Raw genomic sequence first — 57,671 nt, forward strand, 5'->3', positions numbered from 1 at the left:
GTCCTGCCCGCGCAGGTGGCCGAGCCCCGTCTCGTGCACGACGTCGGCGTGCAGGGCGTCCACCCGCAGCGCGGGATTGAGATCGGCGAGGGTGTCGGCGGCGGCGGTCACCTTCGGTTGGCCCTCGTGCCGCGGCCGGAACAGCACCGAGCGACTCAGGTTGGACCGCTCGACCGTGTCCCGGTCGATGATGGTCACCTGCCGGAAGTCCAGCAGCGCCAGGTTCTTGAGGATCTCGTTCCCGAGCGCCCCGACGCCGACCACGGCGACGCGGGCGAGGTGCACCGTCGACCGGTCCCACCACCCGTCCAGCCAGGCGAGCCGGGCGTTGCGGTCGCGGGGGTCGGGGATCCGGCGGCGCGGCTGGGCCAGCGTCATGCCCGCGCACCGGCCAGCGCGAACGGGGCGATCAGCAGCGGGCTGCCCTGCGGAACCCCCGCGCTGGCCAGCGTGTCCGTGCCGGTGAGCTCCCGGCCCAGCGACTTGGCGTGAATCCGGTAGACCACCGCGGAACCGTCGCTGCCCGTCGTCGGCAGACCCAGCTCGGTCACGAACTCGGGGATGAGCTCGCCGATGGGCACGTCGTCGGGCATTTCCACATCGGTGCGCGCGCCGGACGGCTGGATGAGCGTCATCGGGACGTCGGCCATGTCGGTTCCCTTCGGTCCGGTGTTGCGTCGCACGGTCAGCGACGTGCGCCGACCGCCGTGACATCCGGAACTGACGGACCGGGTCCGGTGCTCGCCGGACGTCGGGTCAGCCGGTCCAGCGCAGGCCGTACCCGCGCCCCTGGCGCAGGTCGCGAAACAGCATGCGGACCTCGACGGCCCGGTGCGGCGCCAGCCGCGGCTGGCGGGGCGGATAGTCGTCGACGACCCGTGGCGGCACCCCGTCCAGCACGAAGACCTCGACGCCGGCCGCGACCTGCCGCCGGGAGAACCGCACCCGGATCTGGAACTCGGCCAGCCGGGACAGCGGCACGCACATGTAGTGCGGTGCCATCGGAGCGCCGTCCACGAGGCGCAGGACGATGTCGAGGTCGTGGCGCTCGCCGGCCTGCAGCGGGCGGGGCAGGGCGACCTGCAGCCGGTAGTAGCTGGGGCTCGGCTGGTCCCAGCTGAGCAGGGTGCCGCCGTAGAGAACCTCGGCGCCGAGCTCCCGGCCGCGCCCGCGGTGGTCGTCGCCGGGCGGGACGCTGAGCTCCAGCGTCACCGTCTCGACGCCGTCGGCCGTGGCGACGATGGTGCGCCGTTCGGTCACCTCGGGCAGATCGCGGTCGAGCAGCACCAGGGCGGACAGCCGCTCGGTGTACCAGGAGGCGTCGGCGGCGAAGGGCGGGATTTCTTCTCGGTTGTCGAAGGGCGTGCCGGTGTCGAAGGGCGCGCGGGCGGGCGGGATCGCGTCGGGGGCGGAGGTGAAGGTGGCGGGTGCGCGGACCGCCGCCTCGGCGATCAACACCAGTGCCTCGTCGGCCCGCCGGCGCACGGTGCGCCGGTCGCAGCGCCACTCATGTCCGAGTCGGTCCAGCCGCTCGCCGAGAAAGCGGTCCTGCGCCTCGCGATGCACCCCGAAGAAGACCTTCGCGGCCTCGGCGAGGTCGACCGGCAGAAGGGGGAGGCGCTGGCGCAGCCAGCGGATCACCATGGCCCGATCGACCCCCGAGCCGTTCGGGCCGGCCCCGTTGTTCGGGTTGGCCGCGGACCGGGATGACCCGTTCGGGCTGGGGTTCGTGCTGAGGCTGGGAGGCTGCGTGGAGCCGAGGCCCTCGTCGCGGCGGATCACCAGCGTGAGCATCGGGCCGATCCGGCCGTCCAGGTTGACCGCGTTCAGCCCCCGGCCCCGACCCAGCCGGCGCAGTTCCGCCAGCAGCGCGTCCTGGGTGAGCTCCCCCTGCCCGTCCGGGCCAGGTCTCTGCCCGTCCGGGCCAGGTCTCTGCCCGTCCGGGCCAGGTCTCTGCCCGTCCGGGCCAGGTCTCTGCCCGTCCGGGCCAGGGCCCGGTCCGCTCGGGCCGGCCCGCGACCCGTCCTTGCCGGACGTTCCGCGCCCTGCGGAGCCGTCAGTCGGCACGCTGCCTCCTCCACCGTCCTGCCGCGGCTGTCGTCGCGATCCGGACATCGCGACGACGCCTGTAGCACGCGCAACAGGCCGGGTGTCCATGATCCGGTCGCATCCGAAAGGCCGGCGCGGGCGCGAAGAATGAAGATGATGTCGTCGTCTGCCGGTGGCGGCGGTCCGGGCTGACCGCCAGCCGACCATCTCCGGACGGTCGACCACGTCGCCGTTCGGTGCACGCGCCCCGCCCGCGTCGCGCGTCGGCTGCGTCAGCGGTGGCCGACGAGGTTCTGATTCCCCACGATGTTTCCCCCGATTGTCAGTTCTCGTGTTCCTGCCCTGGCACAGGCCGGCCGGGCCGTGTTCGTTTCCTGTCCGAATCGGGCGGAGCCGAAACCCGGCCTGGATGCTCGAAGCCCTGCCCGTAGTATGCCGCCGGCCGTGGCCCATGTCCGCAGGTCCGGCGCGACATTCCAGCGCGACGTTTCTGGTGCGCAACCGCGGTGCGCCAGGGGATGTCGTCGGCCCGGGGGCGCCGCCCGAGCGACGTCCGAGTGACCGCGGGCCCCGGGGGAAACAGGACAGAAAGTGAAGGATTCGTGGACAGCATGCCGTGCGCCGTCGCGGCCCGACGCCCGGTGGCCTACCGTCCGTCCGTCAACGGTGTGTCCAGCGTCGGAGCAGCGCACTGCTCGCGGCGGAGGCTCTGGCAGCGGAAGGCCAAGGCGCATGACCCGGCGGCGAGGACATCGAGCGGAAAATAATTCTGTCCAGCGCGGATCGGAAAAAAGAATTTCGCGATGAGTGGCTCGGGGGTGGATCCGCCGGAACCGTCGGATCCATTGCTGCGCGTACTGGCCAGGTACTGGGACGACGTGCTGGCGCTCGCCGACCCCGAACAGCGCGCGAAGCTGCAGGGCCTCGTCGACGGCACGCTGGAGCCCGACCCGATCGACGCCCGTGCCGCGCTGGCCGAGGAGCTGCTGGACCTGCTCCCGCCGGGCCATGAGGTGGTCGACGTCCTGCTCGCCGGCTCCATGCTGGCCGGGAGCTCCGAGAGGTCCGTCCGTGACCTGTGGGAATCCGGCCTCCGACTGCTGCGGGCCAGTGACCCCGCCGCTGGCGACAAAGCCGGCGGTCCGGCCGGCGACGCGGCCGGTGGCGGTCCGGCCGGCGACGCGGCCAGTGGTGGTCCGGCCGGCGACACAACCGGGGGAACTGGTGACACCGCCGGTTCTCCCGGTGGAGCGTCCGTCGGCGGCGGCCCGCGGCCGGTGGACGCTCCGGCGCCGGCGGACGAACGGCCGGCGGACGAACGGCCGCTGGACGAGCGACCGGCAGAGGAGCGGCCGCTGGACGAGTTCGACCGGCTGGTGCGGTCCAGATTGCTGGCGATGCCGTCGCTGGCCCCGGAGGAGCTGCGGGGCTGGGGCGGCGACCCGGACGACACCCACCTGATCCGACTACGCGACCCGCGCAGAGGAGACCAGTTGCCCGCCTTCCAGTTCACTCCGGCCGGCCGGCCCTGGCCGATCGTGCGGCAGGTGAACGCGCGCCTCGGCGCCGCGGCCGACCCGTGGGGGGTGACCTGCTGGTGGGTCGACCCGCACGCCCGGCTCGACACCTCGCCGGCCGCGCTGCTGGGCCAGGGGCAGGACGCCCTGCTGCTGCGTGCCGCCGCGGCCCTGGCGGAGGACTGATGCCCACCGGCGTGCCGCCCAAGGGCGACCGGGCCGCCCCGCGGTTCCACGAGGTTCCCCCGGGGACGCTGCTGTGGCGGGTCACCGCTCCCGCGAAACCGGCCACCCCGGAGGCCGAGCAGCCGCTGTTCCGCGCGCCCGCCCGCGAGGTGGAGTCCCATGGTGGGCGGTGGGGCGGCCGCTTCGACGCGACCCCGGACTGCCCCTATCCGTTCTGCTACGCCGCCTTCGACGATCTGACCGCGCTGTGCGAGGTGCTGCTGCGCGACATCCCGTTCGGGGCGGAGGAACGCTACCTTCCCCACGCCGTGGCGGCCGGGCGGCGGCTGGTGCTGCTGGAGACGCTGCGTCCACTGTGGCTGGTCAGCCTGCTGGCCGCCGCCGACCTCGCCGCGGCCCGGCAGGACACCTGGCTGGTCCACACCGACGACGTCAACTATCCGATCACCCGGCTGTGGGCGCACTGGCTGCGCGACGGTGACGGACCGGCCGGCCAGGGGCCGCCCGCGGGGTTGGTGTGGCCGTCGAAACGACAGCCGACGGGCCGGGCGGTGCTGCTGTTCGGCGACCGGTGTGGCGACGCGGTGCGCTATTCGCCGCTGGGATCACTCCGGCTCGACCAGCCGCCCGGCCTGGACTGGCTGAACCGTCGCCTGGCACTCGTGCGGACCCGGATCGGACCACCCTGGCCCGGCCCGTCCGTCTGAGCTTCAACGGGCACGCCTTGCCGCCGACCGGGAAGCCGGCCGGCGCAGGTCCTGTCGACAGAAGGGATGGCCGGTGGCACTCGGACCCGAGGAGTTCTTCGCGTCGGACCCGGACCAGTTGCGGTCGATGATGGCGGCCATGGAGGGGCTGCGGCGGACCCTGCCGACGCTCACGGCGCATCTCCCGCCGCATGACCCGACCCGTCGGCGGTTCGCGGTGCTGACGGCGTCCGCCACCCTGTCCGACGCGATGGTGCAGGGCCGGTGGTCGGAGGAGGAGGACGAGCTCCTCGCCGAGTTGGAGCGGTTGGCGCCCGAGGGCCTGCGGACGGACTCCGGTGAGGACGACACCGTCACGCTGCGCTTTCTGATCGCGATGACACGGGCGTATCGCTGCCAGGTCCTCACCGCCCGCCCCGGGCAGCAGCCCACGGTCGCGGAGATCGAACGGGCCGTCGAGGAGCTGGAGGCTGCGTTCGCCGAGATTTCCGCCGGTCCGTTGCCGGCCACGGCCGCCAGTCTCGTCGCCGTCGTGCCGGTGGGGCACTGGCTCGTCGCGATGCTGCTGCTGGAGCTTGTTCGCCGGGGGCCTGTCGGCGCCGGCAGCCGGGAGCCGCAGGACCGGGCGGCGGCCGAGCATCTGCTGGACCGGGCGCGCCAGCACTGGTCGACGGGTTCGGTGGCGGGGCTGCCGTTGAGTCAGGACAACAAGGACATGATCGACCTGCTGTCGCGGCGGTTGTCGAGCGCCACCGTCGATTCCATTCCCGTCGATCCGGTCCGAGCGGCGCAGCGCGGTTCCACCCCCGTCCCGGACCCATCATCGGCCGCGCCCCCCGGCTCGGACCCGCCGGCTGCGCCGTCGCCCTCCGGCGAGCAGGCGTCGCCCGCGGACCCGGCTGCCTCCGCCGAGGCGTCGAGGCTGGCCGCGCTGGAGGAGGGCGTCCGCCGGCTGCGTGAGATGTACGCCGAGGCGGGCGAGGCCGACCGCGGTCGGGCCGCGCTGTCGCTGGGGTTGGCGATCGCGGACTTCGTCGATCACCTGCCCGCCGGTGACACGCGGCTGCCCGAGCTCGCCCGCGAGGGTGTCGGGCGGCTCACCGAGGCCGAGGCGGACGAGCACTCCGCGGAACTGGCGTCCGCCCGGGCCCGGGCACTGTCGCGACTCGGCCATCGGCTGCGCGTTGCTCCGCCCACTGCGACGGTCCAGCCATCGGCCGATCGGCTGCCCGGCGCACCCTTCGACTTCGGGCCTGGCGTGGATGTGAACTGGCCCGCCTGGCGCGAGGCCGAGCAGTGGACGCGCAGCGGGTTCGACGTCCTGCGTTTTCTGTCCGCGATCGCTCCCGGCGAGTACGAACCGGTGGTGCAGGCCGCCGAGCGGCTGGCGAAGGTCTCCGATGCGTCCGGTCTGGGCAGTGAGGCGACGCGACAGGCCGGTACGGCCTACCTGAACGAGGTCCTCGCTCATGCGGACACGGTCGGGCTGGACGACGGGCAGTCCGTTCTCATCCGGGCGTTCCTGCTGATGTTCCGGATCGTGCGGGCCACGGAGGTCGACGGCGGCGGCCAGCCGGTGGACTGGCCCAGCGCCGCCGAGCTCGACACCGCCATCGCCGATCTGGAGGGTGTGGACCATCAGTCGCTGATGGCGGTGCCCGCGCCGATGGCCGGGATGACGAACGTGCTGCTCGCCGGGCTCATCGTCAGCCGGGTGCAGATCGACATCCGGGACGGTGTCGATGGTCGTCCGGTGTCCTGGTACGACGACACGATCCGGCGACTCGAGCAGGTGCGCGGCCATCTTGCCTCCCCGCCGCCGATGTTCGGCGGGATGGCCCAGACCCTGCGGGACGCCTGTGACCGCGCAACGGCGGATCTCCGTCTGGCACGCGACGTCGTCGCCCGCCTGCGATCCGCCCCACCTCGACCCCCCGCGCCCTCGCCCGCTCCGGCCCCGTCGCCGCCGCCCGCGCCGGCCCCGCCCCCCGCTCCGGCCGCGTCGGCGCCGTCCGCCCCGTCGCCTCCACTGGGTCCGGCGCCATCGTCGATCTCGCTCGAGGATTCGCCGTCCCTCGTCGAGTCGCCGTCGCCCGCTGGGTCGCCCTCGCCGGCCGACCCGATTCGGCCGGGCCGGGGTGGCGACGCCGTCGCCGCGGCGCTGCTGGACGAGGTCGGGGGCAGCCACCCACGGGCCGAGGAACTCGCGCGGCGGGCGTCCGCGAGCCGGCGGCCCGAGGACATCACCGCCGCGATCGAGATGCTGCGGGTCGTCCGCCGCGGCCTCGCCGCCGGCGATCCGACGCACGCTCTGGTGCTGGCCGAGGTCGCCCGCATGCTGGGTCTGCGGGCGCGGGTGACGGACTCGCCGCAGGTGCTGTCGGAGGCCATCGACGCCGGCGTGGAGGCGGTCCGGGCCGTGCGCGGCAGCGCGTCCGCGTCCGCGGTCGGGCATCTGGTGGCCCTGCTCGTCACCGCCATCGGCAGCCGGCAGACCATCGGGCCCGTCGACCGGGCGCAGGCCGCCCTGCTCGAAGCGCAGCAGGCGCTCGACCCGGCCGACTCCCGGGGCGCGGTCATCCTCGCCGTCGCGATCGGCGCGGCGCGCAGCCTCCAGACCTGGCAGCGCGGGCCCGCTGCCGCCCGGACCGCGGCGGCCGCACCCCTCCCGTCACCCTGCGTCGACGTCGAGCGGATGCTGCCGGACGGGGACCTGGCTGTCGCGTGGTACGGGCCGGCCCGTCAGGTGTACGTGTGGGCGCTGGCCGAGTCAGTCGGCCATCGGGACCGGGCCGCCGTGGATGTGGCGCTGCGGGTGTCCGCCCGGCTGGAGAAGCTCCTCGCCGCCGATCCGGCGGCCGTCGGGCAGGTGGACCGCGATTCCGACGCGTTCGCCGGTCTGGCCAGTCTCCTCGGCGCGGGCACGTCCGACGAGCTCGCGGGGCTGGGGCTGGCGCGCGAGATGCTGACGATGCTGCGGCAGGGCGGGCCGTTCGCGGCCATGCTCGACCAGGCCGTCGAGCAACGGTCCGCCGGACGGACGCCGTCACCGATGCCGGCGGCAACCCCGGCCGCGGCGCCGCTGTCGGGGAACGACAGCGAGCTCTTCGCCCGGCGCGGGTTGGCACTCGCCAGGCGGGTCCTGGGGCCGCGCCAGCCCGGCGGCCGCCTGGCGGGGACCTCCGGAGCGGGTGACCGGCCCCAGCCCGATCTGCTACGGGCCGCAGCGACGGACCTGCACGCCGCGTTGGGCACCGGCCTCGCCGACGCCGAGCTGCGGATCGAGTCGAACGCGACCCTCGGCTGCTGCCTCGCCGAGCTCTACTGGCAGGCGGAAGCCGACTCCTCGGCGGCGGTGTCCCGGTGCGACGCGACCGCGAGCGCCGTCGAGGTCGCCGATGCTGTCGCCGCCGATGCTGTCGCCGCCGCTGTCGACGACGCCGCTGTCGACGACGCCGCTGTCGACGACGCCGCTGTCGACGCCGCCGACGCCGACGACCGGGTCCTGGTGCGGACGCTGGTGGACGCCGTCGAGCACATCGGCCGGGCGCTGGCGGTCAGCGCGCACGCCGAGCCGACGCTGCGCCGAGCGGATCTCCTCGAGACGTTGGCCCGCTGCTACCGGGAGCTCTACGAGCGGGAGGTGCGCCCGGAGGGCTGGCTGGACGCGCAGCGCACCGCGTCGGCGGCGCTGCGGGAGCTGTCCCGGCTGGTGATGGTCGTCGCCGACCCGGCGCAGAGTGCGGCCGCGGCGAGCCGGGCGAACGACATCGTGGCCCGCGCCGTCGGCTGGAGCCTCGCCGACGACCGGCCCGATGCCGCTGTGCGCATCGCCGAGGCGGGCCGCGCCCTCGTGCTGTCCAGCACCGCGCTCGCCGGTGACCTGGAGCATCTCCTGCGGACCGCCGGACGCGATGATCTCGCCGACGCCTGGCGCAGCGGTGGCACCGAGGGACGGCTGGCAGCCCTCGACGGTCTGTGGGAGCTCGAGCACCGAATCGGCCCGCTGTCCACGCCGTCGGCGAACGAGATCCAGGTGGCGCTGGCGAGAACATCGCTGGACGCCGTCATCTACCTCATCCCGCCGGCCGCGGCTGACACCCCGGCGGAGGATGCCGCCGGCGCCGGCGCCGGCGCCGAACCTGGCGCTGGTGGTGGTGGCGCGGCTGGGGCCGGCGGTGTCCGGGCGCGGGCGATCGTGCTGCGGCCGCTGTTCGGCGAGGCGACGGTGCTGGAGCTGGCCGGCGTCGACGTCGGCCCCGACACCCCGCTGGACCGCTACCTTCGCGCGTTCCGTGCCGCGGTGGACCTCGCGCAGGCGAGCGGGCGCCGCGAGTTCTTCCTGACCTCGCCCGGCGGACCAGCCTGGGCCGACGCGCTGGAGGACCTCGGCCGTTGGGCGTACGACACCATCGTCGGGCCGCTCGTCGAGCACACCCGAACCTGGCGTCTCGGCCGGGAGCCGCGCGTCGGGCTGGTGCCCGTCGGCACGCTGGCCGCCGTCCCGTTCGCCGCGGCGTGGAAGCCCGACCCGGACGTCGCCGGCGGACGGCGCTACGCCGTGCACGACCTGGTGCTCAGCTACGAGGCATCCGCCCGGCTGCTGGCCCAGACCGCGCGCCGGCCCAGGCAGGAACTGGGCCGCCGGGTGGTGTTCGTCACCGATCCGACCGGCGAGTTCCCGTTCGCGCGGCGGCTGGCCAGGCAGCTCCGACAGCGGCAGTACCCGGGCGCCGAGATGTACGGGCTCAAGCGCGATCCGAGCGGTCTGGCCGACACCGCGGCCGTGCTCGGCGCGCTGCCCGGGGACGAGCAGCCCGGTGCGTCACTGCTGCACCTGTCCATCCACGGCAGCGCGTCCGCCGCTGGTGCCGAAGGCCGCCCGCCGGAGCCGGCGCTGCTGACGGCCGACGGCTGGCTGCCGCTGACCAGGATCCTCGCCCAGGCCCGCAGCCGTCCCCCGGACGCGCCCGGCGGCCTGATCATCACGGACGCCTGCCTGACCGACACCACCAGCCTGCACTTCGACGAGTCGCTGACCGTCGCCACCGCGCTGCTCGCCGCCGGCGCCACCGGCGTCGTCGCCACCCGGTGGCCGGTCGACCACGCGCCCGCCGCGATCCTGACCTACCGTCTGCACTTCCACCTGCATCGAGGTCACCCCGTCGCGCAGGCGCTCCGGCTCGCCCAACTGGACCTGATCGCCCCCGCCGACGCCGTCCGCCAGGGGCTGGAACCCCATCTGGCGGCGCTGCCGGACAGCCTGCTCGCCCACCCCGCCAGGTGGGCCTGCTACGTCCACCACGGAGTCTGAGGGGAGCCAGACGGCTCGACCGGCGAGGAGGGTGACGGCGTCGTGGCCGTCAGTGCGATCGCCGGCGAGTCGCTGCACCTCGACAACGTCGCTGACCTTGATCAGATCGACGACATGCTCCGTCGGACTCTGCCTACGCCGTGTGCTGCGGCGTCGGTCGACTATGCAGCGTGATGCCCTCGGGCGGGTGCCCGAGCGTCACCCGGCCCACGCCCGGCATCAGCCCGGCCCACGCCCGACCGTCGCCCGTTCGCCCCGGGTTCACTCGATGTCGGCAGGTCGGATGATGGAGGTGGCAGATGGAACCGCACACCTGACACGGGCGGTGACGGTAGGTGCGGGTCCCGGCCCGTCCCTGCCGTCGCGGCCACCCGGGCCAGATCCGCGACAGCTGCCCGGCGGCGAACGTAGCTCACCGCCGGGCAGCCCGAGCCTTCCGTCAATCAGGGCAGTACTCGCCCGGGGGCGGGCTCAGGCCCATTTCTGGTAGCTGCCGTCGTTGCAGTCGAGCGTGTACACCTGTCGGGAAGCGTTGGAATCGAGGCAGAAACCCGTCGCCAGATTGCGGAACGAGTACGTCCCATAGTCGTTGCGGGTGACCTGCCACTTCTGGTAGCTGCCCACGTTGCAGGCCAGAGTGTACACGCGCCTCGCGGCATCGCTGTCGAGGCAACGGCCGGTGGCCGCATCTCGGAAGGTGACCGCCGTAGCGAACTCGGTGGTGCCGACCGTCCATTCCTGGAAGTCCCCACCGTTGCAGCCCAGCGTGTAGACCTCGCCCACATCGTTGCTGTCGAGACAGAAGCTGGTAGCCAGATTCTTGAACGTAAGGCCGGACGCCGCCTGCGCGGTTCCCGCCAGACCGACACCCAGGAGCACTGCCGCCGCCACGAAGACCGCCATGACCGGCCGCATGGCCTTCAGTGCCGCGAGCTCGCGGCAACGCCGACGAGAATTTATGCGCATGATTGTCATTGTCCCCCGTATCGCGCTGACAAGTCGGAAATTATGGTTGCAGGTCACAGCTGGAGCGTCAACGCGTCCTGGATACGTATCGCTGTCCAAAAACGTGACAGATAATGCGGACGACTGGCTGACCGACCACGCGCAGACCTCCGGCACGGTGTGGATGGCCTGGGAATGGCGGCCCTCGGCGCGGACGAGAGCCCGTAGGGTGGAGTGATCGAGGAGACGGCCCGGTCAAGCACCGTCGCCGGGGTGGGATCGAAGCGGGTGTGCCGTTGTCCGGCGGCGTCCGAGTAGGAGTGACAGCGTCAGGCCGGTTTCGACGCGATGCCCTCGTAGGCGAAGCCGAGTTGGGCTGTGCCGCGCATCGGAAAGGTGCTGGCCGACTCCAGCGCCAGTCCGGCCTTCTCGACCAGGTCGTCGATCCGGCGGTTGAGGCGGCAGCCTCCGGCGATCCTGCTCCAGGCGGGTGTGATCCGGTCCTGCCAGCGGGCGACGGTGGGCCGGGGTGAGCGGCCGTGCTCGGTGAAGTGCAGTGTGCCGCCGGGCCGCAGTACGCGATGGATTTCGCGCAGTGCCCGTTCGGTGTCGGGGATGGTGCACAGTGTCCAGGTGGTCAGGACGTGGTCGACCGACGCGTCGGGAAGCTGCAGCGCCTGACCGTCGTCGCCGATGAACTCGACCGTGACGGGTGCGGCGGCGATGCGGGAGGCGGCGAGCGTGCGCCCCACGGAGGCGGGCTCGACCGCGAGCAGGCGGGTGACTCCCGCCGGAAGGTACGCGAGATTGCGTCCCGACCCGAAGCCGATCTCCAGGACCTCACCGGACAGGCCGGCCGTGACACGCGCCCTGGCCTTCTCCATCGGCCGGCCGAGGACGAGATCGACGATGCGGGGCAGCACCTGGTCGTCATAGAAGCCCATCACGACTCCTTATCGGGGCCTGGCCTGGGCGGCACCTGCGAAAGTCAGAGCCACCCTCGGCGCTGTCGGTGGAACCACGGGCCATCGGGGTTGCCTCGATGATGGCCGAGACAGGCCGGACGGCTGCAGGATAGTCGCGACATCGACGGCCTGATCCCAGATCTGGAGCCGCTCGGGCCGAGGAGGGCAGCCACGCCGACCGCTGCGCGACAGCTCTCTTACGGCCCCCGGCCGGTGCCTGCGGAGGTGGATCGCTCGTATGCGTCCCCCTTATCCTGCGGAGGTGGCTGTCACTCGCGTCCTGATCGTCGGTTTTGACCCCAACGCACTGCCGGGTGTCGACGCCGAGGCGATTGCGCGCGGTCTCGCGCACGGCCTTGAGCGCGTCCAGGCGGCTGGCTGTCTGGTCGAGCAACTCCTCGTCCCACTCGACGAGTCGGCCGTGGACCGGATCAAGCGAGCGGTTGTCGGCCAAGCATGGGATGTCATTGTCATCGGCGGCGGTATTCGCAAGCCCGAGCCGCTGCTGGAGTTTTTCGAGACCGTGGTCAACCTCATTCACAGCGGCGCGCCGGCCGCCAGGATCGCCTTCAACTCCGACGGTGGATCAAGCCTCGAAGCCGTCCAACGGGTCCTGTCCTGACAAAATCCGCGGCCATCACCTGGTCCAGGTGTGCTGACCGAGGAATTTCGGTAGAATCATGCGCACGCACCTGCAGGACGGAGTGGACGGTGCCATGGCGGTCACGATGCAAAGGCGGTTGCCGTGATGTCGCTCGCGAGGTGAACCGACTCGTGGCCGTAGACGTCGGGTCGGTCCAACCGCAGGACAAGGCAGAACCTGCGGTCGGCGCCGTAGGCTCGGCGCAGCTCCTCGAACCGGCACCGCAAATAGTGTGCGGCGGCAAGGTTGGTGACCCCCGTCTGGCCGGCAATCAGAAATAGCGGCCGAGCGCCTGGGGAAGGGAAGACCCTGGCCATTATCACGAATTCCCGCAGTCCGGGCTCTCGAACAAACTCGGAACCGCCGGCGACTATCGCGATCGAGTCGGGCTGATCTCGGCGGTACGGTGTGAAACCTGCGCCGGGGAGGTAGGTCGCGATATGCCCTGCTGTTCGGTTGTTGGCAAAGGGGCCACCGATGCAGAACTCAACCCGACCGCCGGTGCCCTCCCGAAACTGGTCGGACTGGAAAATCTGGAACCCCGTGCCTCCGTCGTTGGCGATACTCGCCACCTCGACTAACGCTCTGACATCGGAGCGCTGCACGCCGAACGGGTTGTTCATCTGCTGCCCGATGACGACGGCACACTCCCCGGCGCCGGAGAGGCCGAAGAACGCTCCGTACCGACCTTTTCGTCGAAGAAACTCGACTCGCCGCCAGCTCCAGACCAGACTCCCGGTTACGACGCTGGTCGGAACGCCGATCGCGACATTGACCACTATCGATGACATGTGACTCCCGAGAGGAGACGGCGCGGTCGCAGAGCCGCGGCGGTCGGGTGCCGTGCGATCATCGACCGCCTACTGCGGATTTTCGCTTTCCTCTGGTGTCTCATCTCGCCGCGTCACGGCGAGACCCAGGCGACGGCGCACCACCCGGCGACCGAGGTCCAGCACCGAGGGATCGTCGTACATCACGAAGCTCGTGTCGGCCGCCAGGAGCGTGCCGTTGAGCTCCAGGGCGAGCGCTGCCGGATCCTCGTCGGGCGGCAGTTGTCGGAGTTGGACCGCTGTTCGCACAACGTCGCGGATGAGCTGGACGAAGCCGGAGTGGAACTCGGCGACCTTCTCCTGCACCGGTCCGCGGTGCGTCCCCATCTCCAGCGCGGCGCCCGCGAAGAAGCACCCGCCGGGGAAGACCCGCCGTTCGAGATGATCGAAGAAGCCGTCGCAGAACGCGAGGAGCTGTGGCACGCCGGGGTCGGCCGTCAGCGCGGGCTCGATGACCTCCGACCGGAAGATGACGCCAGCCGCCTCGACGGTCGCGAGCTGCAGGTCCTGCTTGGAGTCGAAGTGGGCGTAGACACCGCCCTTGCTCATGCCCAGGTCCTTCGCGAGGTTGCCGATGCTCAGGCCCTCGAGGCCGTCGACGGTCGACAGTCGCACCGCCGCGTCGAGGATCGCGGCGCGGGTGCGATCCCCGTCCGCTCGTCGCTGGCGCGTGCGCGTCGCCCTCTCCGCCATGACCCACATCCTAGTTGACGCGAGAAACGATCGTTCGTACTATCGCTCTATAAAAACGAACGTTCGTTCTTATACTGCGGAGGAGGGTTCGCCGATGGCGAGCAAGGCGGTCATCAGCCTGACCACGGGTCTCGAGGACCTCGAGAAGGTCACCGTCGCGTTTCTCGTGGCGGTCGGCGCCGCGGAGACCGGCAGGGAGACGCTCATGTTCCTGACCCAGGAGGCGGTCCGGCTGGCACTGCCCGGGGAGGCGAAGGGCGAGGGTTGTGCCGGCTGCCCGCCGCTGGAGTCGCTCGTCGAGCGATACAGGATCGCCGGTGGCCGCTACTTCGTGTGCCCGATCTGCGTCGATGCCCGCAACATCGACGCCAGCCTGCTGATCGAGGGCGCGGAGCTGAACGGCACCGTCCCGATGTGGAACTGGATCGGCGACGACGGCGCGACGACCTTCAGCTACTGAACCGGCGTTCTCTGCCCGTCGGCATGCGGGCTGGCCCGCGTCAGTGCCCGAGGACGCGGCGCAGGATCTGGTCGGCGCGTTGCCAGGCGTCCTCGCCCGGCACGACGGGGCAGACCACGACCCGGCCGGTGTTGGCCGTCCTGTCGACCCAGGCGCGTCAACGGCCGCCGCTACCGCGACGCGGTCGTCCCGATGCACGAGGTCGGGGTGATGCTTGAGTTCCGTGCCTGGTCCGCCCGTCGGACGGCCCGCCCCGGCCGGAGTGAACGGTGGTCCACGACTTTCGCGATTCTTCCGACTGAAAGGACCCTCGGTGGAGATTGTTCGCGCTGCATCGGTGCCGGACCTGGGGCCGCAGCATCAGGGACTGTCCTCGCTGTGGCTACGCGGTCCGGGGCAGGACGACTCACTCGACGTCGCCATCGTCGGATTCGAGCCGGGATCCGCCACGCCCCCGCACGTGCACCACGGTGGTCAGACGCTTGTCATCCTCTCGGGCCAGGGCTTCGTGGAGGTCGATGGAGTGCGGACCGAGGTGTCGACCGGGGACATCGTCGTCAGCCCGCCCGGAGAGTCGCACGTGCACGGCGCAGCGGACGACACTGCCATGGTGCACGTCTCGGTCACGACGGGCCGTAACGAGCTTCTCCGGGGCCTCGGCCCTGCTGCCGCCGGGGATACGGCAGTCGAGTAAAGCGGCGGGCAGGTCGCCGCGGTGCGCACCCTCAGCCCAGCCAGCGTCCGAAGGGCTGCATCGTGTGGTGGGCGGCCATGGCGGAGCCGGCGGGGCCCATCAAAGCCTTGTAGCGCTGCCAGCGGCGGTTGAACAGGACGACGAGTTCCGCGTCGTGGCGACCCTCGTCGGCGAGGACGAAGTTCTCCAGCGCCGTCTCGCATTCGTCCCAGCTCTTCGGCGCGCGGCCGACGAGCCGGGCGAGGTCCTCCCGATCGGCCTCGGTGACGGCCGCGCCGATCTGGTCGGCGCGTTCGAGGTGGCGGGCCAGGCGGAAGGCGATGCGGATCTGGTAGGTGACGTACGGGTCCTCGACCGAGATCGACCGCAGCGAGCGGGACAGGTGCTGGTGCGGGATGGAGACGGGGGAGGAGACCGGCTCGGGGATCTCCACGGGTTCGAGGTCGATGCCCAGGTACTCCGCCATGGTCTCGACGGCGTGCAGGTTCGTCTCGCTGACCCACTGGGCGTAGGTCATGTAGTCGGTGTCCAGGGTCGGGCGGGCCAGCGGGCCGTGGAAGGAGAGCTGGTTGGTGAGGGTGAAGAACAGGTGGTGCCACTGGATGGCGGCGAGGTCGACGGGCCGGCCGGTCAGCTCGGCGTACCGGTCGTACAGCACGGGGAACTCGCCGTAGGGGATGACGGTGTCGCGCATCCGCCAGGCGGCGAGGTCCATCATCGGGTCGCCGATGTGGCCGATCTCGACGTCGACAAGGGCGACGAGGTGGCCGTCGGCGTGGTGGAACTGGCCGGAGTCCCAGACGATGGGCGCCTCGCGGTCGGAGGCGGGCAGCGGGTGGCGGCGCAGCCAGCCGAGGACGAACTCCATCAGCGGGTCGGGGCGCGTCTTGCTCGATCGGTAGTGCTGCTCGAACCGGCGTACTCCGATCATCGCGGAGTCGCTCGGCGACGTCCCGGAGATGACCCCGGCGGCCTTGAACGGCTCGACCGGGAGCTGGTGCATCCTCGCCAGTGCCTGCAGGTACTCGTCGACCACCACGTGGCGTTCGTCGTCGGTGGTGCCGGCGAAGTCGGGCCGGCCGGGGACGGCGGCCATCGCGTACGCCCTCGGTTCGTCGCACCAGCCGTGCACGCGCGGGACCGGGACACCGTGCTCGTCGAGCAGCCGCTGGAACAGCATCTCGTGTTCGAGCGGGAAGATCAGGGACGTGTCGGACCGTTCGCCCCGCACGACGACGCGTTCGGTGACGCCGCCGCGGTCGATGTCGACGAACCACATGGGCCGCCATCTCGGCTGCCGTTCCCACGACACGACCTGGCCGCCGAGCAGGGACTCCAGCCAGGCTATGACGCGACCGTCGTCCTTTAACTCCGTGTCACGGGCATCCGATGCAGCCATGATCATCCTCCGGTGTCCAGCAGTCCTCGGCGCGGCTCCCCTCACCCTCGCACGGACAGTCGCGCCGGTCTCCTGACATGCGCGGCCGGCACGCGCCGGCGGCTCGTCGACGACAGTAGCCCGCGGGGCCCCGGACGGGCCCTGGGAGCGGACCATCGACGCGGCCCTTCCCGTCCCGCTCGCATCTCACCTCGGTCCCCGGGAACGGACCGCCGTGGGCCCGCGCGCGAAGGCAGGCAATGTCGCCATGGAACCCCGGAGCCTGGGACGGTCCAAGCCCGAGGCCCCATGGCTCGGCATCAGGCTCCCCGCGCGGCCGGTGAGGCCATCGCTGACTGACGGTAAACCCGACAGGCCAGAGACCGGGACCCGTCACGTCTCCACCCGTCGCCGGAATATCCTACGACTCCCTCCGGGCTCACCGACCCATTACCTGTGCCGGAGGGGCGATCTGCCTACGTGGCCGACACCGGGGGGTGGGAAGTGGGATCAGGATCGACACGGACCTTCGACGAGTTCTGTGAAAGTTTCGAGATTTCGTCTTTCAGGGGAAACGACACCGCTGCCTTTGGGATACCAGGTCGAGCCGCAGTGGATTTTTTTGTGCCACCCGTACTGGTGGAGAAGGAGAACGAAGAATACCCGCCGGTGACGCTGGTGTCCGCCCGAGGAGCGGCGGGTAAGAGTATGGCGGCGGTGGAAATAGCGGCTCGGCTCGATGCCCCGCTTTGGCGTCTGGAACTCGACAAGGCGGTGAGCGCGACTTCCCTGGAATACGCGCTCGGCCAGTACCTTGGTAGCCACGATGTGAGGAGTCGTCTCGATAAGGACCGGCATCAGTTCATTGTCGTCGACTCCCTGGATGAGGCGCGTGCTCGGGTTTCGGGTGTGTCCTGGACCGAGTTCATTGAGTCTCTCGGACTACTCGCCGAACACGGTCTTCGATATGTGCTTTTCGGGCGTGAGCGCACATTAGAGGACGTCTGGGTTGGGCTGTGCGATCTCAATCTCCGGGTGGCCTGGTGGGAGATCTCCCATTTCGCGGCACCTCAGTGTGCCGAGTACATCGATGGCGTGGTGCAGAAGCGCGATCCGGAAGCGACCTGTTCTTCGTTCGAGTATCGGGCTGCACGTGACGCGCTGGTGGCATCACTGCGGAGCGCGGCAGAGGGCCCCCACGCCGGGGCATTTGTCGGGTACCCGCCCGTTCTCGACGCGGTTGCAGCCATGCTGATCAAACGTCCAAATCTGTTGAGTATACGTCAGCAGTTCGAGCCCGACGGTCTTCCGGCGGAAGGCCGGATCGAGCTGCTGCAGCGCATCCTCGGTGGACTACTGGAAAGAGATCAGACCAAGATCAGTTCGATGGCCGTGGAAATCGGGGTCGACCCGAAGCTCACCTACCGGCCGCACGAGCAAACCCGCTGGCTCTGTCACTTCTTGGAGGGAGCTGACCCGCCGGACCTCGCCTACATCGCCAGTGCCACGGCCCGGCAGGATTATGTCAAGCGTATCTCAACGTTCGCCTCTGAGCATCCGTTCCGGACCGAGAACAAATGGGCAAGCCCGGTATTCGAATCCTATGTGGCATCAGTCGAATTCGATAACTCGGTGTTCTCGCCGGCACGCCTTGTGGAGATCGGTGACACCTCGGGGTTGCTGCTCGACTTCGTCGGCGGGCAAAGCGATCTGCTGATAACCGAGACTCAGTTTGCGGCGCTACACGCCTCAATCATCGCCTCCGAGTCAATCAGATCGATGACGAACACCAGTATCAAGCAGGAGTTGGACGGCACGTTCGATGGAATGTTCGCAATTGATCGGGGTGGTGAACCGGCACGTGTGACCAATTTCAAGCTGATACCCGACTCGGCTGATGTCCTGGAGATCCTCGGCCCGCTCGCCGAACTTTCGGTGCGCAGTCAGGGCGCTGTTGTGATCAAAGGGAAGCCTCAGGGAACCGTGCTCGGCCCCGACCTGTTCATCCACGCCGGAGCCGTGCGATTCGAGGGGCCTGCGCTGGAATTTGCCCGACGGTCCGAGGTCGACTCGGCTGGTGGGGAGTCGGAGCCGTCGGTGGTGATCGAGGCGCGCGACTCGCTGCAGCTTCCGCCAAGCTCGACCCAGTTGCCGGCAACCAGCGAACTTGAATTCCGAGTGTCATCGGAGATGAAGTTGCACTATCCTTGGTTCGAATATCGGGTAGAACTGGTGGACGAAGAGGCTCCCGACAAGAAGGTGGTTCGCTTCCTGAACAAGTTGATGAACCTCACCCGGGCTCATGGACACTCCGGTGAACGAGGCACCTATATCAAGAAGTTCGAGGGGCGGCAGCCGTTCCCGCCCGCCGAATTCAGCGCAGCCCTCGCCGCGCTCGTCGCGGCCGACGTCGTGCGGATCGAGGGCGAACTCATCTTTCTCCGGAACGAATGGGAACGATATCGGTACAGCGGCAAGGCGTTGCAAGGACAACGGCAGTTGTCGGACGTAATCTCCGCCTGGGGGCCAGTGATCTACGCGATCGAGCAGAGTGTCTGGGGGCGGTAGCGAGGCCGCTCCGGGAGGTGCCGGCAGGCCGCCGGGGCCTCTCCGGCTCGGCGACCTGTCAGATCGGGCCCGGCCGACGATGCGGCTGCGGCGGCCGGGCTGTGGGTGGTCAGCCGACGTGGGTGGGCGGTAGGCCGCGGGCGGCCACCTCGGCGCGGACGGCCGGGATGATCTCGCGGGCCACGAGTTCCTGTTGGGCGACGGTCGGGATGGCCAGCAGCAGCGCGGTGAAGCCGACCGCCAGGATCTCCAGGAGCTGGTCGATCACCTCCTGGACACCGCCGGCCACCGCGCCGGCGCCCGGCTGCGGCGGCGCCCCGACGCGCACGATCACGTTGCAGGCGCAGGTGATTGCGGCGGGATCGCGGCCCGCGTCACGGGCGGCCGCCAGCACGGACTCGCGCATCCGGCGGGCGCCCTCGAGGCCGATGCGGCCCACCGACGGCAACCAGCCGTCGGCGAGCTCACCGGTCAGCGCGAGCGCCCGTGGCCCGTACGACCCGAGCCAGATCGGGATCGGATGGTCGGGGCGAGGCTCGATGCGGGCGCCGTCGACGGAGAACTCGCGGCCGCGCACGGTGGTTGACTCGTTCGACCAGAGCCCGCGGATGATCGTGATGGCCTCGCGCTGACCGGTGATCTTCTGCCCGGGGGTCCGGTCGGGCAGGCCGAAGGCGCGGAACTCCTCGTCGTATCCGCCCCCGCCCAGGCCGAGGACGAACCGGCCGCCGGAGACCCGGTCCAGCGTCTCGGCCGTCTTCGCGACCACCGCCGGCGGCCGGTAGGGCAGCGCCAGGACGTTCGTGGCCAGCTCGATGCGGCGGGTCTGGCCGGCCAGCCAGCTCAGGGCGGACAGCGGCTCGACGGTCCGGCTGTGACCGTGCAGGTGGTCGCTCAGGCTGAAAAGGTCGTAGCCGAGTTCGTCGGCGCTCTGGGCAAGATCCAGGGTTTGCGACGCGGACAGCCCGCTCACCGCACCGCCGGCGCCGAACACCAGCCGGGACCCGTCCAGGCGGCTCACCGCGCACCGCCCCCGGCGGGGGTCGGGGTGATCGCTGTGGTTGGTGGGGTCAACGTCAGTCCTTCGACGGATGTGTTCGGCCCGCAGGTGCAGCAGAGGCGGCGGCGCTCCAGCGGCTCAGCGCGCGGGTGCGCTCGCCGGGCCCGGTGTGGCTGGCAGTGAGGCCGCCTCGGCGGCGTCGGAGACCTCTTAGTTTGGATCACATATAGTATGTATCACGAATCAATAAGGTCGGCAATGCCAACTGCCGGCGGTACAGTGTTCGCACGGCGACGCGAGGGAGATCCGCGGTGGGCGCGACGTTCACGACACCGGTGGCCCTGGTGCGGCTGTCCTACCTGGTGAACTCGATCTACGCCGACGTCTGCGCCGGTCACGGCCTGTCCGTGCCGCAGGCCCAACTGATGTGTGTCCTCAGGGACCAGTCCCGCGGCATGGGTGAGATCAGCGTGATGCTCCGACTGGACAAGTCCAGCGTCACCGGCCTGGTCGAGCGGGTGGAGCGCCGCGGCTACCTGGGTCGCGCCATGTCGGCGACCGACCGGCGCGCCGTCACCGTCTCCCTCACCCCGGAGGGCAAGCGGCTCACCGACGCCTTCTACGACGAGGTCAGCCAGCGGCTGACCGACCTCGTCGCCCACGTCCCGGCCGCCGATCGGGATCATCTGGCCCGCATCGCCACCGAGATCGTTGTCGACGAGGGCGTTCCCGACGTGTTCGGTGCCCTCGCGTCCTGAGCGGAGCAGGTCCGACCCGCGCGGGTCGTCTCCGCGTGCCGTGAGCCTGCCACCGGCTCGCGGGGCGATGACGATCAGAAGCGGCAGCGCAGAGGGGTGGCGAAGGTCGGGGGCGGGGCGGCGAGGGCGGCGCGGATCGAGCGTTCGAGCACCGAGTCATCGGCGTCGTCCTCGCGGTCGAGGCGCAGGGGAGCGCGCAGCCCCGCCTCGGTGTTGCTGATGAACCTGGGTGGTCCGGTTCGTTTGAACCCGCGGGTGTGGAACAGGAAGGGGTGGGCGAGGATCACGTCCCCGGCCGCTCCGGTCAACTCGGTGAAACTACCGATGGGCTCGGCGAGGACGGCCTCGAACAGCTCCAGGTGGGTCAGGCCGCCGGGATGCTCGGCGAGCACCCGCGCGGTGCGCAGGTGGGAGCCCTCCGCCACCAGCGTCGCGCCGCCGCCCGGCTCGACGTCCGAGAACAGGCCGATGACCAGCAGACCCTGCCGGGACGCGTCGAGCGTGTGCCGGAACCAGTTGCCGTCGACGTGCCAGCCGGTGGTCGGCACTTCACGCGGGTCGCCGGCGCCGTGACTGAAGTTCACCGGCCAGAACCCCCAGCCGCGCTCGCCGCGCCACCGGCCGGGTCCGACGAGGTCCGAGATCGCGTGGGCGAGCGGGTCGGTGAAGCAGGCGAGCACCTCCGGCACCGCCAGCCGCTCCTCGATGTCGTAGCCCGGCGGCCAGGTGCTCGGGTCGTCCTCGCGGATGCCGGCCTTCTGCGTCATCCGCCGCCAGACCGCCCGACGGGCCGCGGCCGCCTGCGCGGCGGTGAACGCCGCCCGCAGCACGCAGAAGCCGCGTTCGACGAACGCGTCGCGATCCGCCGCCGTCAGCACCGCCATCCGACTGCTCCCCCTCCCCGGTCCGGGCAGCTTCACCAGTAGAGCAGCCAGGAGTCGCCGCTCCAGATGCCGTGCCCCTGGAGGGTCAGCCGCTCGTCTCCCGGGCGCACCGATGCCGACGGGGCGATCTGGTGCAGCAGCAGCCCGGAGTGCACGACGAGCTCACCGGGGCTGTACGGCACGTACTGGAGCGGGTGGAAGCGCCGCAGGTCGCCGACACTGTCGATCAGATCCCGCCGCATCGCCTCCAGGAACGTGGCGTGGCTGACCGGCCAGGTGTTGAGGCCGCCGCCGGCCGCGGGCACCCGCAGCGGCAGGGTGAACGAGAACACCCGACTCGCGTCGACCTCATCGGGCCAGTCGAAGAGCCGGTACTGGAGGTCGAAGTGCACGGAGGCGCGTGGGCGGGTGAACACGGCCTCGGTGAACCACACGTGAAACCCGGGCAACGCGAACCACTCGGTGAACCGGACCGGGGCATTGAGGACGTCGACGAGCGCGGCGGCGAGCCGGTTGTAGAGCCAGCCGAACCGATCCCACAGCAGCGGCCGGTGCCGCGCGGCGCGATCGTGGTAGTCGCCCGACTGAGAGTTCGGCGTGAGGTCGAGATAACTGGGCGTGCCGAGGGTGTGGAAGCCGGCGCCTCGCTCGATCCAGCTCGGCCGCTCCCGGTGCACCGCGTCACGGACGTTCTCGGCCTCCCGCGCCGACAACAGCCGCACGGTCGAGACGTCCGGCCGAGCCGCGGACCTGGCCGCGGTCGTCCTCGCGGTCGTGGTCGTCCCTGCGGTCATGGTCGTCCCCGCGGCCGTGGTTGCGATCGTGGTCATCCCATCCTCCTCGCAGCGGGTCCGGGGGTTGTCGTGACAGGTGCGGCGTGGTCGACGGTCGGCTGGTCGGCGGTCGGCTGATCGACGGTGGGCCGGTCGACGGCGGGTCCGAAGGCGGCTGGGCGGCGGGTGAGCAGGTCGACCAAGGAGGCGGTGACGACGCCGCCGGCCCGGCGGTCGTACCAGTCGTAGCCGGGCATCGGGTTCGCCTCCAGCACCCAGTACCGGTCCCCGTCGACGCGCAGGTCCCAGCCGGCGAGCAGCAGGCCGGACTCGGCGGTCGCGGCGACGAGCAGCCTCACCAGGTCTCCGGGCAGGTCGACGTCGCTGAACTCGAGGTCGGCGGCATCGAGTTCGCGGTAGTCGACCGCCGCGGCGCCCTGTCCGTCCCCGTCGGATCGGCGTCGAACGATCTGCTGGGCGTGGACGGCGCCACCGCAGACGTGGACGCGGACGTCCACTCCCGCGACGTACCGCTGGAGGTGCACCGGGCCCCGCCCGGTGCTGAAGCCGGCGGCCACGGTGAACTCCCCCGGGGCGACGCGTCGGGTCCGGGCGCGCACCCCCGACAGCGGCTTGACGATCGTCGGTCCGGCCGCGGCGAACGCCCACAGCCGCTCGCCGTCGGAGCTGGTCAGACTCTCCGGTACCGCGAAGCCCGCCCGCGCGAGTCGAGCCTCGTGCAGCGGCTTCGCGCCGTTGTCCGCCCAGGCGCTCGGCCGGTTGGCGACGGGCCCCGGCACGTGGTCGAGCCACGCCGCCAGAGCGCCGACGAGCGCGCGCCACCGGGCCGCCAGCCGTGGGGCGGCTTCCAGACTGGACAGGTCGGCGAGCCGGACGAAGTACCCGCCCGCCGGGTCCAGGTCGAGCGCCTGCCGGCCGGTGACGAGCCGACTGGCGCCGTCGTCCGGAATCGCCAGCCGCCAGTCGCCGGTGCGCACGACGTCGGCGAGGTCGATCGCGACGACGCCGGCCCCGCGCCGGCCCGCCCCGTCGACGAAGTGTCGCCAGGTGCCATCCGAGCCCAGCCCGATCGCGTAGATCGGTGCGGCGACATGGTCGGGCGGGCCGTCGCCTGCGTCGCGCGGCGGCGCGGCCTGGCTGCCGGGACTCCCCACCTCAGGCCTCCGATCCGGGGAACAGGACCGTGAGTAGATGCGGACCGAGACCGAGCCAGGTCATGCGAACAATGTCGAGCCCCGGGAACGGATCGACGTCGACGAGGTGGGCGCTGCCCCCGTCGTCGCCGACCCGCCAGATCAGCGCGGCGAGGGTGAGCCCGAGCCGTTCGACCACCGCCAGGCTGCGGCCGGGCAGGTCGAGGTCGTCGATCTCGGCGGTCGTGCATCGCCAGGCGGACCCGGCGAGGACCACCACCACCTCGAAGACCGGGTCGGCCGCCGACCACCGCGCCCGGAACGGACCGCCGGCCGCGGGCGGCTGCGGCCAGCGCGCCGTCTCCCGGGTGACGGCGTCCTGCACCCACCACGCCTCGTCGGTCTGGCGGGCGGGGTCGGGGTAGGTCGAGGAGAAGACCTCGATCGAACTCACCGGTTGCCCGGCCGCCATGTCGGTGAGGGCCGCCGAGCCGGAGACGGCGCTGCCGAACGCGACAACGGACGGCCGGTTCACGACGGGCAGGTCGGTGAGGGCGGCCGCCGCCCACAGCAGGGCGACGCACTCCTGGTACTGGAACTGCGCGTCGGGGCGCGCACCGGCGCCGACGACGGGGGGCGGGGGAACCCGCAACAACATCGGCACCCGGGGCGTCACGAGGGCGGACCTGCCCGACACCGCGACGGTGAACAGTTGTGCCGCGTGGAAGGGGTCGAGGACGACGGCACGCCGGCCGACCTCGTCCAGGTACTCGGCTACGAAGGAGGCGACCGCGTCATCGGGCTCGGCGACGATCAGCAGGTCGTCCTCGTCCAGCGCGGACGTGAGACCGGGCGTTGGCGTTGGCGTTGGCGTGATCCGGGCTGTCGGCGCGAGGGAGGCGGGGGCTGCGGCGTCGGTCTCGGCGGTCATCGTGGCGTTCGTTCAGATCACCACGCCGGCCAGCCGCAGGTAGCGGTTGATCCGGGAGGCGCGGAGCGTGGCGGCGACGTCGTCGGCGACGTCGTCGGGGTCGTGGCCGGGGTCGTGGCCGGTGCGGCCCGTCGCCGACGCCCGTGCCCACTCGGAATCATCGAGGTGACCGTCCTGCGGGTTGCCGTCCTTCGCATATCGGTCAGGCGGGTGCTCGACGCTGGGCGAGCCAACGGGTGAGCGGCCGGACGTGTCGTTCGGGAAGCGCGTGGTGGGCGCGCCGACGCCCGGATCCGCCCGATCCCACCGATCTTTCCCGTCTTTGGTATCTTTTGTGTCTTTTCCGTAATCCTTGGTGTCCTTGAATTCCTTCCCGTCCTTGCGGTCCTTGCCGTCCTTGCCGTCCTTGACATCCTTCCATTCCTTGCTGTCCTTCCCCTCCTTGCCGTCCTTGCTGTCCTTCCCGTCCTTGCCGTCCTTGAAGTCCTTGAACTTGCCGGACGGGCTCCTGGCGAAGGTGCCGGGCAGCCCGGCGGTCAGCAGTTCGGAGGAGGTCTCCTCCGGCGACTCGGTCGTGTCCTTCTGCAGTCGTGACCACAGCACGGCCATCACGTTGTGGCGGTCGTCAGCCGTCAGGAACGGCATCACGCGGGCTTCGTCCATGGACCAGGGCATCGCCGGTCAACCTCCTTGGCGTTGCTGCTCTGTCAGCAGGTGCTGCTGCGTGGTGAGCTGGTGCTGCGTCGTGGGATGGTGCCGGCGGTGCGTCGCCGGGCGGGTGGAACAGGAGATGGTCGAAGACCCAGAGGAAGTCGAAGCCCGCGGACTCCGCCTGCTGCGCAGGATCTCGTACGTCGAGGTGGGATGGTTGTTTCCAGGGATATTCGGAGACTGGAAGCACCACGCCGACCTGCAACGTGGCGCCCATTGAAGCTCGACCGAACGTGACGGCGGCCTCCACGGTCTCCATCGTAGCCAGCGGCGGTTACGTTTTTCGAGCGTTGACGAACGTTTCCCCAGGCGCCGGCGGCCGGGTCGAGGCCCTGGCCGGGAAAGCGGGAAACTGCGGGACGGCGTTCGCCGGTTCCGGCGGTCGCCGATTCACGGGACGCCACCCGGACGTGTACGAATCCCGGCGCGGGCCACCGTCACACCCGGTGGGAATCCGACGGCTTCGTCGCCGCCGCTGTCGATTGCCCGAGGCGCCGGCCGGATCGAGGGGCGGGGCTCCGGGAACCGGGGACGAACCTCTCCTATCCTCTCATCAGGCACCTGGGCTGTTGTCGCCGATCGGGGCGGACGAGCGTAGTGGAGGCAGCGGTGAACGCGGAGATCGGCACGGATCCGCAACCGTCCGAGGGCTCGGGCGACACGCCATGGTGGCAGTCCGTGGCCGACGACCCGAAGCCGGTGGAGCTGCGAGTGGACCTGCCGCATCCGGCCCGGATGTACGACTACTACCTCGGCGGGAAGGACAACTTTCCCGCCGACCGGGAGGCCGCCGAGCAGGCTCGGGCCGTCGCACCGAACGCGAGCGTCGCCGCCCGCGCCAACCGGGCGTTCATGGCCCGGGCGGTGCGCCACCTGGCCGGCGAGGCCGGCATCGACCAGTTCCTCGACATCGGCACGGGGATCCCGACGAGCCCGAACCTGCACGAGATAGCGCAGGAGGCCGTCGAGGGCGCCCGGGTCGTCTACGTCGACAACGACCCGATCGTGCTCACCCACGCCCGCGCGCTGCTCACCGGCACCCCGGCGGGACGGACCGCCTACCTCGACGCCGATGTGCGGGACGTCAGGCGAATCCTGACCGCCCCGGAGGTCACGGACACCCTCGACCTGTCCCGGCCGGTGGCGCTGTCGTTGCTCGCGGTGGGCCACTTCCTGCCCGACTCCGACGACCCGGGCGCCATCGTCCGCCGGCTCGTCGACGCCCTGCCGGCGGGCAGCTACCTCGTCCTGTCCCATCTCACGCCCGACCACGACCCGTCGATCGAGGCCGGCGCCAAGGCCTACCGCGCGCGTGGCATCCCGCTGCGGCCCCGGACCCGGGCCGAGATCGAGGCGCTGTTCGGCGGCCTGGAACTACTCGACCCGGGGCTGGTCTGCGTGCACCGCTGGCGGCCCGACGCCACCGTGCCGACCGACCTGACCGACGCGCAGGTCAGCGCCTACGGGGCCATCGGCCGCAAGGGCTGACGCCCGCCCGCTCGGCGCTTGGCCGGCCCCGGTCCGGCGCGGCGGGCGGGGGTCAGCAGGGGCGCAGTGCGGTCAGGCCGGAGCCGCGGGGGAGGGGACGGCCCGAGGGGGCGGTCGCGGCGACCGGGAGGCGGCCGCGCGGCGGGGCTGCGCCGGTGAGCACGTCGGCCAGGGCCGCGAGGGAGGCCGGGTCGGCGGAGTAGGTGGCCAGCCACGCGGCGGCGGCGGTCGGCGGGTGGTAGGGCGTGGCCGTGGAGACGACGACCGTGCCGGGGCCGGTGCGGGCGGGCGGCCCGGCGCCTCCCGCGAGGACGATCGTCACCGGGGCGGTTTCAGCGGCGCCGCCGGGGCCCGCGGCGGCGGATCCGCCGGGGGGCGGCGCGGTGGTGCCCGGCGCCGGGGCGACGACTCCCCGGGCGGCGAGGGCCGCGCGCAGGCGGGCGGCCGCGGTGGACGAGCCGGCGACCGTGACCGGGGCGCCCGCGCGCAGGGGGAGGATCCCGCAGTCCTGCGTCAGGAGAGTGACGGACCGGGACGCGACCCGGGCGGCCACGGCGGGTCCGTCACCGGCCGGCGCCGGGGAGGCATGCGCGAGGCGCCACTTCAGGCGCAGCACGCGCCGCGCCGATTCGTCGATGCGGCCGGCCGGGATCCGGCCGCTGCGCAGCGCGGCGAGCAGGCCGTCGCGGGCCTCGACGAGCCGCGGCGGCATCAGCAGCAGGTCGTCGCCGGCGAGCACGGCCCGCACGGCGGCCTCGCCGGGCGAGTACCGCCTGGTGATGGCTGCCATGTTCAGCGCGTCGGTGACGACCACGCCGTCGAAGCCGAGCTCCCGGCGCAGCAGCGAGGTCACCACCGACGGGGACAGCGACGCCGGTGACCCGCCGTCCAACGCGGTGGCGAGCAGATGCCCGACCATCACCATCGGCGCCCCGGCGGCGACGGCGGCGCGAAACGGTGCCAGGTCGACGGCGTCGAGGCGCTCGCGGGAGGACGCGACCACCGGCAGGTCGAGGTGGCTGTCGACCGACGTCGAGCCGTGCCCGGGGAAGTGCTTCGGGGCGGCGGCCACCCCCGCCGAGGCGAATCCGCTCACGGCCGCGGCGGTGAGGCGGGCGACCGCGGCCGGGTCGTCGCCGAACGACCGCTCGCCGATCACCGGGTTGGCCGGGTTGGTGTTGACGTCCGCGTCGGGGGCGAAGTCGACGTTGATGCCGAGCGCACGCAGGTCCGTGCCGGTCACCCGGGCGGCGTCACGGGCGTCCTCGACGCGGCCGCTCGCGCCCTGCGCCATCGCGTCGGGCAGCAGGGTCACCCCGTCGCGGATCCGCATCACCGGCCCCTGCTCCTGGTCGGCGGCGACGAGCAGGGGAATGGCCGCGGCGCCCTGTAACCCGGCGGTGAGGCCGAGGACCTGGCCGGGGGCGATGACGTTGTCGGGTAACGCACCCGGCCCGGCGCCTGCGGCGTCGAACAGGACGACGCCGCCGAGGCCGAGCTCGCGCACGGCGGCGGCGGCCGTGTCCGTGCCCGCGACCGTCCGGTTGCCGGCCAGTGCGGCCGGCGTGCGGTCATCCGGCGTCGTCCCGAACACGTAGCCCATGAGTAACTGGCCGATCCGCTGCTCGGGCGTCATCCGCGCGAGCGTCGAGTCCACCCACGCCGTCTCCGCGTCGTCGGTCGCCGACCCCGGAGTGGGGTCCGCCGTCGCGGCGGTCCCCGGGGACGCGGTGGGGTGCGCCGCGTCGACGGCCGCGGCGAGCGCGTCCGGGGCCGGGGGCGTGGCGCCGCGGGTGCCGTCCCCGCCGGTCCGCTCCGGATCACGCCCGAAGCAGCCCGCGACCAGCAGGAGGCAGGCCAGCAGCACGACGACGGCCCGCGGCGGCCGGCGCCGCCGTCTGGTCACCACCGACCCGGTCACCACCGATCTGGTCACCACCGATCGGGCCCCGCGTCCGGAGTACCGGAACTCATCGTGTCGATGAGTGATCGACCGCCTTCCTGATCATCCGAGTGAACGAGGACGGCCGTGAGTCCGCCCTGCACGGGCCGACTTGACTGGATGACTTCAGGTGCCTGGTGGACTTCAGGTGCTGGGTGACGTCAGGTGCTGGGGCGCAGGCCGCCGTCGACCTCGATGACGGTGCCGTTGACGAACGACGAACCCGGCGTGGCGAGGTCGCGGACCACGGTGGCTATCTCGGCGGGCTCCCCGCCGCGGCCCACCGAGATGCCCGCGACGATCCGCTCGTGCCACTCGGTCGGGATCGCCCCGGAGTACAGCTCGGTGTCCGGCACGTAACCGGGGGCGACGGCGTTGACCGTCACCCCGTCGGGGCCGTAGTCGTTGGCGAGGCCGACGACGATCCGGTTGAGCGCGGCCTTGGTGGCGGCGTAACCCGGGTCGCCGCCGGCACTGCGCGCCGACCTGGAGCTGATCATGATGATGCGCCCGCCCGGCCGCCGGATCGCGGGGCCGAGCGCCTGGGTGACCAGCAGGGCGCTGACGACGTTCTGCAGGTAGAGCGTCGTGTGCCTGGTCGCCAGGTCGCGCAGCGAGGTCACCGGCGCGGGGTGGGTGCCGCCCGCGTTGTTGACCAGCGCATCGAGGGTGCCGAACTCGCCGGTCACGAACTCGGCGAGGCGTTCGACCTGGTCGGGGTCGGTGACGTCGGCGGCGAAGGACAGCACCGGCGGGCCGCCGACCTCGGCGTTGATGTCCTTGGCCGCGGACTCCAACCGATCGGGGCGGCGCCCGACGATGACCACCCGGTCGCCGCGTTCGGCCAGCGCCCGCGCGATCGCCCGGCCGATCCCCGTCCCGCCGCCGGTCACCACGGCCGTCCCTGCCTGCTCGCTCATCGCAACGCCTCCTCGCGCCGGTTGATGTCGCAATGCATCGGCTTGTACCCAGACGTCCCCAGTCTCGTCGATGCCCCGACCCCTGGCGCCCATCACCCCCCGCCGACCGCCGCAGCAGCGGTGTGGGCGTACTCCGCGCCGCTTGCACCGTCTTCTCGGCGCGCCCGGCCACCGCCAGGCCTGCGCGCGCCGGTCAGGCCGAGGCCGGCTGGTCCGTGCCGCCGGGGACGCGCTCGCGGAACTGCGGGGCGCGCTTCTCCCGGCGGGCGGCGACGCCTTCGTCGAAGTCGAACGCGCGCAGGCCGGCGCGCATCACCGGCACGGTCGCCGCATAGTGCGCGGCGAGTGGCGAGACGGCGGCGTCGTCGATCATGCTGCGGATCATCGCCAGCGAGTCCGGCGAGCAGTTCAGGGCCAGGTCGCGGGCATATTCCCAGGCTGCCGGCAGCACCTCGGCGGCAGGCAGGACCCGCTGGGCGAGACCCAGCTCGCCCGCCTCGGCGCCGAGGAAGACCCGGCCGGACAGCAGCAGGTCCGCGGCGGCGCCGGCACCGATCAACCGGGGCAGCAGCCAGGCCGACGCGTACTCCGAGTACAGACCCAGCCGGGAGAACGGCAGCGACAGCTTCGCGTCGACGGCGACGAACCGAACGTCGGCGGCCAGGCTGACCGCGAACGCCAGCCCGGCCGCCGGACCGTTGATCGCCGCGATCACCGGCAGGCGCAGCGAGCGGATCATCGCGGGGCCGTTCTCCGGCGAGACGATCAGCGAGTCCCGACCCTCGACCGGGGTGTTCGCCAGCATGGCGAGGTCCGCACCGGCGGAGAACGCCCGCCCCGCTCCGGTGATGACCACGGCCCGAACCCGAGGGTCGGCGTCGGCCCGCCGCAGCAGCGCGAACAGCCGGTCACCCATCGCCACGGTCAGCGCGTTCAGCTTGTCCGGACGGTCGAAAGTGATCGTCGCGACCTGGTCGGCCACGTCGTACCGGACCGGAGCATCGTCATGCTCCGCGGTCGTCCGGGTGTCCACCGGCATCGTCCACCTGCCTCTGTCGCTCCGGTCACATCTGGCTGCCGTCCCTTCATACCGCCCGCGATGTTCGCGTGCGCGCCGTCGCCGGGTCCGCGGGTCCGGCCGGCGACCTGGGACACGACGAGCCGGGTGCGGTCGGCCGACTGCGCGGGGTCGAGCCGGGGTGCCCGTGAAGCGGTCCCGGTCGCCGTCCGGTGTGAGATGTAGCGCCCGCGGCGCCCGAACGGGGACGGATGAACGACCGCTGACCGCCATCCGGCCACCGGCATGACACCCTGTGGGGAACCGGCCGTCGACGGGCCGGGCACACGCCGGGGGCCGGCGTCACGAGGCGACGGACGGACCGTCGCCGGCGGGCGCGACGGGACCACGGCGGGATCGAGGAGGCGTGGCGACCTATCTGCTCGGCCTGGGAGCCGCAGTGTGCTTCGGGGTGGCCGCCGTCATCCAGCAGCGGGTGGCCTTCCGCGCGCCCCCCGGTGACGTCCTGCGCCTGCGACTGCTGCTGTGGCTGGTGCGCCGGCCGCTGTGGGACTTCGGCGTCGCCATCGGCGCCCTGGGCAGCCTGCTGGCCGGGGCCGCGCTGACCCACGGCGCCGTCGCGCTCGTCGAACCGCTGCAGATCTGTCAGCTCCTGTTCGCCCTGCCGCTCGCCGCGTTGCTCGCGCGCCGCGTGGTGCCGCGGCGGGACTGGACGGCCGCCGCCGCGACTGCCATCGGGCTCGCCCTGTTCGTGTACGCCGGCAACCCGGACGCGGGCGATTCCGAGGCCGCGACCTCCGGCGGTTGGGTGCTGACCGGAGTCCTCGTCGGGCTGATCGTGTTCGGCGCGGTCTGGGGGACGCGGGGGCTCGCGGCCGTGCGGCGGGCGCCGTTGCTGGCCGGCGCCGCGGGCCTGCTGTCCGCGCTGCAGGCCGCGCTCGTCAGCGCCGCCGGCCACCTGGCGACCGCCGACGGCGTCGACGCCCTGGCCCGGTCCTGGTTGCCCTGGGCGGTCGCTTCCGTCGCAGTGATCAGCGCGTTGCTCGCGCAGAGCGCCTACGAGATGGCCCCGCTGCCCGCGTCGCTGCCGGCGTCGGTCAGCGTCGAGCCGCTTGCCGGCGTCGCCATCGGCGTGGGGCTGCTCGGCGGTGGACTGCGGTTGACCCCGCTCGCGCTCGCCGGCGAGCTGCTCGGTCTGATCGTGATGACGGTCGGCGTCCGGGCGCTGGCACGCTCGCCGCTGATCACCGGCCAACTCTCGCGGCTGGCGGCGCGGCAGGCGCAGGGCCGGCTGTCCCGGCTGGAGGAGCAGGTGCACCACGATCTGGAGCGGCTGCGCCACGACCTGCGGCGCAGCCGACAGGCCGGGTCGAGCGGCCCGGCGGTGCGGCGCCTGCGCCGACGCCTGCAACGCGACCTGGACCGCATCGGCGAGGAGCTCGCGAGCCTCGCCGACGAACGGGACCGCTTCGAGGAACAGCTCCGGCCGCGGCGGCCGGCGCGGGCGGTCGCCGCGGTCCAGGCCGTGCGCCCCGATTCCCACCGGCGGCGCCCGATGCCGCGCGCCGCCGGTGCTCCCGGTGCCGCCGGTCCGGCCGGCGCCGGTGTGGTCTGGGCCGGCGCCGCCGCCGCCCGGACAGACCTCGCCGCCCGGACAGACCTCGCCGCCCGGACAGACTTCGACGCCCGGTCAGACCTCGACGGCCGGGTCGTGAGCGCCGGTGCCCACGTGCCGATGCCGGGTGGGCTTCCGGCCGATTCGACCGTGCCGGCGTCCGCGCCGGTATCGGTGCCGGCGCCGGTGCCGCGAGACGTGCTCGGCGGCGACGCGGTGCCCGCCGCGGGACTGATCGCGGCGCGGCGCGAGCTCGACGCGAGAGCTGAGGAACTGCGCCGCCAGGCCGACCGGTTGCGCCGCGCCACCCGCCGGATCCTCGCCGCCGACGCCGGTGGCCGGAGCCCCGACCGGCCGCGTCGTCGTCTGCAGGGAGCGCGCCGCTAGCGGGCGCCGGTGACGCGGTGGTGCAGGTGCACGACGCCGCCGGCGAACCTGTGCTGCCCGAGCAGCTCCAGCCGCACCCGGACGCCCTCCGGCAGCGCGCGCACCCCTGCGCCGACCACGACCGGTGTGAGGAACAGGTGACACTCGTCGACCAGGCCGGCCCGGATGGCGTGGCCGGCGAGGGTGGGCCCGCCGATGGAGACGTCGCCCTCGGCCGACGCGACCAGCCGGCGGATGGCGTCCGGGTCGAATCTCCGCTCGATCCGGGTGCGCGACGTGGAGGGGCCGTCGAGGGTCGTCGAGTACACCACCTTGTCGGCCGCCTGCCAGATCCGCGCGTAGTCCAGCATGACCGGACGCCTGTCGCCACCGGTGGGCCTCCGATCGCCGTCGGCGGGCCGGGCGTCGGTGGGCCGGGCGTCGGTGGGCCGGGCGTCGGTGGGCATCGTCTCCCAGGCCGCCATCACCTCGTACAGGCGGCGCCCGTACAGGTAGGTGCCGATCGTCCGCTCCAGGTCGTTGACGAAGGCGTGCACCTCCTCGTCGGGTACCGCCCAGTCGAAGCGGCCCTCGGCGTCGACCACGTAGCCGTCGAGCGACGTGATCGCCGAGTAGATCAACCTGCCCATCATGCGCTCCCTCGGTTCACCCGACCGGTCGGCAGCGGGTGCAGGACGACGTCGTCGAGGCGACCTCGGACGACCATCGCGGTCATATAGGTGGGCGCGGGCTGGCGGCGACGGTCGGTGGGGGAGCCGGGATTGAGCAGGCGCAGTGGGCTCGCCACCGTCGACGGCGTCCGTGCCCCCGGGCCGCCCGCACCCGCCGGCCCGGGGGAGCGCTCGACCGTCGAGTCCCACGGCACGTGCGAATGACCGAAGACCAGCACGTCGGCGTCGGGGTAGGCGGCGGCCATCCGACGTTCCCGTCCCCGGGCCGGGCCGGTCTCGTGGACGACCACGAAGCGCAGCCCCCCGAGCGTGGCCCGGGCGATCTCCGGCAGGACCGCGCGGACGTCCGGGCCGTCGTTGTTGCCGTAGCAGCCGATCAGCCGCCCCGCCCGCGCCGCGAGCTCGTCGACGGCGTCCCGGCTGATCCAGTCGCCGGCGTGCAGCACGACGTCCGCCTCCTCGACCGCCGTCCAGATCTCGGCGGGCAGCGCGCGTGCCCGCGTCGGAAGATGCGTGTCGGACAGCATGACCAGCCGCATCCGGCCAGTATCCGATGCAGCGTCGGAGCCGGCCGGGTGACCCCGTCGCCGGGCGGCCGGTTGGAGACCGGGTGACGGGATGAGGCGTGCGGCCGTGACCGGCGGGAACAGCCCGTCGCGGCGTCGGAACCTGAGCCGCGCTCGGGTCGCTACCATGATCGCGCTGTTCGTTCTGGCTCTGGTGTTCGCGAGCTGGGCACCGCGGGTGCCACAGATCAAGACCGACCTGCGCCTCGGCGACGGACGGCTCGGGTTGGCCCTGCTCGGCGCGCCGGTCGGTGCCGTCCTGACACTGTGGCTCGTCGGCATCGCGGTGGCCCGCTTCGGCAGCGTCCGGGTGGTGCGCGCGGCCCTGCCCAGCTACTGCGCCGTCGGATCGTTGTTTCCGCTGGTGGGCGGTCAGTGGTCGCTGTTCGCGCTGCTTTTTCTGTGGGGCGCCACCAGCAGCGGCCTCGACATCGCCGCGAATGCCCAGGCCATCGGGATCGAGCGCGGGTACGGTCGGCCGATCATGGCCACGGCGCACGCGGCGTGGACGGCCGGCGCGCTCAGTGGAGCCGGGATCGGCACCGCCGCCGCGGCGCTGGCGGTGCCCGTCGGCGCCCAGTTCGCCACGCTCGGCGCGGCCGGCCTGGCCGTCGCCCTACCGGCCACCTGGTGGATGCTGCCGGACCTGGCGGGGCCGGTCGCCGAACCGTCCGGCGAGCGGTCGGGGGCGCGGCCCGCTGCCGACCAGTCGGTGCCGGCGCGGGTGGCGGCAGGGGCGGCGGCGGCAGGGGCGGCCGCGGCGACCGAGCGGTCGCGCGTACGGCGCGGCCGCCGGTGGTCGGGGCGGTTCGCCGCGCTGTGCGCAGTCTCGTTCGGAAGCTTCCTGTGCGAGGGGGTGGCCGCGGACTGGAGCGCCGTCTACCTTGCCGAGGTGACGGGCGCGGCCGCCGGGGTCGCCGGGGCGGGCTTCGTGGCGTTCACGGTGTGCATGTTCGCCGTCCGCCTGGTCGGCGATCGCGCGATGGCGCGCTACGGGCCACCGCGGACGGTGCGAGCCTTCACCGCGGTCGCGGGCGTGGGGTTCACGGGCGCGCTCGCGGTCGGCGCCCTGCCGTTCGGCTCCGCCGCCGGGGTGATCGGGTTCGGCGCCCTGGGCATCGGCACCGCCTGCGTGGCGCCGGCGGTGTTCTCCACCGCCGGCCGGCTCGGCGAGTCGGCGGGAACCTCGATCGCCGTGGTCAGCACGGTGGGCTACGCCGGCTGGCTGACCGGACCGCCCGTCGTGGGCGGGCTCGCCGAACTCGTCGGCCTCCACCGTGCCCTGACGGTCGTGCTCCTCCTGCTCGCGACGATCATCGTCTTCGCGCCCGCGCTGCGCGCCCCCCGTGCCGACTCCGCAACGGACGGGCGAGTCTCCGCCCCGCCGGCGACCGACATCGCCCCGCCGGCGACCGACATCGGCGGGCCGGCGACCCCGTGAGCCGCCCGCGCCTTACTTCCGCGCACGCCTGAACCCGGGCAGCAACGTCTGGACCAGAGCGTCCGTCTCGGCCTCGGCCCGGCCTCCCCGGCGGCCTCCACCGGCACCGATGGTCCGATACATCTCCGTGGTCACCGCCTCCAGAGTGCGGCGATCGCCTCGGGCCGACACGGTGCGCAGCAGGTCGCGCCACAGCGCCTCGGACGCGGGCACCGCCCGCAGGCCGGTGCGGCAGGCGGCCATGGCCGTCATCGTGTCTCCGAAGCCCAGGGTGAGCTCGGCGAGGCGGTGGGCCACGTCGACGACGCCGGCCCGGGTGCTGCGCGCGATGGGGCCGGTGGTCGCCCACCGGTACCGGCCGGTGGGCAGGTTCGTCCACAGCGGCCCGCTGACCATCCGCAGAGCCGTCGTCAGGTCCGCCTCGGTGTCGCCTCCGGGCATGCCCGCCCGATGGGTGTAGGCGACGAACAGCTCCCAGTCGCAGCGCACGTCCGAACTCAGTCGCCACCGGCCCTGCGGATCGACGGACAGCCGGGGCCGTCCCTCGACGTCGGCTCCCAGCCAGCGGCGGGCCTCTCCCAGCGCCGCGTCCACGGCATCGTCGTCGGCCTCGGCGTCGGCGGGCCAGATCTCCTCGGCGAGCAGCCGGCGGTGCGCGCCCTCACGGTGCAGCGCGAGGTACACGGCAATTTCGGTGAGCAGATCGAGGTCGTCCGTCGGTTGCCGTCCGGGCCCCTCGACGGTGGGCACCCCCAGGACGCGGACCTGTGCCTCCCCCGTGGCCATCGGCTCGTCGGGGCGCGACTCGCGCACGGGTCGTAGTCCGGTGGCCGATGGCGGTTCTGGCGCTGCGGTCGCCGGCCCTGCGGTCGCCGGCCCTGCGGTCGCCGGCCCTGCGGTCGCCGGCCCTGCTGACGCCGGCCCCGCCGACGGCGGCCCCACTGACGGTGGGGCTGTCCCCGGCGACGGCGGGACCGGACCGGCTTGCCACGTGCGGCCGCGCGGAGTGGTCGTTTCCCCGTCGGAATAGCTGACCGGCGGCTGCGGGCGCGCGATCTGCCCGGACGGCGGCCCGGAGTGTTCCGGCGGTGCCGAGGATGGCTCCCGGGGCGGCGCGGCGGTGGGATACCGCCCGCTCGGCCTCTCGTTGGGCGGTGGAATCGGCGGGCGCGGTGGGGGCGCCGCAGGCGGCGAGGGAGTTGGGCGTGGCGGGGTTGGTACCCGCTCGGGGGGTATCGAGGACCGGGTGGACCCGAGCGGAGTCCCGGGCATCGCGGTGGCCGGGGCTGGCGCCGCGGGCTGCGGCACGGAGGCGGGCAACGCAGTGGCAGTCGGCGCTGTTCCGGGCGGCGGACTCGCACCCGGGACTGTCGCGGCCGGTGGTGGTGGTGGTGGTGGTGGTGGTGGAGACGGCGTCGCGGCGCCAGCGGTTTGGGCTCCCCGGGCCGCCGGAGCCTGGGGCTGGGCTTGGGCCGCACGGTTGGCCCGCATCCGCGGGGTCTCGAAGTAGAGCACCGGGGGCACCCGGGGAATGTCGGTGGGCCGGATCAGCGGACTGCTCGGATGGGACAGCAGCATGGCGTCGGTGTCGTGCGGGCCGGCGTCCCCGGGTGCTGCCAGGAACGGCGTGGGCGCCGGGGCGGATGGCGTTACCCTTCCGGGCGCGGGCTCAGCGTCGGAGGCTGCGGAGTGTGGCGACGCCGCCCGTTCGGGCGACGCCGGACCACCGGGAGAGATGAGGGGAACAGGCGGCGGCCCGAGCGGCGCCCGGCGACCGTTCGCCGGGGGCCGGGTGAGATCCTCGTCCGCCGACGCCGGAGCGGAAGCCTGCGAGCCGGTCGCGGGTGGGATCGCCGCGAGTGGCGGCGTCCACGGCAGGACGCCGGGAACCGAGTCGGCTCGAGCCGGCGGTCGCGTGATCTCGTCGTCCGGAGTGGGTTGCGCCGGCGCGGGCACCGCCTCGCCCGGGTCTGCCTGCGCCGCCCCGACGGCGCGGGCAGGATCGGTCATCGCCGGTGGTGGCAGGGGTGGCGGCGCCGGCGGGGCCGCGATGGACGAGGCGGGCGCAGGCGTGGCCTGCGGCGGCGGTTCGTCCTCGGCAGGTCCGGCGGGAGCCGGAACGGTCGCCGCGTCGGCCGCGCGGAACAGGGCCGCGATCGCCCGGCATTCGGGCCCGGAGATGGACTGCGCCCACACCTCGACACCCAGCACGCCCAGCGACATCCGGCGGTCCGGTCCGACCGTGAACCGCCACCGGGCGGCCGGGGAGTCGCCCACCGTGAGGACGCCCACCGCATGCCGGCGTCCCTGCGCCATTCTCGCCAGCCGAGCGATGTCGGCCTCGGCCGGCGGCTCCGCGAGGACGAGCAGGTCCGGGGCCAGGGCCCCCGGATTGCCGGCGATCCGCTGGCCCGCTTCGAGGGGAAAGTCGTCACCGTAGGCTCCGACGTCGAGGACCGCGTCCTCGTCGTCGGGACCGGACAGTTCGTCGAGGGCCTCCGCGACGCTGACCGCGGTCCACAGCCGTTCCGGGGCGATCGTCAGCAGCTCGTCGAGGTCGTCGTCGGCGGGAAAACCGATCAGGCAGACCCGCAGGTCATCCGACCAGACGTTGGTGGCCAGCTCGAGCGCGACGGCGATCACCACCTGCATCGCGATGACGCGGTCGCCGAGGAGGCTGATCACACCGGGTGCGCCCTCGAGGTCGACGAGAATGCGCGACCCGGCGTCGTCATGGCCGAAGCTGACCAGTGCCGGGAACGGCGCGGGCACCCCAAGGACCGGCTGGGCGAAGGAGCCGTCCCCCGACACCGCCAGAAGTTCCGGAGTGCGCTCGATCCACCAGGATCCGGGAACCTCACCGACCGCCCAGGGTGGCGGTGGCGGCTCCTCCTGCGCCGGCGCCATGTGCAGGATCAGCGCATCCTCGGTGAGGATGGCCGCGTAGACCGCGGGAAGCAGACGCGCCTGCTCCGTGAGCGCGGCGGACAGTACCCGCAGTGACCGGTCGATGAAGCGGGCGGCCTCGGTGTCCGAGGCGAGCAGCAGCGCCCGTTCCGTGGCGTCCTGGGGTGGCTGGGCCGGACCGCTTCGGCGCCCGGACAGCGCCACCATCACCCCGGCCGCGAGCAGGCCGGCGGCCGCGACGCCCAGGAAGTCCTGTGGCGGTGCGAGGGAGGCGGCCAGCATCGGACCCGCCGCCTGTTCCGGTGCGTCCGGCCCCGAGGGCAGGCGCGATGACGCGAACGGGTTGTCCGGTGCGTAGCGATCACCTGCTGTTTGCCGGTCATCGGCTGTGTCCCGGTCGTGGGCTGTGTACCGGTCGTCGGCCGCGCCGGGCCAGGCCTCGAAGGCGGCGTCGTCGTCGGCGTCTGCGGCGTCGCCGAAGCTGTCGTGATCGAAAAGCTCGGCCAGTTCGCCGTCGCCGGCGGGGTCAGCCGCAACCTGCGGCCACTCGGCGGTGCCTTCGGGCATCCGCAGGACGCGCAACCCGTCGCCCTGGGCGTCGGCGGGCAGTAGCAGGACCCACCCGGCGTGGATGAGGGACGGCTTGGACAACGTCCGGCCGTCCGGTTGGGTGCGGCCCTCGTTCAGATCGAAGATCTCGCGGTACCGCAGCCCATCACCGAGAAAGCGCTCGGCGATGCCCCAGAGGGTGTCGTGATGACGTCCGTCCGCCGGGCGCACCTCGTACAGCTTCACCATGCGCTCGCCGAGGACCAGGCGGCTGTGCTGGTCCGCGGCCGGGCTGATCAGCTCCGGGCGGTCGCCAGGCCATGGTGGCGGCAGCTCGTCCTGACCGGCGACAGGCTGCTGCGCCGGGAGAACCGGCCCTGCGAACTCCGCCGTCCGCACCCCGGCCAGGCGACCGACACGGTCAGCGCCAGCGACACCGTCCGAACGACCCACGCCGTCCGGGCCGACGCCGTCCGGGCCGGTGCCGTCCGGGCCGGTGCCGTCCAGACCGTCGGGATCGGCCACGTCGCCATACCGGTCGCCGGGATAGGGAGCGTGTTCGTATCCGCCGTCGCCCGGGAGCTCGTCAGGAGGCGAGACGCCAGCACGCGGCGAGGCTCCATCGAGGGCCCAGGTGGGGCGCGCGGCAGGTGAGACGGGCAGGGTGGCCCAACTGCGGGAGGCCTGGGCCGTTGAACCAACGCCGTCGGGCGTGTCCGGATGGTCGGGCGAATCCGGGTGGTCGGGGGCCCCAGGTCCGTCCAGGCCGTTCGTGGTGCCGTCCCGCAGGCCGGTCCCGTCCGCGACCCGGGGCGGCGCCAGTTCCGGGCGCGGACCCGGTGCGGGCATCCCTCGCAGCACCCCGCCTGGTCCGGGGCGCTGCCCACGTGCCGTCTCCTGCCCGTAGGTCGCCGGAACCACGAGGGCTGTGGTGCCCGAGAGCAGCAACGCGGTGACGACGAGGCGGCGGGCGAGCATCTGGGGGGCACCGCCGAACGGAATGCGCGGAGCCAGACCGCTGCCGCGAACCTCCGCGCGCCACTCCGCGACGAGACAGGCGATGAAGTGCGCCCACGCCGCCCAGAAAAGCAGGGAAAGGATGGCCCGGACGACCCCGCCTGCCCCGCTGCCGCTCCGGATCGGCGGACCGAGCACCAGCGCGAGGACCACGGGGATGCCGAGGACCGCCACCGTGATCGCCGCGAGCGCGCCCGCCGCCTGCAGCCGCTCGCGCGCGCGATCCTCGGGCGGGACCATAGGCACCGCCTGCCGGGTCGGCACCGCCTGCCGGGTCGGCACCGCCTCGCCGCCGGTGGCGCGCCGGCCGGCCGCACCCCTCGCGGCCGGGCCACGCCGCCGCTTCGCATCCGGCTGCGGCGTGCCTGGCCGCACGGCGGATTCCGGCACGGACGGTGGGGTGCCCGTGGGGTCGGGCGGATGCGAGGGCGACGGTGCCGAGGGCAACGGTGTGGTCGACATGGTTCGTCCCCGATCAGGCGCAGGGTCGGGCGCACGTGCGTGCCGGGCGAGGGGCGTCGTCGGTCCGCTGGGCACGTCGCGTGGCGCTCATGCTAGGTCGACTGCCGCGGCGATCCGGGGCGAAGTGAGAGTTCTCTGGCCTTCTTGTGACGATTAACCAGATCGAGATCCTGGGTGCCCTGATCGTCCAACGTGCAGGCTCTCCGGAGCGGCGGAGAGGAAACAGGGAGCGGCCGGAACGGCTGCCGGGCGGCGTCCGGGGCTCCCTACGCAGGCGGCGCGCAGTGGGCATCCGGCCTCCTCACGCTGCTGCGCCGAGACGGCGACAGCGGGACGAACCCGGTGTAACCGTACCAGTGCGATCGCAGAGCGGGAACGTAGGGATGACAGATACGGGATCTTTCACGCACGATGAGCATTCGGTACCCGATCAAACGCTAAATGTCCGGTTTGAACCTTGCGCTGAGTAATCTCCGCATCCTGAAGCTGCGGTACTGATCGGCGCGTGTCGAGCACAGGGATGTGGCTTGAGTGGATACGCGGCGGCGAGCCGGCGAGCTCCGGATCGTTTCGCCATCACGGTGCCCGAGAGCTGGTTCACGTTGGATCTGAGGTCCGGCCTGACCATGCGTTCGATCGATCCTCTCGTTCACGCCCGTATCCGCGGCACGCCGATGCTGGCCGACCGCCGGGCGGTCATGGCCGCCGTGCTGCGCGACGCGGCACGGCGCGCGACGGCGAGCGGCGCGGTCTACTGCGGCGTGATGGCGGAGGCCATCGACGGTGCAGGCCTGTCAGCCACGGTGTCGGTCAGCTCTTTCCGCCATGACGCGGGGCCGGGGGAGTCGGTCCCCACGGTGGGTGAGCTCGTGGTGGGACTGCAGGAGGAGTCCCTGCCGTCCCTGTCGGGTGCCTGGCGCAAGGTGCAGATCGTGGATCTTCCTGCCGTCGGCCTTGCCGCCCGCATGCTCGGTGCGTCGGCCTCCGGCGGTGGGTTGGACATCGAGCCGAGCCTGGTTGCGAGCATGCGCACGTTGATCCCCGTGCCGGGTGCGCCGCGCGTGGCCCAGGTCGAGTGCCGCAGTCCGAATATCGCGGTGACCGACGCGCTGCACCGTCTGTTCGACGCCGTGACCGCGACGTTCCGCTTCGTTCCCGACGGTCCCGACTTTCGCGCACCCGTCTGACCGCACGTCGCCGGCACAGGTCGGCGGCGCAGGTCGACAGGGGTGTGGCCAGATTCCGGTGCCTTCGCGGCTGCTGTCCGCGGTGCTGGAGCACCAGTCCGGGAGAGATCGGTCCAGCAGGTGCAAAGCATGACCGCCAGCTTGTGGCGCATCATCACCTCCTCCATTAAGTTAGGCGAACTTAAGTAAGGCTCGTGGTTCGACGTGGAGGCATGGATGACGGACCGGCGGCGACGCGTCGACAGTGCACCGATCATGGCGGCCCGGTCCCTGATCCAGGGCGCCCCGTACGGAAGCCTCGCGCTGTGGGGTGGCGCGGTCGCGCATGGCCTGCGTTTCGCGACGGCGCCTGTGGATGTGCCGTTGGACGCGCCCACCGGCCCGGTCGCGGTGCCCCGGCCGCAGTCCGGCGTCTCTCCTGCTCACCCGGTCAGTGGCCGGGTGTCACCGGCGGAGGAGCCGTACATCGAGTCGGCGCCGGGCGGCCCGGCGATTTCCCGAGTGCTCCTGCTCGCCCCGACGCCCTTTGCTGCGGGCCTCGGCGGGGGCGACCTCGCGACCCGGCTGAACCTGTGCGGGTCGGCAACCGAAGGCGGGCGCTGGGTCTCGGTCGCATTCGGGGGATGGGTCTCCCCGCTGCCGGCGCAGGCGTGGCCGGTCGCCGCCGTCGGCTTCTCCCTGCGACATCCGACCGCCGATCTGCTCGATCTCGGCGCCGGCTGGTCGCTGCTGCAGATGGAGGTTGCCGAGGCCGTGGTGCGGACCGCTCGCGCCTGTGTCCTGCTCGCCACCGCTGCTGCCGTCGGTCTGCTGGCGGAAGCGTCCGGGACTTGTCCGTGAACCGGCGGGCTCCCCGAACTGGCGGGTCCCGGGGTCCCTGTGGCGGCGGGGTCCCTGTGGCGGCGGGGTCCCTGTGTCGACGAGGTCGCTGAGCCGATGGGCCCGGTTCGGTCATCCGGCGCTCTGGATCTCGCTCTGGATCTCGGCAAGGCGGGTGCGCAGCTGGTCGAGCCGGGCGTGCAGCTCGGTGAGCGTGCGCTCGTAGCCGGGCCAGACGGTGGTCCGGAACTCGGTCGCGCCGCGGCCGTCCCAGCTCTCCGGATCGGTGAGGGTTCTCGCGGTGGACCGCAGCTCGTCGAAGTGGGTGAGCAGCGGTCCGTTCACAATCGAGGCAAGGTCCGAGATCGCGGCCACGGCCTGCGGGGTGCTGCGAACGGTGACGTCGGACGACAGGGTCACGGTGTCCTCCACGGGGATTCTGGTCGATGGACGAACGGCGCCGGGGGGTCGGGGAACGATGATCAGCTTCCCGCCGCGGCGGTCCGCCTGTTGATCTCGGTGATGCCGCGGGCCAGCTCGGTGAGGTTGGCGTGCAGGTCCGTGAGCGCCTGCTGCACCTCCGGCCAGATCTGCGCGCGGAAGACCTGGGCCTTCGGGCCCTCCCAGTTGCGCGGGTCCGCAAGGGTGTTGCCGTGGTCGATGAGGTTCACCGCCGTCGTCTGCAGGCCGGGTAGTTGCTGACTCATCCGTGCGGCGGCCTGCAGGGCCGCCGGCGTCGTGACAGTTCTCATCCGATTCCCTTCGCACTGTGTCGCGGATGGGGCAGTTGTCGAGAGCGGTGCTGGAGGTGGGGCTGATGCCGGGAGCGGGGCCGGTCGCCAGGTTGAAGGTCGACGGGAACGGTGGCCGGTGGGCAGGCGACCTGCACGGGGAGTAGGAGTCCACGCCGGATGAGAACTCCCCGACCCGGCGGTACGGGGCCGGGGCTCGTCCGAGGGAGCCGGACACCGAGGAGCTCCCCGTCGACCGGTCGTCTCGGGGCGAGGAGCAGTCCGTGCCCCTCACGACGGACGTCGACGACGAAGCCGCGGTACTGCAGCACCAGCTCCTCCGTCGACCCGGCGATGACGAGCGCGCCCCCGGCGTCGCGTGCCTGCTGCCAGAAGCTCGCAAGCTCGGCGGCCGCCTGCTCGCCGATCAGCTCGGCGTCGTCGACGAGGACGACCGGCGGCCGCCTGCCCGGCGGGACGGCCCAGGGCGCGGCCACGCCGGCGCCGAGGTGGGCAGTTCCGGGAGGTGGGATCGGCCGCCCCGGGCCACCCTCGTCGCCGGCCCCGCCCCCGGCCAGGTGGCGCAGAACGGAATCCACCACGGCCAGAACACCCGGTTGGCCCGCCAACGCACGTAGCGCCGAGGGGCGCGGTGTCACCGCGACGACGTCGACACCACCGGCCAGCAGTGACAGTGCGAGGGTGAGCAGCGTCGAGCTGCGTCCCGATCGCGGCGGCCCGCCCACGACGAAGCCGGGCTCCTCGTCGAGCGCGAGGTCGACGACGTCCAGTTCGTCCCCGCCGAGTCCGAGAGCGGCCCGCAGCCGGGGCCCGGGTGGGCGGTGGGGAGCGGTGGCGGATCGACGAGCCTGGGCGGTCGCCATCCGAGCGCTGGTGACGCACTCCGGGAGCGCTTCGACGCGGAAGGGGCGGTTGCCGTCCCGTGCCGGTCCGCTCGTGTGGACGTCGGCCCGCACTCGCGCACCCAGGGCCCGAAACGCCGCCACCTGCGCCCGGCCGGTCGCTTCCAGAGTGAGCACGGCGACCTGAACCTCGACCGGAGCCGTGAAGCGGCCTCCGACCGCGACACCCCGCCCGGGAGACAGCCGCTCGGGCATGTCTGCGGCGCGGATGCCAGCCAGTGCGTAGTCGCCGGGATCGGCCATCCGCAGGATCAGCCGCTCATCGATGAGGGAGGCCAGCCGGCCGGTGAGCCCGCGCCGGTCCGTGGACAGGATCACCCGCAGCCCGGCAGCCGGGCCCTCCCGCAGCAGCCGGAGAAGGCACTCGACGAGTTCGCCGCCGTCGGCATCCTCGGACGCGGCGAGCAGAGCCTCGAAGCCGTCGACGAGAAGCACGAGGTAGGGCGGCCGGACGACGGCACCATCCGGGGCCGGGGCGACGCTGCGCCGTGCCTCCTGCAGATCCGCGACCCCGTTCGCGGCGAGTCGCCGGCGGCGCTGCTCGACGGCGACGGTCAGCCGGGCGAGCAGTCGTCCCACCCGATCGGGATCATCCCGCCCGACGAGCGCGCCGGTGTGCGGCAGGCTGGTCATGGCCGCCAGCGCTCCACCGCCGTAGTCCAGCCCGTAAAGGTGGACGTCGAGCGGGGACAGTGCGCCGGCGATCGCGCCCGCCACCGTCCGCAGGACCGTGGACCGTCCGGACCGCGGCGCGCCGACGACCATCAGGTGGCCGCCGTCCTCCAGGTCCAACGCGAAGGGCTGTTGCGCCTGGCGGTCACAGCGGTCGGACAGGCCGATGGCGACCGGGGTGAGCACCGTGCCGGGAAGCTCTGGCCTGCCCTGGCGGGACTCGGGGCGGCGCCGCCCTGGCGTATCCGCCGGGTGCGGGTAGAGCTCGTCGGAGCCGACGACGGCCGGCAGTGCGCCGAGCGCGATGCGCTCCGGCATGGGTGGAAGCCAGGGACTCGGCTGGGCGGGGATCCCCATGGCCGCGGCGGCCTCGCGGACCGCCCCGACCAGGACGGTCAGCTCGGTGTCGCCGGGTGCGGTATCCCGCGACGTCGCCGCGGGATACGGCCGGGCCGGTTCCGACTCCGGCACGTCCGGCCCGGGCCACGCCAGCAGGCTCACCCGCGGCGCGGCCCCGTCGGGGTCGTCGCCCTCCGTGCGGACCGGGCTGCCCACCCAGGCGGTCTGCACGGTCGTGACCCGCTCGGGCCCGGTGCGCACCACCGCCCGGCCGGGGGTGGCGGCATCGATCGCGGCGGCGTCCGGACACCCGACGACGTCCTCGCTTTCGGCCACGTCCGTGACCCGCAGCGCGACGCGCAGGTTCGTGTTCGCCCGGATCTCGGGGGAGACGACGCCGCTCGGACGCTGGGTGGCCAGGAGCAGGTGGATGCCGAGGGAGCGCCCGCGCTGGGCAAGACTGACCAGGCCGGTCACGAAGTCGGGTAGCTCGCGGGCGAGGGTGGCGAACTCGTCGACGACGAGAACCAGTCGGGGCGGGACCGCCAGCTCGCTCGGACCTGCACCCGACGCCGCCCGACGCAGAGCGTCGAGATCTTTGGCGCCGAACCGCGCGAGGAGCGCCTCGCGGCGGTGCAGCTCGGCGGACAGCGAGATCAGAGCCCGGCGCACGAGGTGCGGATCGAGATCCGTGACGAGCCCCACGGTGTGCGGCAGGGCGGCGCATTCGGCGAAGGCGGCGCCCCCCTTGTAGTCGACGAGCACGAACACCAGCTCGTCCGGCCGGTAGGCCACGGCATGCGCAGCGATGATCGTCTGCAGCAGCTCCGACTTGCCCGATCCGGTCGTGCCCGCGATCAGCCCGTGTGGGCCGTCCCGGGAAAGATCGAGCGCGAACGTGCTGCCGCCGGCGACTCCCACCGGGACGGGACGGCTTCCCGGTGGGGTCTGCGAGCCCGAAGCGAGCGACCATGCCCGCCGGATCGCCGCTGCGGCCTGCCGGCTCTCGCCGCTGATGTCCGACAGCCGCACGGCCACGGGGAGAGCGGCGCGGTCGTCGGCCGCCAGCCGAAGCGGCGCAAGTGCCCGCGCCACCGACTCGTACCAGCGGGCCGCTCCGGACGGAGTGTCGCCGCCGTCCCCGGCCGGACCGATGAGGTCGGGGCGGACGTGCCCGATCACCCCAGCCTGATCCCGACGCACGGTGAGAGACTCGCCGTCGGGTGTGACGACGGCCCGGCATTCAGCCGGGAGATCACGCACGTCGGACTCCAGGCAGATCACGTGGATGCCCACAGCCGGGCCGGCGCGCAGCACCGGGATCAGGCCGGCGATGGATCGCAGCGAACGAGCACCGTCGAGCACGAGCAGGATGTCGGGGCCGGTGGGGCGGCGGTCGGGCGGCAGACTCTGGCGGCGTTGCAGCAGGGACCGCAGTTCGGCGACCCGGGCGACCCGGCCCGCCGCGTCCGCCGCGAACCACGGCCCCGCGTCCCCGGCGGCGGTCCGGCAGTGCGGCAACCAGCGAGTCCACCGCCATCCGGCGGCACGCCCGGCATCGGCCGCCAGCACGCAGATCGCCAGCTCCTCGGGGCTGTGCAGAACGGCGGCCTGGGCGAGGAGCCAGCAGCCGATGTCCTGGGACCGGGCGCTCGCCACCCCGACGACGCCGTCCTCGCGCAGGGCGACCACGGCGGGCAGATCCGCGTGCATCGGCGCGGCCGGCAGGCCGGCGGCGGTGATCCTGACCGTGCTTGGCTGGTTCGCGATTCCGACGCGAAGTCGCAGGTAGTCGGCGTCGCCCTGACGACGCCGCCAGAGCCCGGAGTCCCGCCGCCAGGCCGTGGCGAACAGGCTCGCCGGGTCGGGCTGTTCGGCGTGGCGCTCGGCGCATTCCGTCTCGAGCGCCGCCTGCGCCGCGCGCTCCACGTCGGCACGGAGCCGTCGATGGCGCGCGGTGGCCGCGCGGAAATCGCGGCGGTCCCGCCGGCGCCCGCTCACCACGGACAGAGCGAGGTTCAGCGGCCCGAGGACGGCGAACAGCAGGACGTAGACCGTCCGCAGCACCGCGGCCATGCCCAGGGCGGCAAGCAGGGGGAGGAGGGTGGCCAGCACGGGGACGGGCGCTCGGCGGGGCTCCTCGGGCGCCGCGGGCAGAGCGAAGGCGGTCGCCCGCGGGGGTGGGCGCAGCCGCGGCGGGCGGTTGACGTCGAGCCGTCCCGCAACCGCGGTGGAGGGAAGGGCCAGGGGGGCGACCGCGGTGGGACGCAGGAGCCGCAACGCCGTGCTCGGAGTGTGCACGGAGGCAAGGACCGAGCTGTCTGCCTTCGGCCGGTCCCAGCCGACGATCCTCGCGCCGGGGCCGGGAGTGACCGAAAGGCGTCCGTCGGCGGCGACCCGCACCGTCAGCACGGGTTCATCGGTGGCGGGGCCGGCAAGCAGGATGGCGCTGCCGGGAGCCGAACCGACGGTGTGCTCGCCGACCGGCAGCGGATGGATGACGCCGGCACTGGGGCCGGCGGTGATCATCAGCTCGGCCAGGCCCGCGCCGGAGGCCCGCCGGGCCGGCGGCGCGTCGAGGATCACGACCGAGCCCTCGGTCAACGGTGAGCTGGCGAGCGGCAGATCCGGGCTGAGCGGGCGGCCGCCGCCGGCGAGGGTCAGCGAGGGGCTGGCCCTCGCCGCGGCCCGGCCGGGGCGGGGCGGCCGGACGGCGGTCGCCAGCGCGTCGGCCACGACGCCGAGCGGTGTGTCGGCACCGGCGCGCAGAAGCACGTCGACGTTCGTTCCGGTGCGTACATCGTGAACGGTGAAAGCGATTTGCATGGGCCGAAGATACGACCCGAAAAGCCTCCCGGCGACCTCGGGCGACGCTGCGTATATGAATGTGGCCCTGTGGTTGTCGACCTATTCTTGTCGGCGACCGCAAGGTCGAGTTACGGACCGGAGCGGGATCGGCGGTCGTGGCCGGCCCGTAGCCTGGACCGTGCGCGGGTCACCTCCGCTCCGGCTCGCGCGACCAGGGCGTCCCCCTCCTCGGCCGGGGCGCCGGTGGCCTGGATTCCTGGCTGGCGTCCCCGTTTGTGCTGGTCAGGAGGCTTGTTGCTGGGGTTGGACGGAGCCGCGCCCACGAGGGCGACCCCCACGCTCACCGACAGCCGCAGGCGGTGGCCATGCACGTCGAGCGGTTCGTCGAGGGCCGCCACCAGCCGCTCGGCGAGGTCGGCAACATCCGGCGCGTCACCGGAGCCGACCAGCACGACGAACTCGTCGCCATCCCATCGGCCGAGAATGTCGGCGGGGCCGAGTACGCTCGAAAAGCGGCGGGCGACGGCGTGCAGGGCGGCATCACCGGTCGGATAACCGAAGGAGTTGTTGATTCGACGAAATGCATCCAGGTCCAGGAAGAGAACGGCGGTCCCGGCCTGCTCCGGGGAGGGAGGCGTTCGTGCGGATGAGGCCGCGCTCACGGCACGTGCTCTGGTGGCGTCCAACGCGCCGGATCCGCCAGGGGTGAGCCTGGCCGCGAGCAGGGCTCGCAGTGCCGTCCGGTTCGCCATACCGGTGATCGGATCCGTCGTGGCCTGACGGCGGAGGTCCTCCTCGCGCTGGCGCCGTTCGGTCACGTCCTCGACGACGACGATCAGTCCGTCGCCGCGCATGAGGGTGCTCAGGCGGACGTCGAGCCAGCGGTGGCCGCGCGGCGCCGACTGCGGCAGCTCGATGCGGGCCCGAGTCCGTCGCCGGTCGATCATCTGCCGGGAGAGGAACGCCAGGGTGCGGACCGGCGTGACCGGATCGATCGCGGCGAGGTCGGTCAGTCCGGCGGCGGGTGAGGAGCGGGCCGGGTCCGCGGAAGCGCCGGCCGAGCGCGCCGCGGCCGCGGCCTCGGCCGCGTGATCGCATGCTGCCAACCAGCTCATACCGGGCCGCACGGGGAGCAGGGCCACCCCGGTCGCGGCGCTGCGGCGCCACGCCTCGTTCAGACGGACCACGGTGCCGTCCGGCCCGAGAACCGCAACGGGGGAAGGGAGGGAGTCGAACACGGCCGCCGCGACGTCATCGGTGGGCACGGAGTTGGAATCCTTCCGGCTGCCGCCCCGTGGCGTCGAAGGGGCGCGGGGCGCGACCTCGACCCGCACGGCGCGGGTGATGTGCCGTGGGACCGCCCCGGGCGGGTGTCTCCCGCGCCGAGCAGGGCTGCCGCGGCGGTGCCTTCCGATCCTCGGGCGGCTGCCGACGGGTGGATTCCGTTTTGTCGAACCGTGTGTGGCGAAAGGTGCGGGAGAGAGGAGCGGGTGATGGGGAGTAGTGAATGTGCGGCGTGTCGGAGCCGTCCGTGGCTCGATACAGGCTCGGGAAACCGTCGGCGGGCCCGGCGCGGCGGGAATGGTGGCCGACGTCGCAGCCACCATCCCCTCCTGCATCGGGCCGGTCAGATTCTGGTGAGCAGGTCCTGCATCCTGACGATCTCGGCCGCCTGAGTGCGTTGAATGTTCTCGGCGAGCTGTTTCGCCGGGGTGTGGATGCCGTCATGGATCTCGGTCTTCGCCATGGCGACGGCGCCCTGGTGATGCTCGATCATCATCGCGAGAAACATCTCGTCGAAGGCCGGTCCGGTCGCGTTCCGCAGGGCGGTCATGTCCGCGCTGGACATCATTCCCGCCATGGCGGCGTCCGGTGCCTCGGTCTGGACTCCGTGATCGGCCATGCCGTCGTCGCCCAGGCCACCGCCGGCCGTGCCGTGGTCACTCGCGGTGTGGTCAGCCGAGCCGTGGCCACCCGTGCTGTGCCCGGAGACAGCCGGGTCGGTCGGGGAGGCGGTGGGCTGTCCCCAGGCGGTGAGCCAGCCCGCCAGGGTTGCGATCTCCGGTGCCTGCGCCGCCCGGATCTCCTGCGCGAGGGATCTGACCTGCGGGTTCTGCGTGTGGGACGGGGCCAGCTCCGCCATCTCGATGGCCTGCCGGTGATGGGGGACCATCATCTGGGCGAAGGTGACGTCGGCCGCGTTGTGGCCGCCGATCGTGGTCGTCGCTGTGGCGGTGGGTGCACCGGCGCTGCCCCCGCTGCCGCAGGCGCCGACGGTGACCGCGGCGACAACCGCCGGGATGAGCAGGATGAGTCGTTTCATGCTGAAGTTCCTCGTCCTCCAGATGCGTGCGGACTCCGGCTGCGTGCTCAGCCGAATACCGGTCCACCGGTCGGGAGTCGTCGACGACCCACCCGGCGGAGCAGCGGGTCTACACGCGCAGCACGCAGAGGCGGGCGAGTGAAGGCGCGAGGGGGCGAGGCGGTCCCCACGGTGGTGATCGCTCGGGAGGGCGGGGTGCCGGGCGCGAGCGGGCTCGTGCGCCCCCGGCCGTCCGGACGGCGCGGGCGAGCAACAGGGCGACGAGCAGGATGCCCGTCAGGCGAAGGAACGCCAGGCACAGTTCGCCGACGTGCCCGCAGTGACGGTCCGCGGTCGGGTCCGACGCCATGGCCGCGGCTGCGCCCTCGAGGCCGGCCGGGTGGCCGGGGGCGGACCGCTGGTGCGCTGCCCCGCCGTGCGGCGCGCCCGGCCGGCTCCCCGCCGCGACCAGCAGCCCGTCAGAGCCGCAGAAGGCGCCCGGATGGGCGGGGTGGTCGTGGGGGCCGGCATGCGTGGACAGGCCACCGTGCATGAGCAGAATGCCGAGCAGCACGGGCACGAGGAGCACCAGATACGGCCCCCGAGCGGAGATCTGTCCGCGGGCCCCGACACTCACCGCGCCATGATGCCTGAGGGGGCGCGCGGCGACGGGATCCGACGCCACCTCCGATCCGCGCCCCCCGTGAATGGTCCGAGGGTCCGGCCTGGTCATCGGCACCGAGCGTGCCGGCCGGCCAAATGATCGAGGTGGTGGGATGCGTCACGAGATCAGCCGCCACTCGCCGGTGCATCGCGGGGACGGGACCCGAGGACGCCAGGTCCGCGGGCCCCGCCACCAGTCCGACCACCGGCGCCGCGGCCGGCGGGCGGCCGCCGGGCCGGCGTGCGGCCATGGCCCGTCGGCCTGCGTGGCACCGCAGGCTGCCGTCACGGGGACGACGTTTGCGTCTCGGGGTGCAGCCGCCGTCAACCGGAGGACATCGTCAGGCCGCGACCCAGCGCCAGCCGTTGTCGTTCGCGCAGACGATTGCCCTGCCGTCACCCGCGATCCCCTGCACGCCATGGTCGACATTGCGGCAGATCTGGCCGGGCTTGTAGCAGTTTCCGCTGGCGGCCAGTGGGTGACAGGCGGGAGCAGCCGCGGCCGGTGGAGCCGCCGCGGCCGGCGGGGCGGCTGCGGCGGGTGGCGCTGCTGCCGGTTGATGGTTGGCCGGTGGCTGTGCGGCCGGTGGCTGTGCGGCCGGTGCCTGTGCGGCTGGTGGCGCTGCCGCACGGGTCGCGGGCGGTGGGGCCGGGAGCTGGGTGGCGCCTGGGGTGGCGACCCTACGTGTGCTGGGCGCGGCCTGCCCCACCGAAGCCGCTGTCGCCCGAGGCGCCGGAACGGCCGTCGTCGAGGGAGGCATCGCCAACACCGGTGCCGCGGATGACGTCGGTACTGCCGAGGACGTCGGGGTCGACGACGACGTCGGGACTGCCGACGGCGTCGCTGTCGCTGACGCTGTCGGTGTGGCGATCGTCAGCGACGCCGGCCGCATCGACGCGGTCTGCTTCTTGGGCGGATCCGAGGCCGCACCGATGATGATGACGAACAAGGCGAGCAGGACGGTGACCGCCCCGCTGGTCTTGGGATGGCGCCGGCACCAAAGCCAGGCGCGCCGAAAAAAGACCACCGTTCCCCCCGAATGTGGCTCCCAGTCAAACCGGGGTGGGACGTTACGCTCTTCCCTGAAGGAAGTAGAAGAAAAGGCGCACCGGATCCCCTCGCGAGGGAAAATTTGGTGTGTCCATTGAGGTAGGAGGCAGGTTGTTGTGCCGTGCGGCGCTCACTCCTCGTGCGGTGACTCCGTCCGGTCCCACGACGCCGGGCGTGTAATCCCGGTCGGCAGCCGCGTCGGCCGGTGTTGGTGAGGTCTGCCTCGTCGAGCCAGGCGTGGGTCAGGTTCGCCCCGCTCAGTACGGCGCCGGTGAGGTCCGCTTTGCTGGGCAGCGCCCAACTGATACTCGAGAGATACCGCCGGTGTACCCGGACAGTGGTGGTCCGTGGCCGGGCAAGGGCACGATCGGGGCATGAACGAACTGACCTGGTCCGCGGACGCCTTGGAGCGGATCGACACGGCTCGAGAACTGGAGATCGCGGTCAGACGCGCCGACGGGGCCCTGCGACACCCGCTGCCGATCTGGGTCGTCCGCGTCGGTGACCAGGTGTACGTGCGGACCTGGTACCGGCGCGACACCGGCTGGTTCGGTCGCGCCCTCGCCTCACGCCGGGCCCGCATCCACGTCCCCGGCCTCGACGCCGACGTCACCGTCCAGGACGTCGGTGAAGGCACCGCCCAGCTGCGCGCGGACATCGACGCCGCCTACCGCACCAAGTACGGCGACGCGGGCGCCGAATCCATGGTCACGGCCTCCGCCGCGATCACGACCCTGCGGCTCGGTCCCGCGTAGGAGGCCCGGCGAGCAGGAGCGACAGGCCGGTCCGCGATCGCCACCCAAAGCCCGCTGCCGCCGAGAAGGGCACACGGCTTCTGGAAATCCTGGCCAGCCTGCCGGTCGACCCGACAGGCCTGGGCTGCCTGCTGCTGACCGGGTCCGCCCCCGGCTTCACCAGCCACCGCGGAACCGCGTCGCGCGGCGAAGCGGCTCCCCATCGGAAGGAGTTCTCGGCGAGGAGGTAAGGACAGTCAAGAAGGCTGATCTGATCTGCTCAGCGGGCCAGCCTGAGAGGCTGGCCGCGCGGACGAGGGGCGGAGGCTCCGGGATTTGAACCCGGGAGGGGGTTGAAGCCCCCAACCGCATTAGCAGTGCGGCGCCATAGACCGGACTAGGCGAAGCCTCCCAACGTGCTCGCCCATCATAGCGTCTCCCCTGAGGGTGCCAACGGCCCGGGTGCGGCGCGGGCGGGCGGGATGGATCACAGCCGTTGGCCGGCGGAGTCCACCGAGCCGGCGGAGCCCACGGAGCCGGCGGAGCTGGCGCGTTCGGCCGGCGGCGCCGGCTGGTCGGGGAGATCCTCCACCCCCAGCGCGGCGAGGACCGCGCGGGCGATCTCGCGGCGGCGGGTGTCGTCCGCCACCGGCCGGCCGTCGGCCTCCTGGACGTAGAAGGCGTCGACGACGTCGAGCCCGAGGGTGGCGACGATGGCGGTGGCGACGTCGAGCCGCAGCTCGGACAGCGCCCGCACGATCCGGAACAGCACGCCGGCCCGGTCCGGGGCGCGCACCTCGAGGACGGTCGTCGAGCCCAGTCCGTCGTCGAAGATGACCTGCGGCGGCCCGGGGGTGGTCCACTGCTTCGCGCCGGAGTAGTCGCGTTCCCGGGCCGCGAGCCGCTCGGCGATGTCGAGGGTGCCGGCGAGGGCGGCCCGCAGGTCCGCGAGCAGCTTCGCCTCCTCCGGCACCCGGCCGTGCGGGGCGGCGACCGCGGCCTGCAGCAGTGCGCGCCCGTCGGCGCTGCGGGCGGACGCCCGCCGGATGTCGAGCCGGTTGAGTGCGAGGACACCGGCGGTGACGGCCAGCAGCCCGACCTGGTCGGCACTGACCACGACGATCTCGAACATCCCCTCGTCGGGCAGCGGATTGACCTGGACGGTGTGCTCCGCCGCGAGGGCGAGCAGGCTGCGCTGACGATCGTCCAGCCGCGGCGGGCAGGGCACCCGCTCGCCACCGAGCAGCGCCCGGGACCGTTCGACGAGGTCGTTGATCAGGCGTGCCTTCCAGGCGTTCCACGCGGTTGGGCCGGTGGCCCGGGAGTCGGCCTCGGTCAGGCGGTGCAGCAGGGTGAGGATCCGGTCGCTGCCGGCCGCGGTGGCGACGGCCTCGATGGTCGCGAGATCGTCGATGTCGCGTCGGGTGGCCGTCTCGCCGAGCAGCAGGTGGTGGCGGACCATCGCGACGAGCACGTCGACGTCCTCGGGGGGCAGGCCGAGCCGGGGGCCGACGAGCCGGATCTGGTCGATGCCGGCGTCGGTGTGGTCGCCGGGGAAGCCCTTGCCGATGTCGTGCAGCAACGCGCCGAGCAGCAGCAGGTCGGGGCGGTCCACGTCGCGGGTGAACGCGGCGGCGCGGGCGGCGGTCTCCATCAGGTGCCGGTCGACGGTGAAGCGGTGGTAGGGGTTGCGCTGCGGGCGGCTGCGCACGGCGGCCCACTCGGGCAGCAGCCGGACCAGCAGGCCGACCTGGTCGAGGGATTCGAGCACGCCGACGGCCGCGTCGCCGGTGGCGAGCAGCGCGACCAGCGCGTCGCGCGCGGCGGGCGGCCACGGCTGCGGCATCGCCGGCGCCTCGGCGGCGAGCCGGTCGACGGCGTAGCGGCCCAGCGGCAGCCCGGTGCGGGCGGCGGCCGCGGCGACGCGAAGCACGAGGACGGGGTCCTTCGCCGGTTCGACGTCCAGGGCGAGCTGGATCTCGCCGCCCTGGTCGATCACCCCCTCGTCGAGGGGGCGGCGGACGGGCCGCCGGCCGCGCCAGCGGGAGGTGTTGCGCAGCCCGGCGGCGGTGCGGTACCAGGTCGCGTCCCAGGCCCAGGAGATCGTCCGGCCGGCGTCGGCGACCGCGTGGGCCAGCGCCATCGAGTCGGGGTAGCCGAGCGCGGCGGCGACCGCCGTGCCGTCCTGCAACAGCAGCCGGTCCTGCGGGCGGCCGGCGGCCAGGCGGCGGATCTCGCCGCGGGCGTCGAGCAGTACCTCGGCGGCGGCGAGCACCCGGTCGGAGGGGACCTCCGCGACCCAGGCCGCGGCGAGGGCGTGCAGGGCGTGCACGTCGCGCAGGCCGCCGCGGGACTCCTTGAGGTCCGGTTCGAGCAGGAAGGCGACCTCGCCGAGGCGGGCGGCGCGCTCGGCGACGGCGGCGGCGAGGTCGGGCAGCCGCTTCGGGGCGCGGGTGCGCCAGCGGGAACGGGCGCGGCGGGCGAGATCGGCGGTCAGCGCCGCGTCGCCCGCGACGTGGCGGGCGTCGAGCAGGCCGAGCGCGGCCTTCAGGTCGTCGTCCGCCACCGTGATCGCCTCGTCGACGGTGCGCACGCTGTGGTCGAGGCCGACGCCCGCATCCCACAGCGGGTACCAGACGGCGTCGGCGACGGCGGCGATGTCCCGGTGGGTGTCGTCGTGGAGCAGGACCAGGTCGAGGTCACTGCCGAACGCCGGCTCCGCCCGGCCGTAGCCGCCGACGGCGACGAGGGCGACCCCGGGGCCGGGCTCGCCCAGCAGGTCGGTCAGGGCCGCGTCGGCCAGGTCGGTGAGAGTGCGGCGCAGCGCCGGCCCGGTGGCCGTGGGCAGCGGCTCGGCGCGTCCCCTGAGGATCTCCAGACGGTCCTTCATGGCTCTGTGCCTCCTGCGGCGCCGGCCGCTCCAACGGACCCGGCCCGCGCGGGCCGGGCCGACACATGGCGCGGCACCGCGTCGATGATCGCGCGGTGCCGCCTCATGTGGTCGGGCGAGGAAGGAGACGCCCGGGCTGGGGCCCGGAGCGTCCGCGACCTCTGGTGCTTCCTGCGTGGTGCGGTTGCCGGGTGGTGCTGTGGTGCTGTGGTGCCGGGTGGTGCTGTGGTGCCGGGTGGTGTGCCGGTGGCCAGGGGTGGTACGCGGAGAGCATGGCGTGGCGCCCTGGAGCCGCCACGTGGTGCTACAGCGCGTCGGTGCCCCGCTCGCCGGTGCGCACCCGGACCACGGAGTCGACCGGGACGACCCAGACCTTGCCGTCGCCGATCTTGCCGGTCTGCGCGGCCGTCGTGATCGCCGCGACCAGGTCGTCGGCGGCCTCGTCGGTCACGACGACCTCGATCTTGATCTTCGGAACGAAGTCGACCTTGTACTCCGCGCCGCGGTAGACCTCCGTGTGGCCCTTCTGCCGACCGTAGCCCTGGACCTCGGAGATCGTCAGGCCGTGCACGCCCAGGTTCTCCAGCGCCGCCTTCACGTCATCGACTTTGAAGGGCTTGATGACGGCGGTGACGAGCTTGGTCATGCCTGGGCCTCCTCAGGCACCTTGACGGGGGTGACGCTGGTGGAGAGCGAACCGCTGCCACCGATGGTGGTGAACCGGTACGCCGTCTCACCGTGCAGCGCCTCGTCCATGCCGGTGAACTGGTCCTCGTCGCTCAGCTTCAGACCGATCGTGTACTTGATCGCAAGCGCGATGATCGCCGTCACGACGGCCGAGTAACCCAGTGTCGCGCCGACGGCCAGGGCCTGCTCGCCGAGCACGCTCCACGGACCGCCGTAGAAGATGCCGTCGTGGCCCGCCGAGTTGGTGTCCACGGTGGCGAAGAAGCCGGTGAGCAGAGCGCCGAGCACACCGCCGACGAGGTGGACCGCGCCGACGTCGAGCGAGTCGTCGATGCCGACCTTGCCCTTGATCGAGGTGGCCAGCGCGCAGACGACGCCGGCGATGCCGCCGACCGCGATGGAACCCATCGGGGAGACGAAACCACAGGCCGGGGTGATGGCGACCAGTCCGGCGACCGCACCGGACGCGGCACCCAGCGTGGTGGCCTTACCGTCCCGGATCTTCTCGATCGCGAGCCAGCCGAGGATCGCCACACCGGTCGCGATCTGGGTGTTGAGCAGGGCGAACCCGGCGAGCTTGTTCGACCCCAGCGCCGAGCCGGCGTTGAACCCGAACCAGCCGACCCACAGGATGCCGGTGCCGAGCAGGACGAACGGCACGTTGTGCGGGCGGAAGTCCCCGCTCGGCCAGCCGGCCCGCTTGCCCAGCACGAGGGCCAGCACGATCGCGGCGATACCGGCGTTGGCGTGGACGACCGTGCCGCCCGCGAAGTCCATCGCACCGCGCTTGAACAGCCAGCCGTTGGCCGACCACACCCAGTGCGCGATCGGCGAGTAGACCAGCACCGACCACAGCGGCACGAAGACCGCGAAGGCGCTGAACTTCATGCGGTCGGCGATGGAACCGGTGATGAGCGCGGGAGTGATGATCGCGAACATGAGCTGGAAAGCCACGAACACGACATACGGGATATTGTTGTCGCCCTCGGAGAGGTTCTGCAGCGCGAAGAAGTGGAATCCGCCCCAGAAGCCGTTACCCGCACCGAAGGCGACGCTGAAGCCCACCACCGACCACACGAGTGTGACGATGCCGATGCAGAAGAAGTTCTGCATGATCATGCCGAGGACGTTCTTCGCCCGGACCATGCCGCCGTAGAAGAACGCCAGTCCGGGCGTCATAAACAGCACGATCGCGGAACTGATGAGCATCCATGCGGTATCGCCCGTATCCATTTTGACCATGTCTCTCCTGTCATCCCCCCGCGCGGTGCGCGGACTGCGCTCACCCGGTCCCCGGCCACGCTGCGCTCGTCCCGGATCCTCGGGTCCGAAGAGTCGATAAGATCTGTTCCCGACCTGTGTCTTAGCTGTTTCTGGCGTGTGAAATCGCTAAATTGGGCGGCCTGTGGCCCGTTTAGGTCGCCTAGCGGTGGGCGTGCGGAGACTCTCCGCCCGGATCGGCGTGCTTCCGTGACTGTATAACTGCGTACAGTTACCGTCCGGCGGTGTGAGCAGTGTCCCTACGGAGGGCTGGCATAGCGTCGGCGAACCGGACCCCGAGACCCGCCACCGCAGCGCCGCCGGCCGGCGTGTCCCCATCGACCCGATTGGCGCCGCTGATCCCGGCGGATGCGCCGAGCCCGTCCTGCCCATCTCCCGACAACGACCGGGCCTGTCGCGCGCGCGCCCTGGCCGCCCGAAAGTCGCAGCGGACAAAGGAGC

Annotated in this window: 44 protein-coding genes, 1 tRNA gene and 1 pseudogene (1 of these 46 cut by a window edge); 15 read left to right on the plus strand and 31 right to left on the minus strand. The window is 72.6% G+C overall.

Annotation, left to right across the window (positions count from 1 at the left end):
* The 3 genes from FRAAL_RS03645 to FRAAL_RS03655 form a co-directional block, all read right to left on the minus strand.
* A protein-coding gene (locus FRAAL_RS03645) for a ThiF family adenylyltransferase (protein ID WP_011602090.1) crosses the window boundary here: on the minus strand, positions 1-378 show its start. The gene continues 819 nt to the left of window position 1, outside the view; the window shows 378 of its 1,197 coding nt (coding positions 1-378); the start codon lies at positions 376-378; the stop codon falls past the left edge of the window.
* The gene (locus FRAAL_RS03650; protein ID WP_055748809.1) at positions 375-650 is read right to left on the minus strand and encodes an EsaB/YukD family protein; all 276 of its coding nucleotides are present in this window, start codon (positions 648-650) and stop codon (positions 375-377) included. The genes FRAAL_RS03645 and FRAAL_RS03650 overlap by 4 nt, the downstream gene beginning before the upstream one ends.
* Positions 651-756: 106 nt before the next feature.
* Positions 757-2,067 (minus strand): hypothetical protein, encoded by a 1,311-nt coding sequence (locus FRAAL_RS03655; protein WP_011602092.1) that lies wholly within the window; start codon positions 2,065-2,067, stop codon positions 757-759.
* A 785-nt stretch (positions 2,068-2,852) separates the two neighbouring features.
* On the opposite strand from FRAAL_RS03655, the gene FRAAL_RS32320 reads away from it, so the two are divergent.
* The 3 genes from FRAAL_RS32320 (at position 2,853) to FRAAL_RS35720 (ending at position 9,773) form a co-directional block, all read left to right on the plus strand.
* A complete protein-coding gene (locus tag FRAAL_RS32320; RefSeq protein WP_011602093.1) occupies positions 2,853-3,752 on the plus strand; it encodes a hypothetical protein in 900 nt (299 codons plus the stop codon).
* Positions 3,752-4,459 carry an RES family NAD+ phosphorylase gene (locus tag FRAAL_RS03665; RefSeq protein WP_041938791.1) on the plus strand — a complete coding sequence of 236 codons (708 nt, stop codon included), beginning with the start codon at positions 3,752-3,754 and terminating at the stop codon, positions 4,457-4,459. Before FRAAL_RS32320 ends, FRAAL_RS03665 begins: the two co-directional genes overlap by 1 nt.
* 73 nt (positions 4,460-4,532) lie before the next feature.
* Positions 4,533-9,773: a CHAT domain-containing protein gene (locus tag FRAAL_RS35720; protein WP_011602095.1), complete on the plus strand. Its 5,241-nt coding sequence runs from the start codon at positions 4,533-4,535 to the stop codon at positions 9,771-9,773.
* Positions 9,774-10,244: 471 nt separating this feature from the next.
* Here the strand turns inward: FRAAL_RS35720 and FRAAL_RS03675 are convergent, their stop codons facing one another.
* Entirely contained in the window at positions 10,245-10,739 is a 495-nt protein-coding gene (locus FRAAL_RS03675; RefSeq protein WP_231861493.1) for an RICIN domain-containing protein, read from the minus strand.
* 308 nt (positions 10,740-11,047) lie between these two features.
* Positions 11,048-11,662: a class I SAM-dependent methyltransferase gene (locus FRAAL_RS03680; protein ID WP_041938792.1), complete on the minus strand. Its 615-nt coding sequence runs from the start codon at positions 11,660-11,662 to the stop codon at positions 11,048-11,050.
* 283 nt (positions 11,663-11,945) lie between these two features.
* Between FRAAL_RS03680 and FRAAL_RS03685 the strand changes: the two genes are divergently transcribed.
* On the plus strand, positions 11,946-12,305 hold the full coding sequence (locus FRAAL_RS03685) for a hypothetical protein (RefSeq protein WP_197537245.1): 360 nt from the start codon (positions 11,946-11,948) through the stop codon (positions 12,303-12,305).
* 101 nt (positions 12,306-12,406) lie between these two features.
* On the opposite strand, the gene FRAAL_RS03690 is transcribed toward FRAAL_RS03685, so the two are convergent.
* Both FRAAL_RS03690 and FRAAL_RS03695 read right to left on the minus strand, forming a co-directional pair.
* Positions 12,407-13,117, minus strand: a complete 711-nt coding sequence (locus FRAAL_RS03690) for a hypothetical protein (RefSeq protein ID WP_041938793.1) — start codon at positions 13,115-13,117, stop codon at positions 12,407-12,409.
* Between the two features lie 69 nt (positions 13,118-13,186).
* Positions 13,187-13,849: a TetR/AcrR family transcriptional regulator gene (locus tag FRAAL_RS03695; protein WP_063822678.1), complete on the minus strand. Its 663-nt coding sequence runs from the start codon at positions 13,847-13,849 to the stop codon at positions 13,187-13,189.
* A gap of 94 nt (positions 13,850-13,943) precedes the next feature.
* Between FRAAL_RS03695 and FRAAL_RS03700 the strand changes: the two genes are divergently transcribed.
* Positions 13,944-14,309, plus strand: coding sequence for a DsrE family protein (locus FRAAL_RS03700; RefSeq protein WP_041938794.1), 366 nt, complete (start codon positions 13,944-13,946; stop codon positions 14,307-14,309).
* Positions 14,310-14,622: 313 nt separating this feature from the next.
* Entirely contained in the window at positions 14,623-15,003 is a 381-nt protein-coding gene (locus FRAAL_RS03705) for a cupin domain-containing protein (protein ID WP_157891981.1), read from the plus strand.
* Between the two features lie 31 nt (positions 15,004-15,034).
* Here FRAAL_RS03705 and FRAAL_RS03710 read toward each other — a convergent pair whose 3' ends face one another.
* Positions 15,035-16,402, minus strand: coding sequence for a phosphotransferase family protein (locus FRAAL_RS03710; RefSeq protein ID WP_083866973.1), 1,368 nt, complete (start codon positions 16,400-16,402; stop codon positions 15,035-15,037).
* Between the two features lie 603 nt (positions 16,403-17,005).
* Between FRAAL_RS03710 and FRAAL_RS03715 the strand changes: the two genes are divergently transcribed.
* On the plus strand, positions 17,006-18,949 hold the full coding sequence (locus FRAAL_RS03715; RefSeq protein ID WP_157891982.1) for a hypothetical protein: 1,944 nt from the start codon (positions 17,006-17,008) through the stop codon (positions 18,947-18,949).
* A 109-nt stretch (positions 18,950-19,058) separates the two neighbouring features.
* On the opposite strand, the gene FRAAL_RS03720 is transcribed toward FRAAL_RS03715, so the two are convergent.
* On the minus strand, positions 19,059-19,970 hold the full coding sequence (locus FRAAL_RS03720) for an LLM class flavin-dependent oxidoreductase (protein ID WP_011602106.1): 912 nt from the start codon (positions 19,968-19,970) through the stop codon (positions 19,059-19,061).
* Between the two features lie 290 nt (positions 19,971-20,260).
* Between FRAAL_RS03720 and FRAAL_RS03725 the strand changes: the two genes are divergently transcribed.
* The gene (locus FRAAL_RS03725; protein ID WP_011602107.1) at positions 20,261-20,707 is read left to right on the plus strand and encodes a MarR family winged helix-turn-helix transcriptional regulator; all 447 of its coding nucleotides are present in this window, start codon (positions 20,261-20,263) and stop codon (positions 20,705-20,707) included.
* A 74-nt stretch (positions 20,708-20,781) separates the two neighbouring features.
* Here FRAAL_RS03725 and FRAAL_RS03730 read toward each other — a convergent pair whose 3' ends face one another.
* The 5 genes from FRAAL_RS03730 to FRAAL_RS34570 are packed head-to-tail and all read right to left on the minus strand — an operon-like array spanning position 20,782 to position 25,124.
* The gene (locus tag FRAAL_RS03730; RefSeq protein ID WP_157891983.1) at positions 20,782-21,591 is read right to left on the minus strand and encodes a phytanoyl-CoA dioxygenase family protein; all 810 of its coding nucleotides are present in this window, start codon (positions 21,589-21,591) and stop codon (positions 20,782-20,784) included.
* A gap of 32 nt (positions 21,592-21,623) precedes the next feature.
* Positions 21,624-22,421, minus strand: coding sequence for a hypothetical protein (locus FRAAL_RS03735; protein ID WP_157891984.1), 798 nt, complete (start codon positions 22,419-22,421; stop codon positions 21,624-21,626).
* Positions 22,418-23,539, minus strand: a complete 1,122-nt coding sequence (locus tag FRAAL_RS03740; RefSeq protein WP_011602110.1) for an ATP-grasp domain-containing protein — start codon at positions 23,537-23,539, stop codon at positions 22,418-22,420. The genes FRAAL_RS03735 and FRAAL_RS03740 overlap by 4 nt, the downstream gene beginning before the upstream one ends.
* Before the next feature lies 1 nt (position 23,540).
* The gene (locus FRAAL_RS03745) at positions 23,541-24,449 is read right to left on the minus strand and encodes a hypothetical protein (RefSeq protein WP_011602111.1); all 909 of its coding nucleotides are present in this window, start codon (positions 24,447-24,449) and stop codon (positions 23,541-23,543) included.
* A 12-nt stretch (positions 24,450-24,461) separates the two neighbouring features.
* A complete protein-coding gene (locus tag FRAAL_RS34570; RefSeq protein WP_011602112.1) occupies positions 24,462-25,124 on the minus strand; it encodes a hypothetical protein in 663 nt (220 codons plus the stop codon).
* Positions 25,125-25,769: 645 nt separating this feature from the next.
* Here FRAAL_RS34570 and FRAAL_RS03755 point away from each other — a divergent pair.
* Entirely contained in the window at positions 25,770-26,648 is an 879-nt protein-coding gene (locus tag FRAAL_RS03755) for an SAM-dependent methyltransferase (RefSeq protein WP_231861494.1), read from the plus strand.
* 52 nt (positions 26,649-26,700) lie between these two features.
* Here FRAAL_RS03755 and FRAAL_RS03760 read toward each other — a convergent pair whose 3' ends face one another.
* The 3 genes from FRAAL_RS03760 to FRAAL_RS03770 all read right to left on the minus strand — a co-directional run bounded on the left by FRAAL_RS03760 (position 26,701) and on the right by FRAAL_RS03770 (position 30,549).
* The gene (locus FRAAL_RS03760) at positions 26,701-28,557 is read right to left on the minus strand and encodes a glycoside hydrolase family 3 protein (RefSeq protein WP_041940146.1); all 1,857 of its coding nucleotides are present in this window, start codon (positions 28,555-28,557) and stop codon (positions 26,701-26,703) included.
* A gap of 194 nt (positions 28,558-28,751) precedes the next feature.
* A complete protein-coding gene (locus FRAAL_RS03765) occupies positions 28,752-29,510 on the minus strand; it encodes an SDR family NAD(P)-dependent oxidoreductase (protein WP_041938798.1) in 759 nt (252 codons plus the stop codon).
* Positions 29,511-29,703: 193 nt separating this feature from the next.
* On the minus strand, positions 29,704-30,549 hold the full coding sequence (locus FRAAL_RS03770; protein ID WP_041938799.1) for an enoyl-CoA hydratase-related protein: 846 nt from the start codon (positions 30,547-30,549) through the stop codon (positions 29,704-29,706).
* Between the two features lie 385 nt (positions 30,550-30,934).
* On the opposite strand from FRAAL_RS03770, the gene FRAAL_RS03775 reads away from it, so the two are divergent.
* Entirely contained in the window at positions 30,935-32,530 is a 1,596-nt protein-coding gene (locus FRAAL_RS03775) for a DMT family transporter (protein ID WP_157891985.1), read from the plus strand.
* Here FRAAL_RS03775 and FRAAL_RS03780 read toward each other — a convergent pair.
* Together FRAAL_RS03780 and FRAAL_RS03785 are read right to left on the minus strand one after the other, a co-directional pair.
* Complete coding sequence (locus FRAAL_RS03780) at positions 32,527-33,162, minus strand: dihydrofolate reductase family protein (protein ID WP_231861495.1); 636 nt, start codon at positions 33,160-33,162, stop codon at positions 32,527-32,529. The two genes, FRAAL_RS03775 and FRAAL_RS03780, sit on opposite strands and share 4 nt — an antisense overlap.
* Positions 33,159-33,740 (minus strand): metallophosphoesterase family protein, encoded by a 582-nt coding sequence (locus tag FRAAL_RS03785; RefSeq protein WP_041938801.1) that lies wholly within the window; start codon positions 33,738-33,740, stop codon positions 33,159-33,161. The genes FRAAL_RS03780 and FRAAL_RS03785 overlap by 4 nt, the downstream gene beginning before the upstream one ends.
* 79 nt (positions 33,741-33,819) lie before the next feature.
* Between FRAAL_RS03785 and FRAAL_RS03790 the strand changes: the two genes are divergently transcribed.
* Positions 33,820-35,208, plus strand: coding sequence for an MFS transporter (locus tag FRAAL_RS03790; protein ID WP_011602120.1), 1,389 nt, complete (start codon positions 33,820-33,822; stop codon positions 35,206-35,208).
* A 12-nt stretch (positions 35,209-35,220) separates the two neighbouring features.
* Here the strand turns inward: FRAAL_RS03790 and FRAAL_RS03795 are convergent, their stop codons facing one another.
* The gene (locus FRAAL_RS03795) at positions 35,221-39,921 is read right to left on the minus strand and encodes a LysM peptidoglycan-binding domain-containing protein (protein ID WP_157891986.1); all 4,701 of its coding nucleotides are present in this window, start codon (positions 39,919-39,921) and stop codon (positions 35,221-35,223) included.
* Between the two features lie 896 nt (positions 39,922-40,817).
* On the opposite strand from FRAAL_RS03795, the gene FRAAL_RS03800 reads away from it, so the two are divergent.
* Together FRAAL_RS03800 and FRAAL_RS03805 are read left to right on the plus strand one after the other, a co-directional pair.
* A complete protein-coding gene (locus FRAAL_RS03800) occupies positions 40,818-41,330 on the plus strand; it encodes a hypothetical protein (RefSeq protein ID WP_231861497.1) in 513 nt (170 codons plus the stop codon).
* Between the two features lie 216 nt (positions 41,331-41,546).
* Complete coding sequence (locus FRAAL_RS03805; protein ID WP_041938803.1) at positions 41,547-42,170, plus strand: hypothetical protein; 624 nt, start codon at positions 41,547-41,549, stop codon at positions 42,168-42,170.
* A 111-nt stretch (positions 42,171-42,281) separates the two neighbouring features.
* Here the strand turns inward: FRAAL_RS03805 and FRAAL_RS03810 are convergent, their stop codons facing one another.
* From FRAAL_RS03810 to FRAAL_RS03835, 6 genes are all read right to left on the minus strand, one after another.
* The gene (locus tag FRAAL_RS03810) at positions 42,282-42,569 is read right to left on the minus strand and encodes a hypothetical protein (RefSeq protein ID WP_011602126.1); all 288 of its coding nucleotides are present in this window, start codon (positions 42,567-42,569) and stop codon (positions 42,282-42,284) included.
* A 62-nt stretch (positions 42,570-42,631) separates the two neighbouring features.
* Positions 42,632-42,901, minus strand: a complete 270-nt coding sequence (locus tag FRAAL_RS03815; RefSeq protein ID WP_011602127.1) for a pyrophosphorylase — start codon at positions 42,899-42,901, stop codon at positions 42,632-42,634.
* Complete coding sequence (locus FRAAL_RS03820) at positions 42,898-47,640, minus strand: FtsK/SpoIIIE domain-containing protein (RefSeq protein WP_011602128.1); 4,743 nt, start codon at positions 47,638-47,640, stop codon at positions 42,898-42,900. The genes FRAAL_RS03815 and FRAAL_RS03820 overlap by 4 nt, the downstream gene beginning before the upstream one ends.
* Before the next feature lie 110 nt (positions 47,641-47,750).
* Positions 47,751-48,887 (minus strand): GGDEF domain-containing protein, encoded by a 1,137-nt coding sequence (locus FRAAL_RS03825; protein WP_041938804.1) that lies wholly within the window; start codon positions 48,885-48,887, stop codon positions 47,751-47,753.
* A 362-nt stretch (positions 48,888-49,249) separates the two neighbouring features.
* On the minus strand, positions 49,250-49,945 hold the full coding sequence (locus FRAAL_RS03830; RefSeq protein ID WP_011602130.1) for a DUF305 domain-containing protein: 696 nt from the start codon (positions 49,943-49,945) through the stop codon (positions 49,250-49,252).
* Between the two features lie 109 nt (positions 49,946-50,054).
* On the minus strand, positions 50,055-50,561 hold the full coding sequence (locus FRAAL_RS03835; RefSeq protein ID WP_011602131.1) for a hypothetical protein: 507 nt from the start codon (positions 50,559-50,561) through the stop codon (positions 50,055-50,057).
* Between the two features lie 713 nt (positions 50,562-51,274).
* On the opposite strand from FRAAL_RS03835, the gene FRAAL_RS34575 reads away from it, so the two are divergent.
* A complete protein-coding gene (locus tag FRAAL_RS34575; protein ID WP_041938805.1) occupies positions 51,275-51,736 on the plus strand; it encodes a hypothetical protein in 462 nt (153 codons plus the stop codon).
* A gap of 121 nt (positions 51,737-51,857) precedes the next feature.
* Here FRAAL_RS34575 and FRAAL_RS35990 read toward each other — a convergent pair.
* Positions 51,858-51,944: pseudogene (locus FRAAL_RS35990) on the minus strand (pentapeptide repeat-containing protein); the annotation flags it as partial.
* A gap of 68 nt (positions 51,945-52,012) precedes the next feature.
* Here FRAAL_RS35990 and FRAAL_RS03845 point away from each other — a divergent pair.
* Positions 52,013-52,393 (plus strand): DUF2255 family protein, encoded by a 381-nt coding sequence (locus FRAAL_RS03845; protein WP_041938806.1) that lies wholly within the window; start codon positions 52,013-52,015, stop codon positions 52,391-52,393.
* 300 nt (positions 52,394-52,693) lie between these two features.
* On the opposite strand, the gene FRAAL_RS03850 is transcribed toward FRAAL_RS03845, so the two are convergent.
* From FRAAL_RS03850 to FRAAL_RS03865, 4 genes are all read right to left on the minus strand, one after another.
* A tRNA-Ser gene (locus FRAAL_RS03850) sits at positions 52,694-52,784 on the minus strand.
* A 75-nt stretch (positions 52,785-52,859) separates the two neighbouring features.
* Positions 52,860-55,262, minus strand: coding sequence for a [protein-PII] uridylyltransferase (locus FRAAL_RS03855; protein ID WP_011602134.1), 2,403 nt, complete (start codon positions 55,260-55,262; stop codon positions 52,860-52,862).
* Between the two features lie 304 nt (positions 55,263-55,566).
* Positions 55,567-55,908: a P-II family nitrogen regulator gene (locus tag FRAAL_RS03860; protein ID WP_011602135.1), complete on the minus strand. Its 342-nt coding sequence runs from the start codon at positions 55,906-55,908 to the stop codon at positions 55,567-55,569.
* Positions 55,905-57,191, minus strand: a complete 1,287-nt coding sequence (locus FRAAL_RS03865; RefSeq protein ID WP_041938807.1) for an ammonium transporter — start codon at positions 57,189-57,191, stop codon at positions 55,905-55,907. Before FRAAL_RS03865 ends, FRAAL_RS03860 begins: the two co-directional genes overlap by 4 nt.
* Positions 57,192-57,671 lie beyond the last annotated feature (480 nt).

The organism is Frankia alni ACN14a, from assembly GCF_000058485.1.
Lineage (GTDB): Bacteria > Actinomycetota > Actinomycetes > Frankiales > Frankiaceae > Frankia > Frankia alni.

Coding starts and splice junctions, on each gene's coding strand:
- FRAAL_RS03790 (WP_011602120.1), top strand. CDS start 33,820: ATGAGGCGTGCGGCCGTGACCGGCGGGAACAGCCCGTCGCGGCGTCGG.
- FRAAL_RS03735 (WP_157891984.1), bottom strand. CDS start 22,421: ATGACCACGATCGCAACCACGGCCGCGGGGACGACCATGACCGCAGGG.
- FRAAL_RS03770 (WP_041938799.1), bottom strand. CDS start 30,549: ATGCCGGTGGACACCCGGACGACCGCGGAGCATGACGATGCTCCGGTC.
- FRAAL_RS03860 (WP_011602135.1), bottom strand. CDS start 55,908: ATGACCAAGCTCGTCACCGCCGTCATCAAGCCCTTCAAAGTCGATGAC.
- FRAAL_RS03690 (WP_041938793.1), bottom strand. CDS start 13,117: ATGTCATCGATAGTGGTCAATGTCGCGATCGGCGTTCCGACCAGCGTC.
- FRAAL_RS03680 (WP_041938792.1), bottom strand. CDS start 11,662: ATGGGCTTCTATGACGACCAGGTGCTGCCCCGCATCGTCGATCTCGTC.
- FRAAL_RS03665 (WP_041938791.1), top strand. CDS start 3,752: ATGCCCACCGGCGTGCCGCCCAAGGGCGACCGGGCCGCCCCGCGGTTC.
- FRAAL_RS03700 (WP_041938794.1), top strand. CDS start 13,944: ATGGCGAGCAAGGCGGTCATCAGCCTGACCACGGGTCTCGAGGACCTC.
- FRAAL_RS03805 (WP_041938803.1), top strand. CDS start 41,547: ATGACGGACCGGCGGCGACGCGTCGACAGTGCACCGATCATGGCGGCC.
- FRAAL_RS03855 (WP_011602134.1), bottom strand. CDS start 55,262: ATGAAGGACCGTCTGGAGATCCTCAGGGGACGCGCCGAGCCGCTGCCC.
- FRAAL_RS03710 (WP_083866973.1), bottom strand. CDS start 16,402: ATGGCTGCATCGGATGCCCGTGACACGGAGTTAAAGGACGACGGTCGC.
- FRAAL_RS03675 (WP_231861493.1), bottom strand. CDS start 10,739: ATGCGCATAAATTCTCGTCGGCGTTGCCGCGAGCTCGCGGCACTGAAG.
- FRAAL_RS03815 (WP_011602127.1), bottom strand. CDS start 42,901: ATGAGAACTGTCACGACGCCGGCGGCCCTGCAGGCCGCCGCACGGATG.
- FRAAL_RS34570 (WP_011602112.1), bottom strand. CDS start 25,124: ATGCCCTGGTCCATGGACGAAGCCCGCGTGATGCCGTTCCTGACGGCT.
- FRAAL_RS03785 (WP_041938801.1), bottom strand. CDS start 33,740: ATGCGGCTGGTCATGCTGTCCGACACGCATCTTCCGACGCGGGCACGC.
- FRAAL_RS03795 (WP_157891986.1), bottom strand. CDS start 39,921: ATGGTCCCGCCCGAGGATCGCGCGCGCGAGCGGCTGCAGGCGGCGGGC.
- FRAAL_RS03765 (WP_041938798.1), bottom strand. CDS start 29,510: ATGAGCGAGCAGGCAGGGACGGCCGTGGTGACCGGCGGCGGGACGGGG.
- FRAAL_RS03650 (WP_055748809.1), bottom strand. CDS start 650: ATGGCCGACGTCCCGATGACGCTCATCCAGCCGTCCGGCGCGCGCACC.
- FRAAL_RS03800 (WP_231861497.1), top strand. CDS start 40,818: ATGCTGGCCGACCGCCGGGCGGTCATGGCCGCCGTGCTGCGCGACGCG.
- FRAAL_RS03780 (WP_231861495.1), bottom strand. CDS start 33,162: ATGATGGGCAGGTTGATCTACTCGGCGATCACGTCGCTCGACGGCTAC.
- FRAAL_RS32320 (WP_011602093.1), top strand. CDS start 2,853: ATGAGTGGCTCGGGGGTGGATCCGCCGGAACCGTCGGATCCATTGCTG.
- FRAAL_RS03745 (WP_011602111.1), bottom strand. CDS start 24,449: ATGACCGCCGAGACCGACGCCGCAGCCCCCGCCTCCCTCGCGCCGACA.
- FRAAL_RS03865 (WP_041938807.1), bottom strand. CDS start 57,191: ATGGTCAAAATGGATACGGGCGATACCGCATGGATGCTCATCAGTTCC.
- FRAAL_RS03845 (WP_041938806.1), top strand. CDS start 52,013: ATGAACGAACTGACCTGGTCCGCGGACGCCTTGGAGCGGATCGACACG.
- FRAAL_RS03820 (WP_011602128.1), bottom strand. CDS start 47,640: ATGCAAATCGCTTTCACCGTTCACGATGTACGCACCGGAACGAACGTC.
- FRAAL_RS03695 (WP_063822678.1), bottom strand. CDS start 13,849: ATGGCGGAGAGGGCGACGCGCACGCGCCAGCGACGAGCGGACGGGGAT.
- FRAAL_RS03830 (WP_011602130.1), bottom strand. CDS start 49,945: ATGAAACGACTCATCCTGCTCATCCCGGCGGTTGTCGCCGCGGTCACC.
- FRAAL_RS03730 (WP_157891983.1), bottom strand. CDS start 21,591: ATGGCGGTGCTGACGGCGGCGGATCGCGACGCGTTCGTCGAACGCGGC.